Genomic DNA, 54449 nt, shown 5'->3' on the forward strand with positions numbered 1-54449 from the left:
TGTCATGAAAAGATAAAGAACCAGAGAAAAGATTTCCAGCATAAGCTCAGTAGGGAGCTTGCGGAAAGATATGATGCAGTATGTGTGGAAGATCTGAATCTGAAGGGAATGTCCGGAGGACTGCACCTTGGGAAAGGTGTGCAGGATAACGGGTACGGGCAGTTTCTGTTCATGCTGGGATACAAGCTGGAAGAATGCGGAAAACATCTTATAAAAGTAGACCGTTATTTTGCATCCAGCAAGATCTGCAGTGTATGCGGACATAAGAAAAAGGAATTGGCATTGTCGGATAGAATGTATGTTTGTGGATGTGGAAATAGGATGGACCGGGATGTGAATGCAACAGTCAATATCCGTGAAGAAGGAAAAAGAATCTATAAAGAATGTGCCTGACGGCACAAGAAAAAAATCCGTAACCGGATAAACATAAAAAACAAAACCGCGGGACACGCGGGGATAGCCTGTTTTAGCTTTGCCCTAAAGGGTAATCGAGCAGGAAGCCCCCACTTCAAAATCGTAAGATTTAAGTGGTGGGAGCATGTCACCGCCGTGAGTAAGAGCAAACATGCTCGCACTGAAATGAAATAGAACGGAGCATAGCAAATGGAGAACAGGATCATTACAACAGATGTTACAGAAGAGGATTTTTCCCTGGAGGGAAATTTAAGGCCTCAGAGTCTGGATGAGTATATTGGTCAACAGAAAACAAAAGATACCCTGAAAATTTATATCGAAGCAGCAAAGCAGCGTCATGATTCACTGGATCATGTGCTGTTTTATGGACCTCCGGGGCTGGGAAAGACTACACTTTCCGCGATCATTGCCAATGAGATGGGAACACATATGAAGGTAACATCAGGTCCTGCGATTGAAAAGCCAGGCGAAATGGCTGCGATCCTGAACAACCTTCAGGAAGGAGATGTGCTGTTTGTAGATGAGATACACAGACTGAATCGACAGGTAGAAGAGGTTCTTTACCCGGCAATGGAAGATTTTGCTATCGATATCATGATCGGCAAAGGAGCATCCGCCCGTTCCATTCGTCTGGATCTTCCGAAGTTTACATTGGTAGGTGCAACAACGAGGGCAGGTCTTCTTTCCGCGCCGCTTCGTGATCGTTTTGGCGTAACACAGAGACTGGAGTTTTATGATAAAAAAGAACTGACGACGATCATTCTACGTTCCGCTCAGGTGCTTGGCGTGGAAATCGAACCCAATGGAGCTGCCGAGATCGCCAAGCGTTCCAGAGGAACCCCCCGTCTGGCCAACCGTCTTCTGAAGAGAGTACGTGATTTCGCCCAGGTGAAGTATAATGGTGTGATCACCTACGATGTTGCCTGCTTCGCATTGGATCTTCTGGAAGTAGATCAGTATGGCCTTGATAAAACAGACCGCCGCATTCTCCAGACCTTGATCCTGAATTTTCAGGGCGGCCCCGTGGGGCTTGAAACACTTGCCGCATCGATCGGAGAAGACTCCGGAACACTGGAAGACGTGTATGAACCCTATCTTTTGCAGACAGGTTTCCTTAACAGAACTCCACGTGGAAGAATGGCTTCCGTGCTGGCATATACCCATCTTGGATATCCTCGTCCTGATTTATCGACAAAGTAAAGGTCATAAAAAAAGTGAATTACTCGGTAACTGAGTTACCAGAGAATCTGAATTGAAGACTATTAGCACAGGTGAAAAAACGTTCTGTATAATGCGGTAAAAAAGAAAAAGCGCCAGGCAGGAAACTTTATTTTTGATATAACGGATTGCCCGCTGAAAGAGGGCGAAATAATGGAGCAGGTCAATAATCTGTTCAGATCAACACATCTCTCCTTTTTTGGAAGAGATCGCATTGTACAAGGATAGAAAAATAATTGGTGTTTATCAAAGAAATAAAAAATAAGAACCATTCAGCTGTACGATCTAAAAGATCATGGGTACTGCGAATGGTTCTTATTAAGATATCTTATGTGTATTTTACGATAATATACACAAGAATGCAAGACTTAAAATAAACAATAATTATCCACCAGTCAGAAAATGACAGGTGGTATTTTTATACACTTTTTTAAGAAAGAGAGGACAAGAAATGAAGAAATTATTTATCAGTCAGCCAATGAGTGGCAAAGCAGACGAGGAGATTCTTGCAGAGCGAAAGGTGGCAATCAAAGCGGCAGAAGAGTTGTTGAGAGAACCTGTAGAGGTTATTGATTCTTTCTTCCAGTCAGCACCGGTAGGAGCAAAACCTCTGTGGTTCATTGGAAAGTCCCTGGAGTTTTTATCTGATGCCGATATCGCTTATTTTGCAAAAGACTGGCAGAAAGCAAGAGGATGCAAGATCGAACATGAGCGTGCGGTTGAGTATGGAATTCCGAGAATTGACCATGTGTAGGAGGTAAGGAATGGGAAATGAAGAATTTTTAAGACTTTGCAAAGTAAAAGTAGCTGAATATACCAATTCACACATGGATAAGATCGATGGAAAACAGATCACAGTACAGTATGTGTACGTGGTATGGAGTTGTAAGACATTACAGAACAGTAAAGCACTTCTGAGCACGACTGTGCCGGATGGAATGTATTATGAGCTGACATATAACGGAGATAAGCACGAGTTATACTTTGATGCTTATAAGAAATTTCAAAACATGTGCTTTAAACTGTAATTGCGCCGGTGCAACAGTCGGAGAAGGGAAACACTACATGGAAACAATCATTTGCTCATGTCATAGAATAGAAGATCTGGAAAGAAAAGGAGAATGAACATGAATGTAAATGTAATGATGCAGTATGTAACATATGGTCTGGCGCTGATCGGGGTGCTGGCGTTCCTGGTATCGATTATTGTGCAGGTGATCAAAGAGCTCCCGGGACTTAATAAGATCCCGACAAGTATTGTAGCACTGGTCACATCACTGATCCTGTGTCCGGTGGCACTGGCAGTCCTGTGCACGTATTATAAGACAGCTGTCACCTGGTATTATATTTTCGCATCGATTATTGCGGCGTTTGTAGTGTATTTGGTTGCGACCGGCGGTTGGGAAAAAGTAAAAGGTATCTGGGACAGGACGAAATACAAAGATTCAGAGGGCGAGTGATCCCTTTGTGAAATTCGTTGAACATCAAAGGACGATATGATAATATAGAACACGGAGCAATCGTGTTGCAGGGTGGCTGACCTCTATTCTACATAGAATGGATGTGGTGCTGATGGACAAGAATCATTTTGATTTCAAAGACCTCATGGCTTTTGGTATGTTCATTCTGGCATTGCTTACGTTCGTTTTGACGTTTTGTAAGTAATTTTCTACATAGAAAAACCACCCCAAAACTTTGGCTGAGTGTAGGGTGGAATTTCTATTTCGCTATTCACTGAGTTCAACCCCTTGTGGGCGGTTGTTCCTTTGTATTATCAATATACCATTTCGAAAAAAATAATTCAAGTATTTTTAGGAGGCGAGTAATCGTCTTTTTTTATTGGAGGAAACATATGTTAAAGATTATGGGAAAAGCTCAGGTATCCGGCAGGAATTATGGTCAGAAGATCATCAGCATTTTGAATGGCATATTATCTATTAAGGCATCAAATAAGACATCAAAAACAGAAAAGGAGAGTACAACCATGAATATCAACACAAGTCTTATCAGTAACAACAACAGCTATGCAGGTCATAAACCGGCATATATCGTAATTCACAACACAGATAACTATGCCAAGGGTGCAAATGCGAAAGCACATGCTAAGGCTCAACATGATGGAAACTTTAAAGGCTATTCTGCACATGTATATGTGGACGACACAGAGGCGTATCAGGCGCTTCCATACAACCGTGGAGCATGGCACGTAGGCGTCAACTACGGAGGTCGGCTGTTCGGTACTGTCAACAATAGAAATTCAGTAGGAATCGAGATGTGCGTCCAGGCGGGCTATAACTATGAGAAAGCTTTCCAGAATACAGTACAGGTGTGCAAACAGCTTATGAAACAGCTGGGAATCCCGGCTGACAGAGTTGTGCAGCATTATGATGTATGCGCAAAGAACTGCCCGTCAGCGATCCGTGCAAAAGGTGACTGGAACCGGTTCAAGCAACTGATCGGAGCTGAGACCACCACGCCAACGGTAGATAAGTATTATCGCACAAGAAAGTCCTGGGCTGACAGCAAGAGCCAGATTGGAGCATACAAGAGCCTTGAGAATGCAAAGAAAGAGTGGAAACAGGGCTACACCATCTATGACTGGAACGGAAAAGCAGTGTATCCTGTACAGACTTCAGAAAAGGCAGTAGTTCTGACAGGAAAATTTGAGACCCAGCTTCCGATCATCCGGAAAGGGAATTCCGGCGTTGCAGTTTCTGTGCTGCAGTCTGTACTTGGTGTTACTGTGGATGGCCATTTCGGAGACGATACAGAAGCATCTCTGAAAGTTTTCCAGAAAAACACAGGCGTAAAGGTAAGTGGAACCTGCGGTATTGATTCCTGGAAAAGGGTGATCGAACACATGAAAGCCAACACTCATAATTGAGAAAAACATTTGCATCTTTAAGGAAAATATTGTAATCGACAAAATAATAGAAAAACTTCTATACATTTTTGCGGGAATCAGTTATAATAAAAGAAATTGCGGGTTGTAAGACCGGCAATGCAGAGGAATGTTATTGAGGAAATTACCAGTAACAGATAAATTCAGGAGGCTTTACGAATGGCGGTAAAGAATACAGCACAGGTTGTTATCGATGGAAAGATCATTACTCTGGGCGGGTATGAGTCCGAGGAATATTTTCAGAAGGTTGCAGCCTATATGAATAATAAGATCAGTGAGCTGAGTCAGATGCCGGGATACTCCAGACAGGCCATGGAGACCAAACATACACTGCTCAGTCTGAATATTACAGATGATTATTTTAAGGCAAAGAAGCAGGCGGAGATTTTTGAACAGGATCTGCAGCAGAAAGACCAGGAGATGTATGATCTGAAACATGAACTGATTTCTTTGAAAATGCAGATTGAAGAGGCGAAGAAGGCAGAACAGGAAGCTCAGGAACAGAAGAATCTTCTGGACGGTAAGGTGAAGGAACTGGAGAAAGAACTTGATGAACTGCTTAAATAAGGATGGGGGATTGCTTCGGTAATCCTCTTTTGTTTTATGGTCATCGGATTGATTAACAGATGGGAGATGAGGGAATACTTTGAAAAATATGATAACAGAACTGCTCTCGCCGGCAGGTTCTTATGAAAGCTTTGAGGCAGCTATTGGTGCCGGGGCTGATGCGGTATATGTAGGAGGACCGGCTTTTGGAGCAAGAGCTTATGCGCAGAACTTCACCCAGGAAGAGCTGATCACTGCCATTGAGACCGCACATATCCATAACCGTAAATTATATCTTACTGTGAATACACTTTTGAAGAACCGTGAACTGGATGATCAGCTGTTTGAATATCTGCTTCCATATTATGAGGCAGGTCTGGATGCGGTGATCGTACAGGATCTGGGAGTATTTTCTTTTATACGCCGGAATTTCCCGGATCTGGATATTCACGCAAGCACACAGATGACAGTAACCGGACTGGAGGGAATGCGGTTTCTGGAGGAAAAGGGAGCAACTCGTGTGGTTCCGGCCAGAGAGCTTTCCCTGGAAGAGATATCTGCCATGCATAAGGCAAGTCCTCTGGAAATAGAGACTTTTATCCATGGAGCTCTCTGTTACAGCTATTCCGGCCAGTGTCTGATGAGCAGTATTTTCGGTGGAAGAAGCGGAAACCGTGGCCGCTGTGCGCAGCCATGCAGGCTTCCTTACAGTGTAACCATGGATCACAGAAAATATAAAGGAGACAAGGATTTTTGTGCATTAAGCCTGAAAGATATCTGCACTTTGGATATTCTTCCGAATATCCTGGAGGCGGGTGTTATGTCTCTGAAGATCGAAGGGCGTATGAAACAGCCGGCGTACACAGCGGGCGTCACGGCAGTATATCGAAAATATCTGGATATGTATTTAAGTGGAAAAGAATATCACGTTCAGGAAAAAGACCGGAAGTATCTTCTTGAGCTTTTCAGTCGTGGAGGATCCTGCAAAGGATACTATGATATGTATCGCGGACCGGAAATGATGGCTTTTGCCAATGAAAAAAAATCCGGTAATATCCAGCCGGAGATCAGAAAAATAAAAGAAAAAATTCATGGGAATTTAATACTTTCTCCTGAAAGTCCTGTTATACTGGAAATAACCTGCAAGGGCCAGACAGTAACTGCTATGGGCGGTGAGGTACAGTTTGCTAAAAATCAGCCAATGGAAGAACAGAGGATCCGTCAGCAGATGGAGAAACTGGGAAATACAGATTTTCAGTGGGAGGATCTGAACATTGAAATAAATGGAAGGATTTTTGTTCCGGTTAAAGTTCTCAATGAAGTACGAAGAGATGCTCTGAGTCAGCTGCGGGAAGCACTGATCGGATGTCAGAAGAGAGCACAGGTTACGAAGCAGCCGACGAAATCTAAGGATCAGGCTGCCTGTCACAGAAGGGTAACAGACAGCCTGCCTGTGTATGTATCCTGTGAACGTTCGGATACTGCGGAAGTACTTTTGAACGAACCGGGGATTACAGGTTTTTATTTTCCTTTTGATACTATGGAAAAATATTTTTCACCGGAACTTGCTGCAAGCAGTGAATTATATCTTTCTACTCCACATATCCATCGCGGAGAAATCCCCGAAAAGTGGCTTCGATCAGCTCAAAAATGGTTGGAGCAGGGTATGAAGGGTTTTCTGGTAAGAAATCTGGAATCTTACGCCATACTGAAAAAAATGGGATATGGCGAAAAATGTATCCTGGATGCATCCATGTATACCTGGAATGATCAGAGCGTTGATTTCTGGCGGGAAGAGGGAGTTCTTCGAAATACAGTCCCCCTTGAGTTGAATGAGGGTGAACTGAAACACAGAGATAATACTTCTTCGGAGCTGCTTTTATATGGTTATATCCCACTGATGCTTTCCGCGCAGTGTGTAAGGAAGAATCTTTTCGGATGTACAGGAAAATATGAGACGGCTTATCTGAAAGACCGCTATAACAGTGAATTTCCGGTAAAATGCAGTTGTGATCCATGGGGAAAAAACATCTCCGAAAAAGCAAAATACTGTTATAATATCATTTATAACAGCATTCCTTACGGACTTCCGGGTGAAAAAGATCAGGTAAAAAAACTGAACCTTCACTCTTTGCGACTGGCATTTACGATCGAAGAGCCAGAGAAAGCAAAAGCGATCCTGAAAGAATTCCGGACGGTTTATCAGGAAAACGGAAAACCTTCCGGACGCAGGTATACAAAAGGCCATTTTAAAAGAGGAGCCGAGTAAAAGTGTATGATTAATGTAATTACAGAATTATCTAAGTATGTGATCCTCACATTGATGATCGTCTATACCTTTCATTGTTTTTATATGGTGTGGCGGCAGGATGAGGAAGAAAAGAGAGAACTGCTCCATCAGCAGCTGACCATGATCTTTTTTATTGATTTTACAGCATTTCTTGTGATCTATTTAAAAAGCATGGATTTCAGGGTCATCCTGTTCTATATCGAAATGATGATCTTTTTTGCAGCGATCCAGATCCTTTATCGAATTATTTATCAGAATGCATCGCTGCTTCTTTTAAATAATATGTGTATGCTCCTGAGCGTAGGATTTATCATGCTCTGCCGGCTTTCACTTCCGTCTGCAACTAAGCAGCTTCTGATCGTGGCCGCAGGTAGTGCAGTATCACTGGTGATACCGGTAATGATACGAAAAATGAAATTTTTAAAGGATCTTACATGGGCTTATGCCGGAATTGGTATTGTACTTCTGGCGGCAGTTCTTGTTCTGGCAAGCACAAGCTACGGTGCAAAGCTTTCTCTTATGGGAATCCAGCCTTCCGAGGTGATCAAGATAACCTTCGTATTTTTTATGGCATCACTTCTGTGTACCAAGGTGGATTTTCGCAAAGTAGTACTGGCTACGATCGTTGCAGTGATCCATGTAGGGATCCTGGTTCTTTCCAGGGATCTGGGTAGTGCAGTGATCTTTTTTGTCACCTACCTTGTACTGATCTATGTTGCAACCAGAAATCCGAGCTATTTATTTCTGGGACTTGGCGGAGGATGCGTTGGTTCGGTGATCGCATATCATCTTTTTGGACATGTCCGTCAGCGAGTCAGTGCCTGGAAGGATCCGATGGCTGTCTATCAAAATGAAGGTTATCAGATCGTGCAGTCTCTGTTTGCGATCGGAACCGGAGGCTGGTTTGGAATGGGACTTTGTCAGGGCTCTCCGGAGAAGATTCCGGTCGTAAAAAATGATTTTATCTTCAGTGCTATTTGCGAGGAACTGGGTGGCATTTTTGCCATCTGCCTGATTCTTGTATGCACAAGCTTTTTTCTGATGATCGTTACTATTGCACTAAAGATCAGGAATCCGTTTTATAAACTGATCGCACTGGGGCTCGGAACAGAATATGCTTTTCAGGTATTTCTGACCATCGGCGGTGCAACCAAGTTTATTCCAATGACAGGAGTTACACTTCCGCTGGTGAGTTACGGAGGCAGTTCTGTCATGTGTACCATCCTGATGCTTGCGATCATTCAGGGACTGTATATTCTGAGGGAAGATGAGGACGAACAAATTGAAACGCAGCGAAAAGAAACGATTGAAAGAAGAGGAAAGAGAGCAACGCCTGAGAGAAAGAGAAATCGCCAGACTCCGTAGAAAAAAGAACCGGCCTTTAACTTTTGTATCGGCCTTCTTTATATTGATCTTTGTCAGTCTGATCGGATATCTGGTTTATTTTGACGCCATAAAAAGCGAAGATTTTATCAACAGCCCGTACAACACCCGTCAGGATACATTTTCGGACCGGGTAGTACGTGGAAGTATCCAGTCTTCGGATGGTGAGGTCCTGGCACAGACCAATGTGTATGAAGATGGAACAGAAGAGAGAACGTATCCGTTTTCCAATATTTTTGCACATGCAGTAGGATATGATACCAATGGTAAGAGCGGTTTGGAATCGGAAGCAAATTTCCAGCTTCTCACCTCCCATTCATTTTTTCTGGAACAGATGAAAAATGAATTCCTGGGAAAAAAGAATCAGGGTGATACCGTGATCTCCAGTCTGAATGCAGATCTTCAGACAACAGCATACAATTCTCTGGGAGACCGCAGAGGAGCGGTAGTTGTACTGGAGCCATCCACCGGACGTATCCTGGCTATGGTGAGCAAACCGGATTTTGATCCGAACACGATCGCACAGAACTGGGATACCCTTGTTAATGATGAAAGTAACAGCAGCCTTTTAAACCGTGCAACCAATGGAGCTTATCCTCCGGGATCAACATTTAAGATCGTCACGGCACTGGATTATTTCAGACAAAAGGGATCACTGGAGGGATATTCCTATCTGTGTCAGGGAAGTATCACAGTGGATGACCACACGATCCAGTGTTACAATGGTGCAGTACATGGACAGGAGGATTTTTATTCCGCATTTGCACATTCCTGTAACTGTGCATTTGCAGATATGGGACTTGGTCTGGGAGGAGATACTCTGAAAAGTACTGCAGAGGATCTGCTCTTTAATAGGGCGCTTCCGCTGAATTCCTATAAAACCAGTCGCTTTACCCTTGATAAAGATTCTCCGAATGCACTTGTGATGCAGACCTCGATCGGCCAGGGTAACACTCTTGTTTCTCCGATGCATATGGCATTGATCACAAGTGCCATCGCCAATGATGGTGTACTGATGAAGCCAACTATGATCGATAAGATTGTGAATAATTCCGGTGATACGGTCAGGGAAACAGAAAAAACAGAATACAAACGTCTGATGACAAGAAATGAAGCCAATATCCTTGGAAAACTAATGAAAAATGTAGTTGAAAACGGTACGGCTTCCGCATTGAATGGACGAGGATATACTGTTGCCGGAAAGACCGGTTCTGCGGAGTTTGATGAAAATGGTTCCAGTCATTCCTGGTTTGTGGGTTATTCTAATGTAGATGATCCGGATATCGCCATTGCAGTGATCGTGGAAAACGGCGGAACCGGAAGCGAAGCGGCAGTTCCCATTGCGGCCGATGTTTTTGATGCATATTATTTCGATTAAATTGAGAACAGTATCTGCTTCTTGCCCCTTGCCTATAAGGTAAAAAAGAGGTATACTATAGCCAGTGCAAAAGACACACGCATTACAGGAGGATTGCAATATGATAGAAGCAACAAGCTGTGGCGGTGTGGTAATTCATCGGGGTAAGATTCTGGCATTGTATAAATCCTACAGGAACCGTTATGAAGGATGGGTGCTTCCCAAAGGAACTGTAGAAAAAGGAGAGACTTTTGAACAGACTGCTTTACGTGAAGTAATGGAAGAAGCAGGTGTTCGGGCCTCTATCGTGAAATATATCGGTAAGAGCCAGTATAATTTCACCGTTCCGGAGGATGTGGTAATGAAAGAGGTACACTGGTATCTCATGATAGCTGATAATTATCATAGCAAACCCCAGCGAGAGGAATATTTTGTAGATTCCGGATACTATAAGTTTCATGAGATCTATCATCTTCTCCGTTTTTCCAACGAGAAGCATATCGTGGAACAGGCCTATCAGGAGTATCTGGAAATGCGAAGTGAAGGCGTCTGGGCGAAACAGCAGAAGTATTTTTAACAACAGGACAGGGCTGTGTACATACGCAGCCCTGTTTGGCATTATAACGGAGGTGAGGGCAGATTGCTGAAATGGATGAAAAACTATTACATAGGAAATGATGTAAAAAATCCTACTAGAATAAGAACCAGGATCACTGCTGGTAAATTCGTGCCGGATATCTACGTTGTTACTTTGTCTGATAATCCCGGAAATATTTTGGAAATTCTTCCCGCAGGCATGCTTGTACAGCGAAGCGCCAGAGCCACCTGTCCTTTGATCGTTGGAATGGCTAGAGGAAAATCCGGTGCTATACAGATGGTACAGGATATGATCGAACAGGTTTATACCGAAACTGGAAATTTTAAAATAAAAGAATATCTGAAAAACAGGTGAACCAATGCTGCATATATTATGGCTGATAATAAAATGGATATTGATCCTTCTGGGGATTCTGATCGGGCTGATCTTTCTGATCCTGCTGCTTCTTTTATTTTGTCCAATCAGATACAGAGGGAATTTAAAAAAAGACCGTACGGATAGTCTTCGGGAAATACATGCTTTCGGTGAAGTGAGCTGGCTGCTTCATATAATTTCTGCACAGGTATTCTGGGAGCAGGGCGTTCTGAAAACAAAAATATGTTTGTTAGGGATTCCTTTGGAAAAATTTAAAAATCTGTTTCGTAAAAAAAAGAAACCAAGAGCTCTTTCCAACTCCGGAAATCAAAATGCAAAAAAACAGACAGAGGCTTCTGGAAGTCATGAAAAGACATCAAAAAGCGAAAATCAGAACGATACCGCAGAGCTGCAAATGTCTGAGCCTCAGGAAGATACTGTTGAAGATATAAATGAAATTTCGGAAAATGTAATAATGGAGCCGATATCGATTTCCGAAGAAATATCGGAAGATGAAAAGAGGCTTCGGACAAAGATTGCAGATTTAATTTTGAATATAGTGGGAAAAATAAAAATGACAGTTGGAAAGCTGTTCCGAATCGTACAGAATTTTCTTGGAATCCCCAAAAGGATTCTGAAAAAAATTCAAAGTCTTGCATTAACAATCCGGAATTTCTGTGATAAGATAAACTGGTGGAAGGAATTTTTAGACCATCCCCGAACCAGAGAGGCTCTTTCCTTTCTGTGGAAAAATGCAAAAAAACTGATTTATCATGTGCTTCCGACAAGGATCACCGGAAAGATCACATTTGGCAATGAAGATCCGGCAGTTACAGGTATGGTATTGGCTGTATTAGGAATGACGATTCCTTTTCATAAAAACAAGATCGAAGCAGCGCCCCTTTTTGATAATGAAAATGTTCTTGAGGGAGAGATCATGTTAAAGGGAAGGATTTATGGAATTGTAGTTCTCACAACAGCAGCGAAGCTTTATTTCAATAAAAATATAAAATACGTCATCCACCGATGGAGACATAAGGAGGTAAATCATGGAGAAAGAGAATAATTTCAAAGATACCGTGAATTCATTATTTAAAGGAATGGATGGCTTTGTATCGGCCAAGACAGTGGTTGGCGATGCCATTCATGTAGGCGATACCATTATCCTTCCTCTGGTCGATGTATCCTTCGGCGTGGGAGCCGGAGCTTTTGAAGGGGACAAGAAGAACAATGGCGGCGGAGGTCTTGCCGGAAAGATGTCTCCCTGTGCAGTGCTTGTGATCCAGAATGGAAGCACCAAACTTGTAAACGTAAAAAATCAGGATGGCCTTACCAAGGTTCTGGATATGGTGCCGGATTTTGTGAACCGTTTTGCACCAGGTGCAGGCAATGCCGAGGATACAGACGGGAAAGAAGAGTAGTATTCCATTTAGATTTCATGCATATACTGTAATAAAAAACAGGAAATGAGCAGACAGGAGTGGGAAAGCTAACTGGTTTTATGCTGTTTTTTATTGGTGTGGGCATGGTTCTTGGTATCCTTATTACAGAGAATTTTATTGTGATCGCAATGGCAGTCATATGTCTGCTATGCGGATATCATATGTTTTGCAGATAAGCGGGAAGTGTGCACCTGGCATACTTCCCGCTTGTAATTTATCTGTCTTAAAGATAAAAAAACAGCCCCCGCATTCTACGGGGGCATACGATATTACTTACGCTCTTTCAACTTTTCCGGATCTTAAACAAGAAGTACATACATACATTTTCTTTGCTCCGCCGGCAGTTGTTTTTACTCTGACGGATTTAACGTTAGATTTCCACATTTTGTTGGATCTTCTATGGGAATGACTCACATTGTTTCCGAAATGAGCTCCTTTATCGCAGATTGCACATTTAGCCATGAATAGCACCTCCTTTTATCAACAGTCACCATTTTAACAGATGAATTGCTCTTTTGCAAGCAAAAAAAGGAAATTTATCAAAAATTCTGCAAAGAGTTTTAAGGAAAGTATTCCATACCTCCGGGAACAGGGCGGATCATGGTAGAATTAAGCGTTGTGTGTATGGTTTAGATCAATTTGAAACATAGAAAATTACCCAGTGCGAATTAATTTATCGTTTTTTCTTTGGCCTGGTCTCTTTCCTGAAGCTGAATAGAACATATTCTTGCTGAACTGGCATATGAGAATAGGAAAACCGGGAAAATGCAAAAGAATTTGGCAGGTAGTTCGGAATCCGAAAATGTGGTATGATTATAGGTAGGATATCAGAAACGTCAGGAGTTGAATAGATTGTGAAGACGGAAGAAATCTTTAAATATGTGCAGAAACAGTACGGAACAGTCCCAGAATATTTATGGAGTAAATCGCCAGACAGTGCAGTACTCCGACATAAAAACGGAAAATGGTATGCAGTGATCATGACTATTGAAAAATCAAAACTGGGATTAGAAGGAAAAGATCCGGTTGATATCATGGATGTAAAGTGTGATCCGGACATGACGAATATGATTATTCAGACGCATGGATTTTTACCTGGATACCATATGAACAAGCAGCACTGGATCACGATTTTACTGGATGGTTCGGTCAGTAAAGCAAAGATACTGGACTTTTTGGACATGAGTTATGACCTGATTGATGGCGCAGGCAGAAAGGAAAACAAATGAAAAAAGCAATCATATATGCATCGGTACATCATGGAAATACAGAAAAATTAGTAAAGAGCATAGCAGAAGAGTGTCAGGTTGATTTGATTGATGCTGTAAAACAACCCGATGCAGATCTGAGCAGTTATGATATGATTGGGTTTGCATCAGGAATCTATTTTTCAAAATTTCATCAGTCATTATTGGGATTTGCAGAGAAGAATCTACCGGACGACAAAAAGGTATTTCTGATCTGTACTTATGGTGGAAGTGCGAATTATAAATCTATTGAGCAGATTTTGGACAAGAAGCGTTCCAAAGTGATAGGAAAATTCGGGTGCAAGGGTTATGACACATTTGGTCCATTTAAACTGGTTGGTGGAATTGCAAAAGGGCATCCAGATGAAGAAGATATAAAAAATGCAGTTGCGTTTGTAAAAGGATTATAAGTAGATAAACGAAAAGGAAAAACCGGCTTCATAGTATCGGCCAGTATGCTCCATCGCAATTCGGGGTTTCCCTTCAATAGAGTGGATGAGCTTAATTTTCTATAAGATAAAACAAGTTGAACTCTATCATTGCGTAATTATAAAAAAAAGGTTATAATAGTTTTATATAATTTAATCTGAATGAAACAATGGAGGTAACCATATGAATGGACGTATAGATTCCGGATTGGGTCAGATCGTAATTGATACAGATGTCATTGCGACTTATGCCGGCAGTGTGGCGGTAGAGTGTTTTGGTATCATCGGAATGGCAGCTATCAGTATGAAGGATGGCCTGGTCAAGCTTTTGCGTATTGACAGCCTGAAACATGGTATCAGTGTTAAGATCACGGATGATAATAAGATCCGGCTGAATTTTCATGTCATCGTAGCATATGGCGTGAATATCAGTACTATTGCGGACAATCTTGTCAACAATGTAAAATATAAAGTCGAAGCCTTTACAGGAATGGAGATTGAAAAGATCAACATTATGGTTGAGGGCGTGCGTGCAATAGATTAGTTTTAGAGGAGGAACTTGTGGTGAATAACAAAACCATAGATGCTAAAATACTTTCCAGAATGTTTCTGTCCGGAGCAAAGAATCTGGAAGCGAAGAAAGAGTGGATCAATGAACTGAATGTGTTTCCTGTACCTGATGGAGATACGGGAACCAATATGACGCTTACCATCATGTCTGCTGCTTCTGAAGTAGGTGCTCTTACAGATCCGGATATGGAATCCCTGGCAAAGGCAATTTCTTCCGGTTCCCTCCGTGGAGCCAGAGGTAATTCCGGTGTTATCCTGTCACAGCTTCTGCGTGGATTTACCAGAGGTGTGCGTAAACTTACAGATCTGGATGCACCTGCCATTGCCGCAGCTATGGAGCGAGGCGTTGAAACTGCATACAAAGCAGTTATGAAACCAAAAGAGGGAACCATTCTTACTGTAGCCAGAGCTGCTGCAGACAGAGCCGCAGAGCTTGCCGATGCTGCAGAAGATCTGGATGCTTTTTTCGACGGAATCTTTCAGCATGCAGAGGAAACTCTTGCCAGAACACCGGAGATGCTTCCAGTCCTGAAAGAAGCAGGTGTTGTGGATTCTGGCGGACAGGGACTTCTGGAAGTCTTCCGTGGTGCCATCGACGGATATCATGGAAAAGAAGTGGATTATTCCCAGTTTGAGACAGCTGCTGCTCCTAAGATCACAAAGATTTCTCCTCAGGCAGAGGCAGATATCAAATTTGGATATTGTACAGAGTTTATTATCCTTCTTGAAAAACCGCTTCCACAGGAGGAGATCGATCGTTTCCGTGAATTTCTGGATTCCATCGGTGATTCCATTGTTCTGGTGGCAGATGATGAGATTGTCAAGGTACACGTACACACCAATCATCCGGGACAGGCTTTTGAACGTGCACTCACGTATGGTCAGCTTTCCCGCATGAAGATTGACAATATGAGAGAAGAACATCAGGAAAAACTGATCAAAGACGCTGAAAAACTTGCAAAAGAACAGGCAGAAAATAAAGAACCTCCGAAGGATCACGGATTTATTTCTGTATCAGTAGGTGAGGGACTTTCTCAGATTTTCCGTGAGCTTGGCGTAGATTATCTGATCGAAGGCGGTCAGACTATGAACCCGAGTACAGAGGATATGCTCAATGCTATTGAGAAAGTACATGCAAAAACAATTTATATTTTCCCGAATAACAAGAATATTATCCTTGCAGCTAACCAGGCAAGAGATCTGACTGAGGACAAGGAGATCATTGTAGTACCAACCAAGACGATTCCACAGGGAATTTCCGCAATGATCAGCTTTGTTCCGGAAAAGGGCGGCGAGGAGAACCTTGCTTCCATGACCGATGCGATTTCCAGAGTGAAAACCGGACAGATCACTTATGCAGTCCGTGATACACGTATTGATGACAAGGAAATCCATGAGGGAGATATCATGGGAATCGGTGATGCAGGCATCCTTGCAGTAGGCAGAGATCGACTTCAGGTAGCGGAGGAGATGGTAGCAGAGATGGTTGACGAGGAATCTGAGATCATCAGCGTTTACTATGGTGAAGATGTATCTGAGGAAGATGCAGAGGCACTTTCTGATTCTCTTACTGAGAAATATCCGGAGTGCGAGGTTGAGCTGAACCAGGGTGGACAGCCGATTTACTACTATCTGATTTCTGTAGAATAAAGAGCACAAAAAATGAATGAAAAGACACCTTTACGTGAATTAAAAGGCGTGGGTGAGAAAACAGAGAAGCTTTTCCAGAAGATCGGGATCACGACTGCGGAAGAGCTTCTCCGTTATTATCCGCGGACTTACGATATATATGAGGAGCCTGTGGAGATTGCATCAGCAGAGGAGGACAAAACAGTCTCTATCCGTGTCACTATAGCAACAGGTATTTATATTAACCAGGTACGCAATCTCCAGGTTCTGACAACAACTGTGGCAGATGCAAGCGGCCGATTGCCGGTTGCCTGGTTCAATGCGCCTTATTTGAGGGGAACACTCAAAAAGGGCAGTGTTTTTATCCTCAGAGGAAAGATCACCAGAAAAAAAGGCCGTCCTCAAATGGAACATCCGGAGATTTTTACCCCGGCAGCTTATGAGGAGATCATTCACAGTATGCAGCCTGTATATGGTCTGACGAAAGGTCTTTCCAACAAGATGATCACGAAGTTGGTACATCAGATTTTGGATACAAGACCTCTCCATGGGGAATATCTGCCGGAGGAAATACGGGAACGCTATCAGCTTGCGGATGCCAATTATGCGATCCGGACTATCCATTTTCCGAAAAATATGCAGGAGCTTCTCACAGCCAGGAAACGTCTGGTATTCGATGAGTTCCTGCTTTTTGTGCTGGCAATACAGCTTCTGAAGGAGAAAACCGAAGAGGCTCCAAACACTTTTCCAATGAAACCAGTATGGACAACCGAGGAAATCATAGAAGGGCTTCCCTATGACCTGACCGGAGCTCAGAAGAATGTCTGGCACGAGATCGAACGAGATCTGAGCAGCCATAAGCTGATGTCCAGACTTGTGCAGGGAGATGTTGGAAGCGGTAAAACTGTGATCGCGTTTTTAGCTATGGTACTTTCAGCAGAAAATGGCTTTCAGAGTGCATTGATGGTGCCGACAGAGGTTCTGGCTAATCAGCATTACGAAGGCTTTCTGAAGCTGATGGAAGAGCAGAATATCATTTCCTGCCACCCGGTTCTTCTGACAGGATCTACCACAGCCAGACAGAAGCGTGAAATCTATCAGAAGATCGCAACCGGCGAAGTGAATGTGATCATCGGTACTCATGCCCTGATCCAGGAAAAGGTGGAATATAAGAATCTGGGTCTTGTGATCACAGATGAGCAGCACAGATTCGGCGTTCGCCAGAGGGAAGCGCTGACGACCAGAGGAAATCCGCCACATGTACTTGTTATGAGTGCAACCCCTATTCCCCGGACACTGGCGATCATTTTATACGGAGATCTGGATATTTCGATCATCGATGAGCTTCCTGCAAAAAGGCTTCCGATCAAAAATTGCGTAGTAGGAACTTCCTACCGCCCCAAGGCGTATTCTTTTATTGAAAAGCAGGTGCAGATGGGAAGACAGGCTTATGTGATCTGCCCAATGGTGGAAGAGAGCGAAGGACTGGATGCAGAGAATGTCACAGATTATGCCAGAAAGCTTCAGGAAGTCCTGCCTGACGAGATCAGAGTAGAGATCCTTCACGGCAAAATGAAGCCAAAAGAAAAGAACAGGATCATGGAGGCCTTTGCTTCCGATGAGATCCAGGTACTGGTATCTACCACGGTTGTGGAGGTTGGAGTGAATGTGCCAAATGCTACCGTTATGATGGTGGAAAATGCAGAACGATTCGGTCTTGCACAGCTTCACCAGCTCCGTGGCCGTGTAGGGCGTGGAGAGCATCAGTCTTACTGCATTTTTATCCAGGGAAATAATGAAGAAAATACTTCTAAACGTCTGAAGATCCTCAATGAATCCAATGATGGATTTTATATAGCCGGAGAAGATCTGAAGCTTCGGGGCCCAGGAGATCTTTTCGGTATCCGCCAGAGCGGACTGATGGAATTTAAGATCGGTGATATCTACAATGATGCGGGAATCCTGAAGAATGCAAGTGAAGCAGCTGGTGAGATCCTGGCACTGGATTTTGATCTTATCCTGCCTCAGCATAAGGCTTTAAAGGAGCATCTCAAGGGGTATATGAGTGAAGAACTGGAAAATCTGGGGATCTAATTGGATGGAGCAAAGCGAAGAATCAGAACTTCGTTTTAGTATAAAAAGAAAAAGGGAGAAAACAGGATGAGGAGAAAAATGATCAAAAAACTTCTGTGTGTCGTTTTATCAGGGTCTATGATCTTTGGCAATGCAGGGATAACCATGGCTTCAGAGACAGAACCGGAAACAGTCCAGGAAAATGTAAATGAGGAGACTGACAGTCCAGAGGAAAGTTTTTCTGAGGAAGATATTTTTGAAGATGGAATCTCAGCAGACGATGAAGCAGCAGAATTACCTGATAGCACAGAACAGGAATTAGAAGAAGAGCCGGAAGAAGCGGATAATATAGAAATGTCGGAGGACACTGAAAATCTTTCGGAAGAACCGGAAACAGAAGAAATGGCAGAAAGTGATGACTTTTCTGATAGAGAAGAAGATGCTGTAAGTGCTTCCGCAAGCATGATGGATGGAGGAATCACCGGAGATATTGCCTGGTCAATTGATACATCCGGATGTCTTACATTAAAAGGAAACGGTGACTATGATACCTCAGATTATTATTGGGATGCAGAAAGGGGCTGGAGTAAATGGCAGGATGATATTAAAACAGCCATAGTTGAAATTTCCGGAATCACAAAGACAAGAGCTATGTTTAAGGGATGCAGGAATCTTACCAGGATCACTTTTAAAAACTGTGATTTCAGTAAGGTGACAGACATGGCCTTTATGTTCTCAGATTGTGAAAGCCTTACACAGCTGGATACTGGTTCATTGAAAACCGGAAATGTATCTCATATGCAGGGAATGTTCCGAAATTGCAGTAAATTAAAAACTCTGGATGTCAGTAAATTTGATACTTCAAAAGTTAATGATATGAATAGCATGTTTTTAGGCTGTGAAAGCCTTACACAGCTGAATGTCCGGAATTTTAATACTTCCAGAGTGACAAGGATGAGCGGAATGTTCCGTGAATGTCGGAATCTTAAACAGTTGGACGTCAGTAGATTTAATACAGCGAATGTTACGACTATGGAGGAGATGTTTTATTGCTGTGAAAGCCTTACACAGTTGAATGTCAGTAATTTCAATACAGCAAATGTTGTATATATGAACGGTATGTTCGAACGGTGCGAAAGTCTTACACAGTTAAATGTACGAAACTTTAATACATCAAATGTAGAAGATATGGGCAAAATGTTCTGTACTATGAGCAAGCTCAAGTCTCTGGATCTGAACAGTTTTAATACTTCTAATGTACAGAATATGTATTTCATGTTTTATGGAAATGAGTCTTTAACAAGCCTCAATATTAAAAATTTTGATACATCCAAGGTAGTAGATATGAATTCTATGTTTGGCGAGCTTAAAAAAATGACTTCTCTGGATGTTTCTAAATTTAACACATCAAAAGTAAAATCTATGGAAGGAATGTTTTCACGCTGCTATGCGTTAAAAGCTGTGGACGTGAGCCATTTCAATACTTCTGAAGTGGTAAAGATGGGATATATGTTTAACTCCTGTAGCAGCCTGGAATCTCTAAACCTCAGTAAGTTTAATACATCTAGCGTCAATGATGCAAGATATATGCTGTACTATATGGATAATCTTAAAACACTGAAAACAATCCCGAACCTGAAGTGCTCTATAGAACTTCCATTTACCATGTCAGACAGCTCAGGCAAAAAATATACGACCATGCCAACGAACAGTAAATGTATCACTTTAAAGGTAGTTGCTTCAAAACCAGTAGTTAGAAAGAGCATCAAAACGGCAAAGGTAACTGTAAAAACTGCAACTTACAATGGAAGTCCGCAGAAGCCAGGTGTAACTGTTAAACTTGGAAATACAACATTAAAAAGCGGCACAGATTATACAGTAACTTATTCTAATAATACAAAAACGGGAACAAAAGCTGTTGCAAAAATCACAGGAAAGGGAAGTTACAAAGATTCTGTTTCTAAATATTTTACCATCAAAGCATGCAGTCTTGACGGTAAAGTTCAAGTTAATTTGAAGACAACGATTTACACCTGGGATGGACAGGCAAAAACTCCCGCATTTTCTATTTATATGCCGAAAGCCAATGCGGCCGGAATGATCTCATTACAGAATGAAAAAGATTATACATATAAATATCTTAATAATAAAGAACCTGGAACAGCAACCTTACAAATCACAGGAAAGGGCAATTTTACAGGTACAAAAAAAATAGCTTATAAGATCAGCAAAGCAAAACAGCCGGTAAAAGTTACACCAGGAAGTATTACAAAACTTTATACAGACAAAGGTAAATCCTACAAAATCAGTGTTTCAGGAAAAAAAGAATTTGCAAAAGTGACATATTCAACCACTAATGCAAAAATTGCATCTGTAAAAAATAGCAAGATTATGCTTAATGGAGAGGGAGTGGCAACAGTTACTGTAAAAGTTGCGGCGACCAAACATTATCAGGCACAGAATATTGCAATTAAGATTAATGTGCTGAAAAGACAGAATATTACCACTGCTGTAAAGAATGGGGCAAAAATAGCGTATTCCACTACAATAAAATCTCTTGGTGCCAAAGTTCCTTCAGAAGGTGGGAAACTTACTTATAAGTCCTTAGATACCAGTATTGTTTCTGTGGATTCCAAAGGTAATTTGAACTTTAAAAAGGCAAAGAAGCTTGGAAAAGTTACAATCCAGATCACTGCAGCGAAATCTTCTTCCTATGCTCCGGCAACCAGGAAACTGACGATCACTACGGTAAAAGGAACTCCATCTGTCAGCTGTGTACAGCAGCAGGAACGTAAGATCTATGATGGAGCATTCAATCTCGGGGCAAAAGCAGATCAGAATGCAACATTGGTTTATTCCAGCAGCAACAGTGCTATTGCATCGGTAGCTTCTGATGGAACGGTTACTTTGAAGGAATGGCAAGAAAACGATATTCAGAGAGAAGTGCAGATCACAGTTACTACAAAAAGTACAACGTTTTATAATGCAGCGAAGCCGGTAATTGTTAATCTTACTGTTATTAAAAAGAAAAATCTGCAGCAGAGAATTGAAGATGAAAAAATCAAATTTCCTGATGGGAAATTTTGGAACCATGTTGTAAACAGTTATTCAGATCTGACAGATAATCTGGACAGCAGCGGAGCTCCTGAAAGATTTCAGGATACGATCAGTGATGTTCCATGCAAACATCACGGAACTCAGAGCGGAATTGATCCGATACCAGGTAATGGCGAGTATGATTGCAATAAGTTTGACGGGGCTATCCAGTGTGATGGGTTTGCAAGAAAAGTATTTTATGATATCTGGGAAGGGCAGAGAGTATCAGGCCTTCAAAGAATATATGATAATAATGTTCAGGTAGGAGACTATGTGCGCATCAATAATAATGGACATTCGGCTATCGTTACAGAAGTTTACAGTGATTCATTTAAAGTGATAGAGTGTAATCTGGATGGGGACGGACGTCATCATAATTGTCTGCTGCGTCATAACTGGACATATAGTAAAAGCAGTGTAACTTATCGTGTACATGCTGTAAATTACAGCCTTAACTAATAGACTTTTGAAACTTTTCTTTACAAAACTTTCAAATCGTAGTATTGTATTGCATGAGAAAAGATTAACAAATCCCTTGTAAGGAGGCTATAAACATGGCTAGAACAAAGAAAGCTGCAACCAAGACAACTGTAAAAACGGCTTCAATAAGCGAGACTCCTGCAAAATCTGTAGTAACCGCATCCGAAGAGAAAGCCGTTAAGGCTGAGACACCGAAGACAGACGATGCAAAAGCTTCTGTAGAAACAAAAGCAGCTGAGAAGACAGCTGAGGTAAAACCTGCCGCTGAGAAACCAGTAGAAGAAAAAACAGCAGAAGTAAAATCTGCTGAAGAGAAAACAACAGCTGTAAAATCAGAAGAGCCAGCTAAGAAAACCGCTGCCAAGAAGACAACAACACGAAAAACAACTGCAGCTAAGAAAACAACAACCAAGACGGCTGCTAAGACAACAGCAGCTAAGAAAGCTGAGCCAGTGACAGAAGTATATGTTCAGTACTGGGGCAAAGAGATACATACTTCAGAGGTTGCTGACAGGATCAAAAAGATCTGGACAGAGGATATGGGCAAAAAAGCTTCTGAACTGAAAGATCTCAAAATCTACATTAAACCCGAAGATAATGGTGCACATTATGTGATCAACGGAGATGTTACAGGATTTATCGGACTGTAAACAAAATCTTCATCGAACAGTATTTTAAAAGATATATATTGGCCTGTTATAGAGAATGTCTATAGCAGGCTATTTCTTTTGCATATTTGACCAATTCCAAATAGCATGTTATTATTCATTTAAGTAATAACATACTAAACAGGTAGGGATATGGTAAAATGAAACAGATATTATGCTTTGGAGATTCCAATACATGGGGATATGACGGAGAGAGCAGAGAGAGACTACCGTGGGGAGTACGCTGGACAAGCCTTCTCCAGGAAAAACTGAATAAAGAAGAATATCGCGTGATCGAGGAAGGACTGTGCGGAAGAACAACGGTTTTCGAAGATCCGCTCCGCGACGGAAGAAAAGGAACTGCACTTCTTCCCACACTTCTGGAAACACATGCCCAGGCGGATGTGATCACTCTAATGCTGGGAACCAATGACTGCAAAACTGTTTTTGGAGCATCCGCAGATGTAATCGGAAAGGGAATCACAAGACTGCTGGATCAGATCCAGGAATACGCACCAAGAGCGAAAGTCCTTCTCATGTCTCCCATCTATCTGGGAGAAAAAGTATGGCAGGAAGGATATGACCAGGAGTTTTCCAGAGAGTCTGTGATCGTTTCCAGAAATCTGCAGCCTGTTTATGAAAAAATCGCAGCTGAACGTCATATCAGTTTCCTTCCGGCAGCATCCTATGTACATTGCTGTGACGCAGATCAGGAACATCTGAATGCAGCAGGACATAAGAAATTTGCAGAGGTTGTATATCGAAAAGTACAGGAATTGCTGTAAATGAATATAGGATTTTAAGACTTTTGGATCTTATATAAAATAAAAAGATGTTGTCTGGCAGTTTTTCAGTTCTGTCAGACAGCATCTTTTTTGCATGAGCTTAGATCAACTCAGCATAGTAATAGATCTACCTGCGCGTACAGATTTAGTACTGCTGGCCGCCCTGGGAGCCGCTGGACATCTGGCGTTCCTGTGCTTCGATCATCTTTTTAAATAAGTTCTCAGAACGACACGCCGTATTTTACAGGAAAATCAACTATGTGGATGGATGCGAAAAGGAATTTAACTACACTTACGCATTTGCAATCTAAATAATATACAAAAGATGAACGGAAGAGCAGAGATGTAATTTTTTGACATTTAACTAAATATTTGATAGTATGGAAACATACTAATGATGACATCGGTTCCAATTCCCGGAACAGGATGTCTTTTTGTGTTTTTAAGGGGTGATAACCATGAATCATACCGCATATGACGTAATGAGAGAATATATGATCGAGGGAGCAGAGCTGGACGGACCGTACCAGTTCCCCATGATGCCACGGTATTCCGGCAGACCTGGAGCGGATACTGTCGACTTCAAAGACAGCTTTGACCGGCGGATAAAGAACCACAGGGATTTGACCGTCAATTTCTATATCCACGACAACGAATTTGAGAAAATCTGGAATTGTCCGGATAAATATATCGAGCATCTAAAATGCTTTAACAGTGTGATCGCGCCGGATTTCAGCATGGCAGTCGGAGAAGGTGGCATGCCATTCGCGATGAACATCTGGCAGAAGTACCGCAATCATGCGATAGCACATTATCTGCATATGAACGGAATCCGTATGATTCCAAACGTGAACATACCGCCGGAATACTGCTATGATTGGATTTTTGACGGAATACCAAAAAGAAGCACGGTTGCCTGCTGCACCAATGGGCGAGTGAAGTCAAAAGCATCACGATTGGAATTTTGTAAGGGGTTTCAAGAGATGGTCCGGAGATTAGAACCACTAAGAGTGATCATCGTTGGGCGGATACCACAGGAACTGCAAACAGACATAGAAATTATCAGTTTCAAAAGCAGAAACCAGAAGATTAAGGATAGGGAGGGGAAATATGGGATTCTCAACTGAACGATCAGCACACAATAAAGTACGTAGGAAGAAAGATAAGACGGAACAGAAGGTGAAAGTCCGGAAACAGCGGACCACATACAAAACGAAGAATACAGCAAGGAGAAAATCTGAGGGATTAAATAAATTAAATTGATTCGTGATTTTTCATAGCCCCTCGGAATATGCTATGGATTAATATATGCAAGATAAACAAAATGGAAATCCAGAAATAAAGGTTATTTTCAGTTGTTCTTTTTTTCGCCGTTTTTCGGCATTTTTCTGTGTCTGAATATTGCAAATATTCAAGAACCGCCAGAAATATCGTTCGTTTCACAACTGGCATGAACATCCTGCAAAAGGCTGCGGACCACCTGCGGACCGGTGCCGGGATTTCCCAGGCATCAATAACTGGCACTCTAATTTCGCCCACAACGCCCGCAAAACGAATAAGGATACACTTCTTCGACCGGAATCTAATCGGCCGTTAAAAAGCCGAATAGAGCGGTTGTGCAGCACACCCAAAACAGAACATACTTTCACCACTGTTCGGACGCTGCGCGCCTGGATCGGTGCCAGCTGCACAGAGGCACGACAAAAAGAGCCGGAAACGGCTATATATAATCATAGTACCACCATACCGGCGCCCCGTCAACCGTGAGTATTGATTGACGGAAGCATGCAAAAACGGCTTGTAAATCCGGCAATGGTAAAAACATCAAGGAACGCCAAAAAGGCGAAAAGCGGCGAAAAAAGCAAATCAACAACCACATTTCCAGATAAGAAAAATATTAAGTTGTCAAGGCACACGGCTTGTAGATAGATTTCACAAGCCTGATCCGCTCCCCAGGCCGTGAACCTGGCGCCGGACTGGATACCGGAAGAGCAGCATAAAAAGAGCAGCGTTTTCACTGCTCTAAAAAATTAACATTAACTGACCGGGGCAAGTCCCGGAAAAACTCCGAAAAACCGGCGTCAGTGGTGTTATACTGTCTATCAGAAGTCGGGATGATCTGCCCGGCCTTCAGTTCCATGCAAGACAGCTGCAAAAATCCGTCTTGCTTTGTTGACCGATGCAGGGCGTACCGCATGACAGACAGCGCCCCAGACTGACACTGCACCGGCGGCAAGTCGTACCAGATTAGCGGCACAGAGCCGGAAGCAACCGCATGAAAAACGTTCTCCGCTTCCTGGCGTGCTGCATCCTCTATCTTTTCGACTTCTGAAAAATCGCCGCTTTTTATAGCGGCGATGGTTTGTTTTTGCGTGGGTTTTCTAATTTTCATTATAATGTTCTCCTTTTGTTCTCTCCCGGTAAAATGCAATTAATGTTACTTCTATCGGTTCTTTGCTGGAAAAGTAACGAAAATTTCTAAATTTATTGAAATCATGTTCTAAGTGGTTTTCTTCGATATAGCTTATTATTTGCATCAAGTTCATTTTTTTCCTTTCTTCCCTGTACCCATGGGAGCCGGGTTTTAAAATAAAAGGACGTTGCCGGGAATCGAACCCGGCCGGAACCATTACGCCTGAGAGATAAGCAAGTTACTAACAAGAGCAGAAATAAAAAACTGCTTGATATATGCTTCGCCTGCGTCATAATTTGTTGAAATTATAACCATACAGTTTCCACAAACATTGGAAAAATTAACATGAAATTTCATAAAAGTTTTTCCTTCCATCGTATCTGTAATTTTTCTGCACTCGCTAACTGTGCGGAATTCTAATTCGCTTAAAATATATTCTTTCATTTTGTTTTCCTCCTGATTATTTTTTTAAAGACCGCCGGGGAAATGCTCCCCGGTACGCTTGCCGGCCTAGTATGCTTTTTCTTTCGCGATTTCAGCAGCTATTATTTGCTGCTCGAGAAAATACCGTAATCCGCCATCCCCAAAACGTTTCAAATAATATTCTGCCAGTTCTTCAGTTGTGAATTTTTCTAAAGCCGTGCCAACATCAGAATAAACCCCGAAATATGTGTTTTTCCGTTCTGAAATTGCCCGATCAATTTCATTTTTGGGCTTTTCTGGTTCTCTTGATTCAACAACTACGAGCCGATCAGCTCCCATTTTACGGGGCTTGATTTCGCCATTTTCAAAGCTTTTCAACATGAAAGTAATTGTTTTTCCGGTTTTGCTTGGGTTGATTTCAACTACTTCTGATTTGTAGCCGAAGTTCCACACGATAACATCACCGATTTTTAAATTTTTTGTTGGGGTTCCTTCCTGGTGGCCGGCAATCCCTTGTAATTTAACTGTGTTTGCCATAATTTCACGCCTCCTTTAAAATGTTCAAAATCTTTTTGCAAGCTGTAATATATCTGTCGGTCAGCACTTCGTTTAAAAAATGATGACCAGCTGCGCGCCATTTCAAGTGTTTAACGACTTCGGCGCGGTCGTTTCTGAGATCGCCCAGGAACTCGTCAAATGAGAACCAATCTTCATTTTTAATCAGTTCTGGGGCATATGTTGCCAGTGCGTAAACACTCGGAAAATCGGTTTTCTCGTACCAGATGCAGCCGTCCCACAGCTTTTTGGTGGTTCCGTCACATCCTGCACACAGCTTTCTACAGCCGTAGCACATCGGGTTATATTTCAGACTTTCAAGCGCCTGTTTGCTGTCTTTCCTTCTCTGCTCCTGTTCTGGTGTTAATATCATGTTATAAGCCATAACTTTTTTCTCCTTTTCTTCTTTTTTTGAAATCCGGCGGTTGCGTTGGGGCTACGGCTTGACCGCCGCCGGAGGCTTTTGTTAATCAAGAAATTTTTCAATTTCTTCGTCGGTCATGGAATCGACTTTTTTTCTTGCCTGGATCGGATCCATTTCTAACTCACCTAAAAAGTAAGTGAAAACTATGTTTCTCAAAATCTGTATTTCTTTCATTTTTTTGTTCCTCCCTTGTTCTCTGTTGATGGTTATATAATAGCATAGTTTAATAATTGTGTCAATAGCATAGTTTAATAAAATCATATTTTTTTGTTTCATATATTTTTTATTGCTTATAATAGGAAAAGAAAAAACAATGGCCAAAACGTTAGTATATAATTGACGCATAGTTTAATAAGTGCTATAATATAAGAAAAATAATATTGGAGGGTTTTATATATGGCATTTAAAGATAGAGAAAAAGAACTTTCTTATATAGCACAGTACCAGAAAGACAAATATGATCGCATTACTGTGATGGCACCAAAGGGGACGAAAGAAGATGTCAAAAGAGCGGCCGAATTAAAAGGCGTAAAGATGTCGGCGTTTGTCCTGGACTGTGTTTTAAAAGAGCTGGAAAGAATGAAAAAATAATAGAATAGTTTAATAAAATGCTTGACGCATAGTTTAATAAGTGTTATACTGTAACCATAGAAAGGAAGTGGTTACATTGGAAAACAAGCAATTCAGAATCAGCAAAGAGTCTAATTATCCGGGCGTTTATATAATTTTAAATTTAAAAAATTATAAACGTTATATCGGATCAAGTAGAAACATTTTAAAGAGATTAACTGAGCATGAAATAGCACTAAGAAAGCGAAGACATCATGTGAAGGAACTACAAAAAGATTATGACACAGGTTGCAAATTTATAGCGTACCCTTTAACAGAAGTTTATTTGTTAAAACGAAAATATTTTGTTGATAGGAATTTAAGATATTACGAAAAAGAGGCAATAAAAATTTTTGATTCAACAAACCCAGAGAGGGGATATAATACAATTTTATCATGCGAAAATCAAAGCGAAGAATTTTCAAATATTTATTGGAAAAATGTAGCTCTTGAGTGTTTCATTGATGTAAAAGAACAACGAAATTGTAATAAATGCAGCGTTAAAGAAAAGAACAAACAGGTAAAAGAATTTATAGAAAAAATGTTAAAAGAAGATAAAACATTGTAACAGTTAAAGAAGATAAGCACATAGCCCCGGACAGGGGCGGATCAGGAGGGAAAAATGATTAGAGTAAACGGATGGACCAATCACATGGAAAAAATCGGAAACAAGGAATACCATGTTTCTGTAGACAGCTATAAAAACTATCTTGTTAAGATTTACAACGGGGCGGAAATTTTTCCATCCCAGACGGTTACCTTTGGGGATCTCGACAAAGTAGAAAGCTTCCTGAATGAGGAAATTAGTTATTAAGTTAGCAAAACATTAATAGTCACATTGTGGAACAGGCGTTTTTGCCTGAATGTAAAGTTAGAATGTTAATGATTAATAATAGCCCCATTGTGGAAAGAAAAAAAGCCCTTGGATGATCTCCAGGGGCTTAAACTCTTTTTTTTTGTGGCGGCTAACGAGGGGAGAACAGACCCGCCGCCGAAGTCTGTTAAATTATTCATAGCACACAAACGTTTGTTTTGTCAAGAAAAATATTTTTTGCTTTTGGCTTGACAGGTTTTTATAAAATGTGCTATTGTGTCCTCAACGAGGAACTCAGGAGGGGCGAGCCAATCGAAAATCAATAAAAAATCATTCAGCCAGGTAACCGGATCAGACGCCGGAAGCCTGGCTTTTTCTGTGCCAAAACGCCCTATAATTATATTATATATACAATCCTCTATTAATTAATTCTATACAGTACCGTATTATAACATCTTTTAAGCCCCTCCTAGATTCTGAGTTAATTAATATATACTTAGATACACTATATTATAATATATATAGTCCTATAACGCTGTATATTGAGTTATAACGGATTATTTTATTAACAGGTCTTTTATTATACCTTGAACAATAAAAATAAATTTATGCTTGTATTAATGGCTTATATGTGCTATTGTAAATGGCAGATAAGCAAATACATTTACGATTTTTAAACAAAGGACGATATAAAAACTGAAAAGCATTTACGGAACTTCCGGCGCTGGGTGTAGCTGCTGGGCGTGTTCTTCGATTGCTGACCGGTTTAGTATCGTCCTTTTTATTTTGCTAAATTAACAGATTAACGTTGTAAAGTGAGGTGATACAGTGAAAAATACAACAACTACAGTACAAGGAATTGAAGTATATGAAAATAAAATATGGCAATTAGTAGATGAGTATATCAACACTGTATTATGCATACACCAAGAAGATTACGACAGTATAGAAAAGTACAAGAAAGATATAGCAGATAATAGAATAGATATGTTCTTCTATATCTCAGATCGTATAGAAAAACCTGGTAATGATGATATAGAGCTATTAGACAAGATATTTAATATATATATTAGGGTTTGCGGTAGATATGGTATATCACCTACTTTACAGATGTTTGGAATTATGGTTGGAATTAATGGAATGACCTTTACAGACTGGATGAATGGGGACTATAGGAGGGGCACTGCGCATGGCATGACGGTGAAAAAATGGAAAGAAACGTGTGGCGCTTTCGCTCTTGATAAACTGCATAATCAGACCGGAACAAACGCAAACTTGATCTTTGCCTGCAAAGTTGCATACGGCATGGCAGAGACAGCACCAGTTCCAGCAGGGCAACAAAACGGCATCCCGCAACAGTCAGCGCAGCAGATCGCGGATCGGTACAAGGACGCGCTGGAGCTTCCGGAGATGGAGCGACCGAAGCTGTGAACACGAAAACAGCCAAAACACAATATATTGTATCGACCAAGATGTAAACACAATATATAGTTTACTGCAATGTATAAATAGGGTGTACTTAAAATGCACAATGAACAGCACGAGAAAATTTGTGCAATATGACGAACGAAAAGCGGCGTTAACTTCCTCTGACTACTGCCGAAGGCCGAACAACAACAGCGTGATCCGGTGCAGCGGGTCCCATGGGGCGGTGGGCTGACCGGATAGCGTACGGATGAGACGGGGACCCCCTTGGAGGGAAAGCCACCAGGAGCCGGGTGAGCCCCCAAAGCAAATAAAATAACAAAAAGGCCCTTTTCACATGGCAGAGATAGTGATTGCAACACGACAAGCCGTAAGCCTTAACGGTTTCTCTGCCAACACAAAATAAGACAATACCAAGAAAGGCAGGTATGAAGAATGAATGAAATGATGATTTTTAGCAATCCAGAATTTGGAAACGTAAGAACAGTGACGATAGACGGAAATCCTTGGTTCGTTGGAAACGATGTAGCAAAAGCATTAGGATACGTAAAAGAACGAAACGCCATTGCTAATCATGTCGATAAAGAGGACGCCCTGAAATGCAGCCTCCCTTCAAACAGCGGAGTACAGGAAACAATCGTGATAAATGAGAGCGGTTTGTTTTCACTTATACTATCAAGCAAACTCGATTCTGCAAAAAGATTTAAACATTGGGTAACAGCAGAAGTCCTTCCTTCTATCCGTAAAACTGGAAAGTATGAAGTTGGTCAGAAACAAGATTCTTACCAGATAGCTGATCCAATAGAACGAGCTAAAAGATGGATTGAAGAACAACAGGAAAAGCAGTTACTTGAACAGAAGGTGCAGGAGCAGAAGCCCAAAGCAGAGTACTTCGATTCTCTTGTAGACAATAGACTGCTCACAACATTTCGGGACGCTGCGAAAGAATTTCACATGCCACCCAAGACGCTTACGAAATGGCTGGCAGATAACGGGTATATTTATCGAGACCGGCATAATATCATCAAGCCGTATGAACAGCACCGAAAATCCGGACTTTTCCAGATGAAAGATTTTTCAACGCCTTATGGGTATTCAAATGTTCAAACATATATCACTGTAAAAGGCAAAGAAACATTTCGACTGTTACTTCAGGGACAAGGACTGGTTAGGGCATAAAAAAAGAGAACCATTACGGTTCCCTTTTGAGATCATCAGTGGTCAGTTTGATTGATACATCTGGTTTTGGTTCAATTATCAATTGACATTCCAGAAAATCAAGAATCTGAATTAGTTCATCTGCGGATATGCTTCCCCTTGAAAATTTATTTGCAAGTGATTGTGGGAGCATCCCAAGGTGCTGAGCTAATTGAACACTGGTTACTTTTTTCATCTTCATTATTTGCTTTATTTTATCAGAAACCATATAAATACCTCCTATTAACATTATCATAATCAAAAACGTTTCAATAGTCAATAAAAAATACTCATAAATATGTATGAACCACTTGCAAATATAATCAATTAAATGTATAATTGACTCATAAATAAACGGGAGGAATTATACATGAAAATTGGATATGCAAGAGTATCGACAGTAGAGCAGAACGAAGCGAGACAGATGGAGGCATTGAGAGAAGAAGGCGTTGATAAAATTTATATGGACAAGAAATCTGGCAAGGATTTCAACCGTCCTGAGTACCAGAAGATGATCGCTTCCCTTCAAAAAGGTGACGTACTGGTGATCCATTCCATTGATCGACTTGGAAGGAATTACGAAGAAATTATAGCTGAGTGGAGAAAAATTACAAAAGAGATTGAAGCAGATATTGTTGTCCAGGACATGCCATTACTTAACACCACGCAAAACAAAGATTTAACCGGAACTCTGATTGCTGATATCGTATTGCAGCTTCTTTCATACGTAGCTCAGAGAGAACGTGAAAATATTCGCCAGAGGCAGAAAGAAGGAATTGCGATTGCGAAAGCTCAAGGGAAATATAAAGGACGAGCAAAAAAAGAGGTAGACAAAGAGCTCTTCGAGAAAACAAAGCAAAGATGGCAGGCTGGGGAAATCACCAAAGTTCAGTTTGCCGAAATCATGGGAGTGTCAAGAGGAACACTATATAAAATGTTGGGAGGGGAACAGTAATGATAGACTTTACAAATAAGTGTGTTATCACAGAAAGCGATGTTGAATCAGCGAAGCTTCTTAAGATGGCAATTTCTCAAGGCTTTGCGCTTCCGAAAGGCGAAAAAGTAATGGAATCATGCAGATTTTTCCGTTTTATTGGAAGTCCGTATAAAAGCGTGATTGCTCTGCCAGCAGTAACACAGGAAATGTATGATCGAGCTATATTATATTCGCATTTATTCGGGAATGAGTTGGAAGAATTGATGAAAATTTCTGATTTGGCTGCTAGGTGGTGCCGTACATATGGATACAATCATCTCAGTGTATACGCTAATGAAGAAGCTGACATATACACTGGGCGCGGGATTGCTAAAAACAAAGATGGTGCGGTGCAAGATGTGAAAATCAAATTAAATAAGCCACGTAAAATAACGGTAGCTGAGCTTGAAGAAAAGCTAGGTTATCCAGTGGAAATAGTAAGTTGAGGATACATCCTATGAAAAAGAATAATCCACAAGGCGAATCCATTCGTATCCGGTTGCCGTACCAATTGGAGCAAAGACTTATAGCTGAAAAGAACCGAACCGGCAAAAGTGTGTCACAGATCACAAGAGAAGCCTTGATACAGTATTTTCGGAAAAGGTAGGTAAAAGCCGATGCTCGAAAAAATTTTTAAAAATAAAAAAGGCGATTCTCATGAAGCGGACAATGGTTTTTGGAGAAAGACTTTAAAAAAAGACAGAGTATACGAATATCATCACAAGAAAGCTGTTTTAGAAGACGGAATGCTTTACGATACAGAATCAGCGAAAAAGGTTTTTACGGACGAAGCTAGTTTGGAATATATCGCACTCGGAAGAACAGTGCAAAGAGTTTATTTCTTAACTCCGAACGGAAACTGGTTTTCAGCTAAAGAAGAAGTTGAAGCTGAAAGCGGAATCACTGATGTCGGCGAATATCGTATACAGGTCACAAAAATCATTTACACATACAGTGATCTTCGAATGGAGCAAAAATACAAGGTTAAAGACCTGATTGGAAGAAATGACTATGAGTTATACAAAGAATATTTTGGAGAGGTAGAAGAGGCATGAATAAAGAAAAAGAAATCTATGAACTGTTACCGTCAGAACCAGTTGACGTAGCAGCTATGCTGATAAAAGCAACGATTGTTACAGACGCACCGGTATTCGCACCACTATCCCCGATGCTTGAAGGTAAATTGGTTGCAATTCCAAAATACGACCCGGTTCAGCTTCAGGAAATCGCAGAGCACCTTCTGGTGTACTGTAACGCACAGGAAAGGGGATACGAAAATGTCTGTTGTGAAGATTGTAAATCCGACTCCGTATGACTGGAGGGGGACACAGTACTTTATTGACGAACATAAAGTACCGAGGGTAAAATCGGTTGATTTTCATGTTGCGGTCGATGAAGTACCGACGTTTAACTTTGAAATGATGGGAAGACCGGATATTGAAATGGAATGTCTGGCACAGATTAGCGTTAGTTCTAAATCAATTACTGATGCGATTTCGGTTTTAAGACACGAACTGCTTCAACATGGAGAAATATACCAAGGCTTCAAATCAAGCCTGAAATCGGCTCTGGAAATCTATTCTACATGTGGGCTTCCATTTGAGCCTGAAGAAGAGACAGCAGAAAAGATTCTTGATTTCATGATTGGAGAAAAACAATGAGGACGATATTTACGATAATCGCACTTGCCATCAATGTTCTAATGTTCACTTCGGCAAGTTCCGAGATCGTGACAAATAACAACAAAGACAAATGGGAATTTGCCGCTTGTTCGATGATTCTTATAGGAACCGGAATAAGCGTGATTTTATTTTTAACATCCCTGTGAGGTGAAATAAATGTTACTGGTATTTCCAACGGTTTTACTTCCGCTGATATTGGTAGAGCGGATTAAAATAATAAAAGCAAAGGTACAGTCCTCGCCGTATGGACTTGGAGGAAGGTTCATCACGGACAGGACGAGGCATGAAATCCCTAGATAGCCTGTATCAGTACGGATTTATAATAATGAAACAGATATCCAAAACCAAATTTTCTCCAAATGAGTTACGACTGATACAGGCGTTCCAGGGAAAACATAAATATATCAATGGTGTTTTTGAAGTATATCACGTGCGGCAGGGTTGAGCGACTGCCGCAACATAGCGCATTGGCGAAGCGGTAACGCACCGGACTTTGAATCCGGCATGCGTGGGTTCGAATCCCACATGCGCCGCTCTGCATCGGGCTTCATCTTCCCTTTGATGCAGATTGGATTTTCTTTTTCCTTTTTTCATGAAATACCCTTTAACCACCTATCGCAACGGCGATGACTAAAGGAACAGTCAAATGTTCCGGGTGGTTTCAACCTTTGTTGCAGCTGGCGGTCAAGAACTGCAACAGTAGTAAAAAGACAGATATCGCAGCGACCCTGTATCTTTTTGCTACTCAGGAAGCTTAGCTCAGTTGGTTAGAGTAACCGGCTCATAACCGGTCGGTCCTGGGTTCGAGCCCCAGAGCTTCCATTTCTCCCAAAGCTGCCCATCCGTTTAATGGGCAGAAAAAACTGCCGAATGTGTGTATGTGGGTTGTTTTCCAGAAGGTACGTAACGGCGTAGCCGGATTGAAAAAGCAACTTCCCGTTCGGTACTGCCTCTGAGTTGAATATGTCGCCAATGAGTGCACGTTGACGACAGGGAGTTTTCAAGAGGCATTTCAGGAATAATCCTCCGAAACAACTCCGTGGGACCGGCACGGATGAAAACAGTCTAGTGGAAAGCATAACACGATAAACCTATTGCTAACCCGGTACAATCCGGGTTAAGGCAGGATGGAGAAGTGGAATCTCACAAGGCTCATATCCTTGAGAACGGCGGTTCGAATCCGTCTCCTGCAAATTAATTCGTTCGTTCTATGCTGTCAGTGCACGGGCGGCCTATGGTTCAAGCGGATTAAACCCATGGGAAAAGGTTGATGTTTATCCTGAGGACTGCTGGGCAGTACGAAAAGCATATCATTTATATGTTGTGCAAAATGGAAATCATCTCATTCATTTACCGAGGTGATCAGCCGTGGTAAGCGGCACGGAATGTAGCTCAGCGGTAGAGCAGTGACTTACAAGTCATGTGTCGCAGGTTCGATTCCTGCCATTCCGATTCCGGTAAATTGCCATTACCGGAAAGCATTTCCAAAATGCTCAAATTTACCTTCTGATTGGTTCCGGTGGTTCGCGTTGGGCGACGATGCGTGGTTCAAGTCCACCCGCCGGACTTTTTTAATTTTGGGAGTGACATTATGGAAAAAGATTATTGTTGTAAATGCAAATGGTACGCACTGGAAGAAGGCGTATGCTGTAATGATGACAGTGAGTATCGGGCAGATTTCAGATTGTTGGATGATAGTTGTGAATGTTGGGAGGGTATTGAAAATGACAAAACAAGAAGCAAAGAAAATGAAAAAAGAATTATCTGATTACAAAAAGGTATTTTCGGAATTAGAAGAGAGATGCAGCCCAGAAGCATTGGAATACTGGCACCGTCATTTGTGGTACGGACTTACTATCCAGTCAAATGCTGAAGCGGCAGCCCCAAAAGAGGGAGAACCCCCTAAACCACCTTTTAAATTAGCAGATTGGCTGATTGGCAGAGAATCAAAAGATGGGATCCGATTATACGGAAAGAATGATCTTAAACAAATTGCCCTACACCTTTTTATTTATTGTGAGGACGAATAATGCAAATAGCAGGCAAAGAAATCAAAGATGAATGTTCCAAGTGCGGAAATATCCTTGAATGCGAATTGTTTCGGCAAGGGCATGGGATAAAACAGGAACGTGAGAATATAGCAAAGATGATCAAGTGCCAGATGAAGCACAGGGAGGAAAGAGAGAAATGAATAAACCGGAAGTTTTTAAAAATGCAGAATTAGGTTCTGTACGTGTAGTGATGGTTGAGGAAGTGCCATATTTCGTTGGAAAAGACGTTGCAGAGATATTGGGATATAAAGATACATCAGATGCAATAAAGAGACATGTGGATGATGAAGATAAGCTGACAAGGCGTTTCACCGACTCAGGTCAAAGCCGTGAAATGTACATCGTTAATGAATCTGGTCTTTACAGCCTTATTCTTTCGAGCAAGCTTCCGTCTGCTAAACATTTTAAAAAGTGGGTAACATCGGAAGTGTTACCATCAATCCACAAACATGGCATATATGCTACAGACAATGTTATTGATAATATCCTCAACAATCCAGACTTCGGCATCGAGCTTCTGACTAAACTGAAAGAGGAACGTGCTGCAAGAGTAGAAGCCGAGAGAAAGAATGCTATCCTGATGCACGTCAACAAAACATATACCATTACTGAAATTGCCAAAGAATTGGGGCTGAAATCAGCAATGCAGCTAAACCGGATTCTGTCAGAAAAGAAGATCCAGTATCAGGTAAACGGTACGTGGTTGATGTACTCCAATTACAGCGACTGCGGATATGAGGAAATCAAACAGGAAGTATTGGATTCTGGAAAAGTAATCTACCATAGACGGATTACGCAGATGGGTCGGGAGTTTATTCTTGGCCTGTTTGAGAAAACAGCATGATGAAAAAGGGAGAATTGCCATGATTAAGAAACTTTTCAATCTATACATAAGGCATAAGACAAAGAATCTTACAAGGATTCCACTGTTTACAATGACTTTTAACTGGCGGAAATTCCAGAAAGAGGGAAGAGAAGGCAGTTGCATAATGTATACGATACATCCGGACATTGCAAAAGACCCAATCTTGAAAGAAAAACTCAGTGAATGTGTGGATCATATCCGTAACAATTACGATATGGAAACATTTACCAAGATTTGAGGGGAGGAAACCATGAGGATTGAAGATATGAAGAACTGGACGGTAGATCAGCTGAAGAAAGAAGTTGTCCGACTATCTGAAGAATGTGAGAAAAGACAGCATGAAATTTTGGATTTACAAGAACGCCGGATTGAGCTGGAGAGAGATTTTGCCAAAACGGTAGAAGAGAACAGAAAGGCACATGAAGATCTCGATCGTGCTAATAAAGTCATTGAAACAGCTGCATGGGTGAAAGATGGAACCATAGATCTTCCGTTCTGCGATGCACCGAAAGAACTTGAACATTATCGGAAATTGTACCAGGCGAGCAATGTTCGGATTAACGAACTGACGATAACTGTTAATACGCTGGTTGATATGCTAGCAGATTTAAGAAGCGCCTTTGAACTTAGGAAGACGTGCAATTAGGAGGAAAATAAGCTGATATGGGCGAGAAAGATGAATTGAAGCGGATCTTTATAGGAGAAAAAGAGATAGATACATCAGGAATACCGGAGTTTCCGGGAGATTTGATTAATTATTCGCTGCAATCTGTCGGAAAAGAGTTAGGGTTTAGAACGGAATTTGTTTTGTCAAAAGAATTACTTTACTCGTTGCTTTTAACAAATCGAATTAAACAAAATAATTTCCGCAAAATGCACGGATTCCCCAAAAAGCGCAAGATTGCAGGACGAAAAGGAGTGAGAAAATCAGATGAGCATTAAATCAGCGTTCGAATTCGAAGGAATAGACTTCTCACAGATCATGAATCCACCAGAGTCATGGGACGGGCAGGCGTTAATAAAAAACATAAAAGGAAGCGTATGGGCGTGCTGCCCGCTTTGCCAGAAGAAAGCACTTCTGATTAGCCCAGAGACAAGAATTCGGCATCTTAAATTGAAATGCAAGGGTAGCAACTGCAAGAAAGAGTTTGAGGTAAATGTATGAGAATTGTGGTTAAAAGGATTCCGATTGAGATCATCGAACTTGGAATAGAAACATATGCGCAGATTGATATCGAGGAAATTCTTCTTACATCTTATCCGCCAATTACAAAGACCGTTTTAAAATTTTATACTGAGTACACTGCATTTGAATTCCAAAAGGAATATTCAGTAAAAATAAAAAATGATGATATGGTCATAAAATGTTATATTGGAGGACTTTCAAATATTCTAATTCAAAAAGACGCAGGAGAAAGAACTGCTGTTGAATGGTATCCGGTTATATGCGATTCGGAGGTACATAATGAAAATAATCCTTTGACTTGTTATATAAACCCACCTTATCCAGAAACAAAACTTGATAAAACTATAAAAAGAATCAATGAATCACAGAAATTTGATTCAGTATTCAAAATTGACTTTGATGAATTTTTTGAGCGACATACCAGAATGGAATTGGCACATATCGCACATGAAATTATCAATTATTTGGAGGAACCAGATGAACATAAAACGGATTAAATGTATTCTGACAGGCGGATGTAGATTCCGGGATTCAGCTATTTCAGAGTGCGACGATAAAGAAAAGACCTGTACCATTACGGAAACTTGCTGCAAGTGTGGGAAGAAGTATACAGCCGTATTTACTTACAAACAATTAGGGATTCCAGACTGAGGTGAATATATGAAATATAGTGTAGTGAATTATCCCGTTAAGGTTATTGATGAAGAAATCATTAATGCACTGGCAGACATTGAAATACATCATGAAGAAGATAAACGAATTGTTTTGGTAGAATGCGTCATGAATTACACTGATCTTCCGGAGGAATGCATTCTTGAAATTGGATATCTTAAAAGAAAATTCAAACTCATGCATACTGAATCTGTTGCATCAGAATCAGATATTTATAAGTTGAAATTTATGTTCGAACGAGTAGAAGATATAAATAAAAAAGACGAGTGGTGGGATTCACTTAGAAGCATCGTGAGGTGAATGTATGATATGGAATGAAGAAATATCGTTTGATGGATTCCAAAAGAAGATTGATGAGTGGTACAAGGATAAAGACTTTGAACTGTGCGACCCACCTATCAGCGCTCAGTTTGCTTTAGACTTAATTTTCAAGACATTAGTAGATGATAGAGAAGATTATCCGTATCTCACAACTATGTCAGAAAACACAGAACAAACAAATAGCATCATGCTTGATTTGATTCTTCGGAAATACAGCCGCAAATATAGAAAATACTTGAAATTAAAAAAGAAAAATAAATAAACCAGTCAGAGAGCCACATGAGAGCCAGACTAAATCCTAAGAAGAAAGGAGGTCTGGCTCTATTTTTATGCAAAAATTTACAGAAGGCTCATTTGAATGGTATCGGGTAGTCTTAAATCAAATCATCAGCGGAGATATGTCTGTTTACCAGAATCAGAAAGACTGCCTTGATCTGCTGTTAAACATGAACATTGATTTGCCGTTTACGGAGAATTTAGAAGCACAGCAAATGGCAATAAAAGTAAGTAAGTATGCTCATAACGTAGCCGCAAGACAAGCTGCATTGACGGGAAGCGGTAATTTTGATGATATCTACTGGCAGTATTTGCTGCTAGAAGCTCCATGGCTATTCGAGAGTTATCTGCACTACATGGAAAAGAACAGGCAGCCACGCAGAAAATTCTATGAGCCGAGAAAAAAGACGCTGAATATTCTCGTACAGGATTTACAGGACTTAGAGGACGGAAAGATTGAGTTTCTTGGCGTGTCTATGCCACCCCGAACCGCAAAGTCAACCACTTGTATATTTTTCCTGTCCTGGATAATGGGTAAACGCCCGAACAGCCATAACGCTATGAGCGGTCACAGTGGAATCCTTGCCGATGGATTTTACGGAGAAATACAGAACCTTATTTCGACACCGGAGTATACTTTCAACGAAATCTTTCCGTCTGCAACCCTCGAAAAGAAGTCGGCAGAAAAGAAAGAAATCAACCTTGGCGCACCGGACCGATTTTCGACGCTGACCTGTCGTGGTATTGACGGAACATGGACAGGCTCCGTAGATATATCTTCAGACGGTTACTTATATGTGGATGACCTTGTTCGTGACAGAACTGAATCATTAAGCCCAACACGTCTGGAAAACCGGTATCAGGATTATCTGAACGTTCTGGTTGACCGTAAAAATGACGGTGCACGAGAGTTAATGGTCGGAACACGATGGAATGTCATGGATCCTCTTGGAAGAGTGGAGACTGAAAAGAAAAATAATCCACGGTACCGCTTCAGAAAAATTCCGGCATTGAATAAAAACGGTGAATCCAACTTTGATTATGACTACGGAGTAGGATTTTCCACAAAATATTACGTGGATATGAAGTCAAGACTGGATGCTAACGAATGGCAAGCCAAATACCAGCAAAATCCATTTATACGTGAAGGAATCCTTTTTCCGGAAGATGGACTTCGGTACTACAATGGAATACTTCCGGAAGGTGACAGTCGTGTTGTTACTGCCTGTGATGTTGCATGGGGCGGTGGAGATAGTCTTTCAATGCCTATTGGACGAGAATATGAAAATGGAGATGTCTATATCTTTGATTGGGTATTTAACAAAGGAACGAAAGAAGTTACCCTTCCGCTCGTTGTTGGAAAAATCATCGGAAATGAAATCCGTCAGATTAACTTCGAGGCAAACAACGGTGGTGATATGTACAAGATGTACGTGGATGAAAAACTCAAAGAACAGAAGTATAAATGCAGCTGTACATCCAGCCGTGCACCGGGAAACATGGAGAAAATGTCTAAGATCATCGCATATTCAGATGATATAAAAAGAAACTTTATTTTTTTGGACGAAGAGCACCGGAGCAAAGAGTATCAAGCAGCTATGGACGAACTTACCTTCTTTGTCCAGTTGGGAAAAAATGTGCATGATGACGCACCGGACGGTCTTACTCAGCTTCAGATGTTTATAGAAAAAGGAAATGTAGGTACAGTGACGGCTATGCGCAATCCATTATGGGGAGGGAGAATGAGATGAACACACGACAATATCTTGAGCAAGTGCAAGATTCTGATAGAAAAATACAGAATAAAATACAGGAGGAATACCGCTTAAGGCTTTTGGCAACCAGTATATCTTCTTTTTCAAATGGAGATAAAGTGCAGACTTCCGGCGGAAAAGACCGTGTTGGTGATGCTGTAACCAGAATTGTTGAATTGCAGCAGGAAATAGCATCTGATGTCAAGGAACTGGCAGAATTGCAAATGAAAGTTTCCGGAGATATCAATGATATGGAAAACTCCATGTACTCATCTTTACTCCATAAGAGATATATAGAATTTAAAAATCTGGTCACGGTCGCAGACGAGATGGGATATTCCGTACAGCATATCCGTTCCTGCCATGGAAAAGCCATTGAAGCTTTGCGGAAACAAAAGCATTTTGAAAGTTAATATGTTTTAATATGGAATCATATGTTCTATGTATAATATAATGTAACCTGTAAAACGAGCATCGGAGAATAATCCGGTGCTTTTTTAATGCCCGAAAATGGGAGGTGTAGGCAGTGGGCAGAAATAAAATGAATTTCATTGACTTATGCCGGGGCGAATTTGGTCGCAAAATTGCCTATACCGGTGTAAACCAGATCACAACAGCAAACGTCAGAAAAGTTGTTTCTGATACAATCGGCACTCATAACCGGAATAGGGTATTGATTGACTATTTGTACCGGTACTACAAAGGAGACCAACCGATCCTATACAGAGAAAAAGTGGTACGACCGGAAATCAACAACCGTGTATGCGAGAACCATGCACTGGAAGTTGTCCGTTTCAAAGCATCACAGACATACGGCGAACCTATCCAGTATGTGTGCAAGAAGAAAAAAGCTACAGAAAAAGCAAATGAGCAGGTAGATTTGTTCAACGACTATCTGGACGAAGCGAATGCAGAAGCTAGAAACATTGAACTAGGTACTTATCAAAGCGCTGTAGGAACCGCATACAAAGCAATTCTGAAAGAAGATGACTGGACAAATGACGGTGAGTTACCGCCGTTCCGGATTTTTATACCGTATCCGGGGGATTGTTACATTGTTTATTCACGGAAGACCGGAAAAGCGATGCTCTCGGTTCAGATTCTTAAAGATGAGAATGAACAGCAGTATTATTTATGTTTTTCGGCAAAACAATATTTTGAGATTCAGAATGGACAGATTACAAAAACCGGCATCAATGGTTTTAGCGGAATTCCAGTAGTTGAATATCCCAACAATCACGACCGCCTTTCCGATATAGAGATTGCAATAACCATGTTTGACACTATGAACAACATGCAGTCAAACAGAATGGATGGCGTAGAGCAGTTCGTGCAAGCTCTCATGAAGTTTAAAAACTGCGAGATTGATGAAAGCGAATTCCTGAAAATGATTAAGCTCGGCGCTATCTCTGTAAAGGATACTGGAAATGGTTGCCAGTCAGATGTTGACCTGATGACCGCTGAACTGAATCAAACAGAAAGTCAAGTCGCAAAGGACGATATCTACAGTAACATGCTGATTGTTGAAGGTATGCCGGACAGGCAGCAACAATCGTCTGGAGATACCGGTCAAGCTGTATATCTCAGAAACGGATGGGACTTTGCAGAGCGCAGAGCAAAACTGGATGAACCATTTATCCGGGAGGCGGAGAAAGCAACTGCCAGAATCATTCTGAATATCATCCGACAGACCACAAAGGATATTTCAATCTCAACAAGAGATTTTGATGTAAAGATAACCAGAAACCCGACAGATAACATGCTTGTCAAAGCACAGGCTCTTGACTATCTGTTTAAGAATAAAATTCATCCGCTGATTGCATTGATTACCTGCGGACTTTTCAGTGATCCGCAAAAGGTATACGAGATGAGTTTGCCTTACCTGGGAACTGTATATCCCGAACTGGCAGACCCGGACGCAGAAATGCAAAAAGCACAACAATTGATTGATAAAAACAGTCAGAATTCGACTGAAATTGATTCAACGGTAAATTCTTCAACTATCAATCAAAACTCGTAAATTCAATTATCAAAGGAACCAAGGAATAACATCCAAGGTTCCTTTTTTAATACACAAAAATAATGCAACAGCCCGTGAGCGTAAATCGGGTACAGATCATGTGCGGAGCGAACCGTGTGAAAAAGTGTGATGGTCTGAAAGAAAGGAGATTTCTATGACAAGAGAACAAGCAAAACAGGTACTTATCGGCTTTGGAATCGAGGAACCGTCTGAAGAACAGGTGACTAAATATCTTGATTCTGTTGAAACAGAGACAAAAAAAGTGAAGGAAAAAAACACTTCTCTGAAAGAAAAAGCCGATAAAGCAGATGACCTTCAAAAGGAGCTGGATGATTTGAAAGCCCAGAATATGACGGATGCCGAAAGGCAGGAAGCAGAGCGACAGAAGGAAAAATCAGAAAACGAAAAGAGGATTTCTGATTTGGAAAAAGCACTTGCTGAATCCAACAGGAAAGCACTTTCCAGTGAGATTACATCTGCTTTCGCTAATGCAGGACTTTCCGCAGAAACATATGCAAGCGCTATCAAAGCATTTTCATCTATGCCAGCAGATAAGTCTGAAGACGTAATGAAAGAAGTCAAAACTTTTGTTGATGGAATTTCCGAAGCAAATAAAGCAGCTCTGGATAACGCTAAATCCGAATGGGAGAAATCAGTTCTCGATAATACTCCGAATCCGGGCGGCGGAAATTCAGACAAGGGACAGAAAAAAGATGATAACGATAGTCCAGCAGCTAAGTACGCAAAAGCTTACTCAGCACGCATGAACCCCAAAACAGAACCGGCAAGCGACAATGCACCGGTTAATTTTTAAGTAAGTAAAGGAGATTTAGATTATGGCTTTTATGAAAACAAAACAGTATGAGTCAACTCCAAACATTCTCGAATCCGAGGTTGGACTGGTACTGAAAACTTACACCGCAGACGCAACGAATGCAACGGCAGTAAATGATAAAAAAATCATCAAAGCAGGTTCCGTGTATCCGACAAATGGGACTGGTGCAAAAGGAATCGTATTTGAAGATGTTGATATGACAGATGATGCTAAAAGACCGATTTCCGTGATCGTAGCAGGACGTGTCCTTGAGAAAAGGCTGCCAGTTACAGTCGACGAAACTGCAAAAACAGAGCTTACCGCGCAGGGAATTGTTTTTGTAACCACTACAGACCCAGTATTTTAAGGAGGTATAACCAATATGCCATACAATGTATTAGAAGCTATCACAGCAGAAGAAAGATTAAATTTCGCTCAGAATTTTTCTGTGGCAAGACCTGGTATCCTCGATACCATTTTTCCGGATGTAAAGACACCGTTTTGGAAAGCCGAGTATTACAGGCTTATGGCTGGACAACGACTGCCGGAGGTAGCATTTGTTCACGCTCTTGATACCGAAGCAGAAATCGGCTCCAGACCGGGATTCGAGAAAGTTCTGACTGAAAAGCTCTTTATCAAGAGGAAAATCAATCAGTCTGAGCGTCTCCAGGAAGCTATTGAAAATGGCGTCCCGGATAATGAAACTCTTACAAATTTTGTCTTTGACGATGCCACAAATCTGTTTGAGGGCGTTGTTGGAAGGGCAAACATCATGAAGGGCCAATTCCTTTCAACCGGTATGGTAAAAATTGATGAAAATAACGTGAAAATGGATATCGATTATGGCGTACCAAGTTCTGCAAAGGTCACTCTTACCAACTGGTCTACAGCAGATGCGGATATCATGGGCGATATTCAGAAGATGGTAACTGTAGCCGAGGATTCCGGATACGTAGTAACAAATGCAGTCACATCTCTGAAGATGATCAACTACATGAGAAACAACACAGCTATGCAGACAGCTGTTCTGGGAGCTGCGAATAAACGTCTCCTTACCAGACAGGAGCTTGCAAATCTGCTCATGCAGGAGTACGGAATCACCGTTGGTCGCTGTGATGAGAAATTCCGTTACAGAAAAGCAGACGGAACTCTGATGACCGGAAGATACTTCAAAGAGGATGTGTTCACTCTCTACGAAGCTGATGCAGGCGGTTCTTTTGGTACTGGACTTTGGGGACCAACACCGGAAGAGAACGAATACAGACAGTTCATCCAGGAAGAGAATCGTTCTTTTGTTACCCTTTCCATGTGGGCTACACAGGATCCAGTTGCTGTTTGGACAAAAGCATCCGGTATGTTTATTCCGGTAGCACCGAAAGCCAACGGCGGTATCGTTATCGGTACAAAGGGGGAATAAGCGGGCATAGCCTTGACGAAAACAGCCAGTCACCGTCTGTAGCTAGTTTTTCACATAAGTATACAGAAAGCGAGCTGTCCAGTATGACTGTGGCTCAGCTGAGACAGCTTGCAAGTGACAATGGTTATGCCCTGACTTTCACAAACAAGGCTGGTATCATATCAGAAATTATAACACAGCAAGGGTAGGTGAAAAGGCATGGACGAACAGCTTATAAGCGATCTGTCAATGTATCTGGAAGGCGATGAGCAGACTGCAAGGATGATTCCTTTAGCGGTCAAAAGAGCTATTCGTTCATTCCAGAAAAAGCGCAATTATCCTGAGAATTATACGGAAGAAAACATCAATAAAGATATGAACAAATGTTATGATTGCATTTTCGATTTGGCTCTTTATTTTCTTGTGAAACAAGGAGTTGAGTTTGAAACATCTCATTCGGAAAATTCTGTAAATGCAGGATGGAACTCTGAGACAGAGATATTTGTCAATCATGGCGTTTTTCCTTTTGCCAGAGGAATCTGACAAAAAAAAAGTAGGTTGAGAACGTGACGCATTTCCTCCCAGGCGTTGCTGGGGTACTTCATTATGAGGTGGGAAGAAGTACAAAAAAAATGTAATGGGAGTGAAGGAGAGCAGCGATGGGATGTGAACAGAATTGCTTTAACGAACACCGCTTAGAAGAATTGGAAAAAGTTGTTCACGAAATGAAAGAGAAACACTCTAAACGTGACGGCATTTTTTTTGAACGTATCAATGCGCTTGAAACCAAAATTGTCCTTTACAACAATGATCTCGGGCACATAAAAGATACGGTGGATGAAATGAATGATAATTTAAAATCCCTCATGGAAGCCCCGGGAAAACGCTACGATACGATTGTTGTTTGCGTTATCACGGCCGTGATCGGGGCTATTGTAGGATTTGCACTAAGCGGTATCTTTCCGGCATAATAAGCAATTCCACTTGTAAGGGAGGCGGTGGGATTATGAATTATACAGACTTTTCAGAAGATGAAAGAAAGTTTTATCTAAGCGAATTCGGGTTTGATTCCCGAGAAAAAGAATTTTTCCGGTTGAGAGTTTATGAGGAAAAAACATTGTTTGAAACAGCAGAGATTATGGGGTATAGTCCAAGAACCATTGACCGCATAAACCGAAAAGTAAAAAAGAAGATTGTTAAAGTTGCCCCGATGTATTATCGGGGCTTTTCTTTGTATCATGGCGAAAATATGGCGAAATAGTGTCGTTCAAATACTTAGGTTTCTCTCATATAATGTAAGCATAGAGAAAAGCTTACAGAGATGGGAGGAACACACTATGGCATTTTATCCATATTATCCGCAACCATTGAATCCATACCCACAAACACCGGTACAACCGTATCAAGATAGATTGACACAGTTGCAGAACAACTACCAACAGACAATGCCTTATGGGCAGGCACAAATGCAACAACCGGTACAGCAGATGCCACAGATTTCCGGACTTCCGGGACAGATGGTTGACGGAATCGACACTGTAAAAGCAAAGGATGTGGATATGACCGGAAATCCTGTCTATTATCCAAAAACAGATGGTACAGAAATATACAAAAAGCAACTACAGGCAGACGGAAGAAGCAGAATTTTTGTTTACCGACTTCTAAATCCAGACGAACAACAACAACCGAAATCAGAAGAGAAACAGATTGACATTGAAGCTATGTTTAATCAACTTCGGAACGATGTTTGTTCTGAGATTTCTGGAATAAAAGATTTGCTACCGACACAAATGTCGGTAACACCGGAAGCCAAGCAGCAGAACGGAGGTAAGCAGAGATGAATTTCAATCCAAATGCCATGATGAAAAAACAAGTCGAAAAAATGATTTCTCAGAAGTTCGGAAGTGTTGATAACATGATGAACGACATGAGTAAATTTGCAGGAAATAATCCAACATTGAAAAATGCTTTGGATTTGTATAAAAAAGGTGATACAGATCAGTTGCATCAAATACAGCAAAATGTATTTAACGAAAAGCACTTATCGCCAGATGGAATTATCCAGAAATTCCTTGGATTATAACACTTCCCCATGATTGGGTGATTTAAAATCGCTACAATTTGGGATGACAGCCGCGGATGTCTCCTATTGTAAATAAAATTTATAAGGAGACTAAAAACATGATGAATGGTTCTAATTACAGTCTTAGCGACATTGCAGCTGCTACAGGCTCTAATAACCGTGCCAATGACATGTGGGGCGGCGATGGTTTTTCACTTATTTGGCTCGTACTGATCTTCGCAATCTTCGGATGGGGAGGTTTCGGCGGCTGGGGCGGTGGCTTCGGCGGTAATGGTGCGAACGGTGCTGGTTTCCAAGGATGGGCTACACGTGCCGATATCAACGAGGGCTTCGCTCTTAACGATATCCAGAACGGTATCAGAGGTATTCAGCAGGGTATCTGTGACAGCACATATGCACTCAACAATACCATGCAGAGTGGTTTCAACGGCATGAACGTTGGAATGCTTCAGGGCTTCAATGGCGTTCAGCAGGCGATCAATGCTGATACTGTAGCCGGTATGCAGAATACCAATGCATTACAGTCTCAGTTGGCAAATTGTTGCTGTGAAACAAGGGAAGCTATCCAGGGTATCAACTACAACCTGGCAACCAACACTTGTGCTCTTCAGAACACAATGAACAACAACACCAGAGACCTTCTGGACAATCAGAACAGCAACACCAGAGCAATTCTCGATTTCTTGACGAATGATAAGCTTGCAACATTACAGGCAGAGAACTCTGATCTGAAACGTGCTGCATCTCAGGATCGCCAGAGCGCACTTCTTACAACTGCAATGGCATCTCAGACACAGCAGTTAATCAATGCAATCAATCCGGCAGCTGTTCCGGCATATGTTGTTCCGAATCCGAATACCTACTACGGTGGATGCAACGGATACAACAACGGTTGCTGCTAAGTAACTCACCCTTAGAGGTTGACTAATTCTAAGAGGTGGGTTACGGCTCACCTCTTATTTGATTGAGAGGTAGAAGTATGAGTTGTAAAAATGTTTGTAAGCTCTGTGATCATCTCGTGATAAGCCAGGCTGTTGCGTTTACTGGTGGTAATCTTGTGATTACACTTCCAGCAGGTAGTTATAACAACGGTGAAAAATATTGCATTGTGATTGCACAGAGCATACCAGAAACCACTACGATTAACGCTCCGGTGGTGATTCAGATAGGAACGGGAACAACCCTGTATCCATTACAGAATCGTTGCTGTGCACAGGTTACGGCTTGTGGCGTAAGAACCAGAACGAAGTACGCAACCAGAGTAGCTACGAGTGCAACTGGTGGAGTATTCAAGATGTTAGGGAATCCGGCTTGTAGTCCGAGTAACAATTTGACAGCAATTAATGGTACAGCCCCAACAGCAGATACACCTGTTACACAGGCTGTTAGAAAGGGGGCACTGTAATGCATAAAGTTGCAATGGAAATGGGAAAATGGGCTATGGAAAAAGCCAAGACACATGGCTTCGATAATCTCAGTGCTCAAGACTGGGACGATCTGAAGGACTGCATGGAAGCTGTAAAGTGTGCAATTTGTGCAGATAAAGATTACAGAATCGTAGAAGCTATGGACGAATGCGAACAGGAAGAGAAGTATCTTGGACGCATGGGATATGACAGATATCGTTATTCCAATGGCAGATTTGCCCCAAAGGGTAGAGGAAGTCGTATGGGATATAAACCGTACCTGTACATGGAAGATGATGACTGGATGGACGAGTATCTGAATAATTCGGATGCATACCGCATGGGATATCATCCGGACCGTAGTAACATGAGGATGGACGGAACGAACCGTCAGCAGTCCAGATACGGTGAAACCTACGACAGATACAGCGAGAATCGCAGACACTATCACGATTCCAAAGATGCAGATTCAAAACAGAAGATGGACAGTTCAATGAAAGAGTACACGCAGGATGTTATACGTACCATGTCTGAGATGTGGTCGGATGCAGATGCAACCCTTAGACAACAGATGAAAACTGATTTGACTAAGCTTCTTCAACAGATGAATTAAAAACAAGGCCCTTGCTACAGAAATGTGGTAGGGGCTTTTTAGTTTAAAGGTGGTGGTTTTGTGCTAAGACAATTTTACATGAATGGGCAAAAATGGAAAGTTCGGTTCACTCATCCTGAGAATCCAGTACTGGTTGACCGTACCGGTACTATGACCTGCGCTGTGACGGACGGAAACACAAGAACTGTTTGGATTTCTGATGCTATTTCGGGTGATTTTCTCACAAGGGTAGTTCTACATGAGTTAAGCCATGCAATGATGTTTTCGAGCGGATTTCTTAAAGAACTGCATAGACTTGTGCCCCGTGAGAATTGGGTAGAAGCAGAAGAATTGATTGCCAATCTAATTGCTGACAAAGCAATACAGATTTTTGAAATCGCATATGAGATTGTAGGGGATGAAGCAATACATTTTGTTCCGTATTTACTGGAAAAAGTGGCGTAAGATAGATGCTTTCTTAATGAATTAAATGGGAAGAGGTTAATTATTTTTCTTCCCATCTGCTCCATTCGTTGTTCGATTTGACACGAACATACCATTTTTTGTCGGCAGGAATCATGCCGAATTGAACGGCCCAATTCGCACTTTCGATATATGAAAGTACAATTCCAGATGAAGTTGTAGTAAGTCCTTCTGTGCGTGGAGTATTCGCTGTTTGGAGTTTCCAGTGCAGTATAGTGAAGCCACCAGAAGCATTATTCAAATCAGTGCTTTCCGTCATCAAGGGCTTACTATTTGTTGAGCTGAAAAAATATGCCCAATTAGTCCAACCGGTATTTCTTTTACACCTTATTGCTATCTTGTCACTGCCGAATGAAAAAGCCAATTGTGCGGTATACTCGTTATTATCAGGGTTATGTTGTATAACGCAACACCCGTTGCCTCCCAAGTCAGGAAGCCCTTTAGGATTTATTCCTGTATTTAAAATAAATGCAGATGGTGGATTATCTAAGTCATGTACTTCTTTTTCATAGATTGAAAATCTATTACTATTTTAATAAATAACTTTCATTTCAGTATTTGTCTTGGTTTGGATAGACACTTTGTACGCATCAATCGGTGTAATTGTGAAATCATCTGATTTTGAATTTTTTGTTAAAGGTGTAATATATATGTTTTCTGTCTCTCCTCTTGATACGAGATAGAATCCAAATACATTTGAATTTACAGTGCCCAGTATTAATGCGGAAGAATATACATGAATAGGCAAAATTGCTGTTTTGTTAGCTTTTACTTCCAGACCGATCAGCCGGTTACTATTTTATATGAATGCAAAATCAATCTTTTGCATAAATACACATTACCTTTACACTAACCTCAGAATCCACCATGGGAGCATATACACTCACTATAGAAAAGTGGGCATTAATTACCGCAGTATTGGAACCATCTCCTGTGATTGAACTAAGAATGTAATGTCTTGTGTATCCTGTTTTTGCCGGAAACTCAAATTTCTTTTCGACAGCAGACCCTTTTGTAACTTTGATTCCGCTTATAGTCTGTTCTGTCACAAAAAACCGGTTACTATTTAATTAATTTATTTTAAATTAAAAAATCCCCAGAACTGAGGAACTGGGGACTGGAAGATTATGAAATCTGGGCGTACGTTGTTCCCTGATTTATGCATAAGAATAACACGAAAATTAATTTCTGTCAATGGAGGATGCATATATGAGAGGTAGACTTCGCCAGAAACAATCCGTATGGATTTCAACAGTAAAAGAAAAAAACAATGGAATGGATAAACTTCTTGTCTATTCAAACCCGCAAAAGAAGAACATTTCAGTATCGGCAACAGCCGGTACGCCGGAAGAATTGTCTGCCGGAATCGTTCCCGACTACGACCGGTACATTACGGTTTTTGACCGAACATTTCAACCAAAAGAAGGTAACGTCTTGTGGATTGATGTCGTGCCAGAAGTCGGGGAAGATGGGTCATTAATTCTCAATGAAGATAACAGCCCGACTGTTCTCCCAGACTACAGGCTTAAGAGAACCCTTGATACTCAAAAAGGACAAGTTGCCCGATATGGAATATCGAAAATCGGTGGCAACAATGAGTAGAAAAATAATCCGATGCAGTTTAAACCATAGTTCTTTACGGTCTGCGATTCAACAGTTGGAAGCATATCAGAAAGATATTCAAAGAAAGAACCAGATTTTTGTTGACAAACTGGCTCAAGAGGGGATACAGGTTATTCAGACCACAATGGAATCTATTCCGTCTGAAGAAAAAGGTTCTTACTACACGGAGGTTGTCAACAACGAACATGGCGATATCGTTGGCGCAGCAGTTCGACTTTCCGGGGACAAGGTTCTTTTTATCGAGTTTAGCGCCGGTATTTCTTATGGAACGGACAGCTATCCATTACCGTCTGGCGCTGATTATGGTGTTGGTACTTACCCAGATCAAAAACACGCCTACGACCCAAACGGATGGTGGTATGTGGATGAAAGTGGACGAAAGCATCATTCTTATGGTAACAGGGCGTATATGCCGATGTACCATGCGGAAGAAGCTATCATTATTCAGATACGCCATATCGCAAAAGAAGTGTTTGGAAGATAGGATAAAGCCCGGAGTGATCTGGGCTTCTATTTTTTTTACCTTAAAGCCGGATAAAAATAGTCCTGTTTATTATACGATTTGCCTATGTAAAAATATGGAATCATATGCTGCGTTTTTTGTATAATTAAGATGCGAAGCATCTACCGGAAAGGTAGGTGCTTTTTTTCATGCCAAAAAACATAGAAAAGGAGAATGTAAGCATGTTAGTAAAGACAATGATTATTCAAAAAGTAGAAAGAAGTGTGGTTACCAGCCTCGATATTGCGGAAACCTTTGAAAAAGAGCATAGCAAAGTTTTGAGAGACATACGAGAACTTGAATGTTCCAAAGATTTTCGACTGTCCAATTTTGGACAGTCCTCTTATGTTAATTTGCAGGGTAAAAAAATGCCGATGTATTACATGACAAGAGATGGATTTACACTTGTTGCTATGGGATACACTGGCGAAAAAGCAATGAAATTCAAAGAAGGATATATTCGCCAATTTAATGAAATGGAAAAAATTCTTCTTGGGAAAATAAGAGAACGAGACAAAGGTATCGCAGTAAGGCAGGCGTTAACTAATGCACTTAAAGAATCTCAGGAAAACGCAAGGATGCACGGACACGCATATTCGACATACACAGATATGGTCTATCGGATTTTGTTTGGAAAAAGTGCAAAACAACTTCGCGAAGAAAAAGGCCTTTCTACAAAAGATAATTTGAGAGACTTTTTGACGGAAGAAGAATTGAAATCGGTTCAGTCAAAAGAAATGCTCGTCAGTGGATTGATTGACTGCGGATGGGGATACTCTCAAATAAGAGATTTCCTTAAAGGACAGTCTCAAAGCATGATTGAACAGACAGGGTGATTAAATGCCGGAAATATTAAAAAATCCAATATCTGAGATATATGAACGTTGGAATAAAGCTATTGAGCCTGTAGTTGGCGAAGGGAACTTTTCAATGGATAGAAGTCAAACTCTTGCGCCTGGAAAGAAAACCTACGCAAGACTTTATATGTTAGGAAACATCCTAACAGAAGGAGACCTTGAAGGTGACGAATGTGCCACGGTTCCGACTGTCCAGATTGAGTGCTTTGCCACAGGCACAGATCCGCTTGCAAAAGTATATCAGATTGACGAAAGAAGTCATCAGTCTATGGTTGACATGGGCTTTCGTAGAACCTACGGACCCGAACTCATGGGAAATGCTGATGATAGTATCAAACGGCTTGTTAGCCGATACACAAGAATTTATACCGGGCAGTTGCTTGGCGAATGAAAGGGGTGAGATAGAATGGATCAGATCATGAACTATGTGAAACCAGAACTTCTGGTTGTAGCTGCAGTCCTGTATTTTGTAGGAGTATTCCTCAAACAGGCTGAAACCGTAGCTGACAAATACATTCCTGGAATCCTTGGGCTTCTGGGCGTAGTTGTCTGCGGAATCTATGTTTTCGCTACGTCTACGGTCACAGGCGGTCAGGAAATTGCAATGGCAGTTTTTACCGCAATCACACAAGGTATTCTTGTCGCAGGACTGAGTACTTATGTGAATCAGGTCATTAAACAAGTAGGTAAAGAAGAGTAGAAGGGCGGTGATCCTTTTATCTCCCAGGCACAGGGTTACGTGTCAGAGCCATTAAGGCTCTTTTTTTATTGAAATAATTTATAGCCGAAAGGCGGAAAGGAGCCACTATGGCATCAGGAAACATCGCAGGAATTAGTACCGTTGGTGCTCTTACCGGTTATGCAGTAGAGACAGTAGCGGGAACAAAACCAGAAAAATTCAAAATGCTTCACAGAATAAACGCTTCTGATGAAATCGCTATCGACGTTGAGACTATTGACGCATCTGCGCTCGAAGATGAAATTGAGAGGACTATCGCAGGTCGTGGTTCAACTGGTGGTACGTTCAATGTAACTGTAAACGTTACGGACGAAACAATCAAAGAGTGGGAAGATCTTATCACCGCTTACAAAACAGCTCATGCAAGTGGTCTGTCTATGTGGTATGAGGAATATTACCCGGCACTTCAGAAAGCATTCTTCACCAAAATCGAGCCGCCGACTATCATTCCAAAACCGGCAAGAGATCAGAACGGTCTTCTTACTGTTGATATGTCCCTGACTATCAATGAGTACGTCGGCCCGGACACAGCGGTTAAGCCAACCGAAGGCGAATAACAAACATATCTAACTGGGAGGAAACGATATTATGTATAAACTTTTAAAGATTGGTAACAAAGAGTACAAACTGGAATACAGCATCGAAGCATCTCTTTATGATGATTGCGTCAAAAGTGTAATGAATACACTTCTGGCAACAAGCGGTGGTGTGGACAAAACGCCGGAAGAAATGATTTCCGGCATGGCAAATATCCCGAGTACTGCATTAACCGTGCTTTATGCAGGACTTCTTCAATATCATGGTGACAACCCGGATGCAGACGGTTCTGTTC

General features: G+C 41.3%; 76 protein-coding genes and 4 tRNA genes (1 of these 80 running past the window's edge). 73 read left to right on the forward strand and 7 right to left on the reverse strand.

The window, feature by feature from the left end; all coding sequences use genetic code 11:
• The 16 genes from DMI82_RS16000 to DMI82_RS20120 all read left to right on the forward strand — a co-directional run.
• On the forward strand, nt 1-393 hold a 393-nt coding region (locus DMI82_RS16000), incomplete at its 5' end, for an RNA-guided endonuclease InsQ/TnpB family protein (protein WP_146207178.1).
• Nucleotides 394-603: 210 nt separating this feature from the next.
• Complete coding sequence (ruvB, locus tag DMI82_RS16005; RefSeq protein WP_015524888.1) at nt 604-1614, forward strand: Holliday junction branch migration DNA helicase RuvB; 1011 nt, start codon at nt 604-606, stop codon at nt 1612-1614.
• A gap of 84 nt (nt 1615-1698) precedes the next feature.
• Nucleotides 1699-1860 carry a hypothetical protein gene (locus DMI82_RS20815; protein ID WP_158526504.1) on the forward strand — a complete coding sequence of 54 codons (162 nt, stop codon included), beginning with the start codon at nt 1699-1701 and terminating at the stop codon, nt 1858-1860.
• A 223-nt stretch (nt 1861-2083) separates the two neighbouring features.
• A complete protein-coding gene (locus DMI82_RS16010; protein WP_022426487.1) occupies nt 2084-2386 on the forward strand; it encodes a DUF4406 domain-containing protein in 303 nt (100 codons plus the stop codon).
• A gap of 10 nt (nt 2387-2396) precedes the next feature.
• Nucleotides 2397-2660 (forward strand): DUF6275 family protein, encoded by a 264-nt coding sequence (locus DMI82_RS16015; protein WP_110103918.1) that lies wholly within the window; start codon nt 2397-2399, stop codon nt 2658-2660.
• A gap of 99 nt (nt 2661-2759) precedes the next feature.
• Nucleotides 2760-3092, forward strand: a complete 333-nt coding sequence (locus DMI82_RS16020) for a ribonuclease (RefSeq protein ID WP_110103919.1) — start codon at nt 2760-2762, stop codon at nt 3090-3092.
• A gap of 392 nt (nt 3093-3484) precedes the next feature.
• Nucleotides 3485-4516 (forward strand): peptidoglycan recognition protein family protein, encoded by a 1032-nt coding sequence (locus DMI82_RS19925; protein ID WP_227574080.1) that lies wholly within the window; start codon nt 3485-3487, stop codon nt 4514-4516.
• Between the two features lie 177 nt (nt 4517-4693).
• On the forward strand, nt 4694-5101 hold the full coding sequence (locus DMI82_RS16030) for a cell division protein ZapA (RefSeq protein ID WP_015524889.1): 408 nt from the start codon (nt 4694-4696) through the stop codon (nt 5099-5101).
• Nucleotides 5102-5189: 88 nt separating this feature from the next.
• Nucleotides 5190-7349, forward strand: a complete 2160-nt coding sequence (locus DMI82_RS16035; RefSeq protein ID WP_110103994.1) for a peptidase U32 family protein — start codon at nt 5190-5192, stop codon at nt 7347-7349.
• Between the two features lie 6 nt (nt 7350-7355).
• Nucleotides 7356-8735, forward strand: coding sequence for an FtsW/RodA/SpoVE family cell cycle protein (locus tag DMI82_RS16040; protein ID WP_015524892.1), 1380 nt, complete (start codon nt 7356-7358; stop codon nt 8733-8735).
• On the forward strand, nt 8638-10131 hold the full coding sequence (locus DMI82_RS16045; protein ID WP_110103920.1) for a peptidoglycan D,D-transpeptidase FtsI family protein: 1494 nt from the start codon (nt 8638-8640) through the stop codon (nt 10129-10131). Before DMI82_RS16040 ends, DMI82_RS16045 begins: the two co-directional genes overlap by 98 nt.
• 100 nt (nt 10132-10231) lie before the next feature.
• A complete protein-coding gene (locus DMI82_RS16050) occupies nt 10232-10687 on the forward strand; it encodes an NUDIX hydrolase (RefSeq protein ID WP_015524893.1) in 456 nt (151 codons plus the stop codon).
• Nucleotides 10688-10750: 63 nt separating this feature from the next.
• Nucleotides 10751-11062, forward strand: a complete 312-nt coding sequence (locus DMI82_RS16055) for a hypothetical protein (protein ID WP_110103921.1) — start codon at nt 10751-10753, stop codon at nt 11060-11062.
• A gap of 4 nt (nt 11063-11066) precedes the next feature.
• Nucleotides 11067-12128 (forward strand): DUF2953 domain-containing protein, encoded by a 1062-nt coding sequence (locus DMI82_RS16060; protein WP_110103923.1) that lies wholly within the window; start codon nt 11067-11069, stop codon nt 12126-12128.
• The gene (locus tag DMI82_RS16065) at nt 12112-12483 is read left to right on the forward strand and encodes a GerW family sporulation protein (RefSeq protein WP_015524896.1); all 372 of its coding nucleotides are present in this window, start codon (nt 12112-12114) and stop codon (nt 12481-12483) included. Before DMI82_RS16060 ends, DMI82_RS16065 begins: the two co-directional genes overlap by 17 nt.
• 59 nt (nt 12484-12542) lie before the next feature.
• On the forward strand, nt 12543-12680 hold the full coding sequence (locus tag DMI82_RS20120; protein ID WP_173740860.1) for a hypothetical protein: 138 nt from the start codon (nt 12543-12545) through the stop codon (nt 12678-12680).
• A gap of 97 nt (nt 12681-12777) precedes the next feature.
• On the opposite strand, the gene rpmB is transcribed toward DMI82_RS20120, so the two are convergent.
• Nucleotides 12778-12966, reverse strand: a complete 189-nt coding sequence (gene rpmB, locus DMI82_RS16070) for a 50S ribosomal protein L28 (protein WP_015524898.1) — start codon at nt 12964-12966, stop codon at nt 12778-12780.
• A 392-nt stretch (nt 12967-13358) separates the two neighbouring features.
• On the opposite strand from rpmB, the gene DMI82_RS16075 reads away from it, so the two are divergent.
• The 9 genes from DMI82_RS16075 (at nt 13359) to DMI82_RS16115 (ending at nt 24586) form a co-directional block, all read left to right on the forward strand.
• On the forward strand, nt 13359-13733 hold the full coding sequence (locus DMI82_RS16075; protein ID WP_110103925.1) for an MmcQ/YjbR family DNA-binding protein: 375 nt from the start codon (nt 13359-13361) through the stop codon (nt 13731-13733).
• Nucleotides 13730-14161: a flavodoxin family protein gene (locus DMI82_RS16080; RefSeq protein WP_021651499.1), complete on the forward strand. Its 432-nt coding sequence runs from the start codon at nt 13730-13732 to the stop codon at nt 14159-14161. The genes DMI82_RS16075 and DMI82_RS16080 overlap by 4 nt, the downstream gene beginning before the upstream one ends.
• A gap of 202 nt (nt 14162-14363) precedes the next feature.
• The gene (locus tag DMI82_RS16085; RefSeq protein ID WP_015524900.1) at nt 14364-14723 is read left to right on the forward strand and encodes an Asp23/Gls24 family envelope stress response protein; all 360 of its coding nucleotides are present in this window, start codon (nt 14364-14366) and stop codon (nt 14721-14723) included.
• Between the two features lie 20 nt (nt 14724-14743).
• On the forward strand, nt 14744-16399 hold the full coding sequence (locus DMI82_RS16090) for a DAK2 domain-containing protein (protein WP_110103927.1): 1656 nt from the start codon (nt 14744-14746) through the stop codon (nt 16397-16399).
• Between the two features lie 12 nt (nt 16400-16411).
• Nucleotides 16412-18472 (forward strand): ATP-dependent DNA helicase RecG, encoded by a 2061-nt coding sequence (gene recG, locus DMI82_RS16095; RefSeq protein WP_110103929.1) that lies wholly within the window; start codon nt 16412-16414, stop codon nt 18470-18472.
• 66 nt (nt 18473-18538) lie between these two features.
• On the forward strand, nt 18539-22006 hold the full coding sequence (locus DMI82_RS16100; RefSeq protein WP_110103930.1) for a BspA family leucine-rich repeat surface protein: 3468 nt from the start codon (nt 18539-18541) through the stop codon (nt 22004-22006).
• Between the two features lie 95 nt (nt 22007-22101).
• Nucleotides 22102-22677: a DUF6465 family protein gene (locus DMI82_RS16105; protein ID WP_015524904.1), complete on the forward strand. Its 576-nt coding sequence runs from the start codon at nt 22102-22104 to the stop codon at nt 22675-22677.
• A gap of 158 nt (nt 22678-22835) precedes the next feature.
• Nucleotides 22836-23459 (forward strand): GDSL-type esterase/lipase family protein, encoded by a 624-nt coding sequence (locus DMI82_RS16110; protein WP_015524905.1) that lies wholly within the window; start codon nt 22836-22838, stop codon nt 23457-23459.
• 458 nt (nt 23460-23917) lie between these two features.
• Nucleotides 23918-24586, forward strand: coding sequence for a DUF4417 domain-containing protein (locus tag DMI82_RS16115; RefSeq protein WP_110103931.1), 669 nt, complete (start codon nt 23918-23920; stop codon nt 24584-24586).
• A gap of 887 nt (nt 24587-25473) precedes the next feature.
• Here the strand turns inward: DMI82_RS16115 and DMI82_RS16120 are convergent.
• From DMI82_RS16120 to DMI82_RS20500, 5 genes are all read right to left on the reverse strand, one after another.
• Nucleotides 25474-25851 (reverse strand): hypothetical protein, encoded by a 378-nt coding sequence (locus tag DMI82_RS16120; RefSeq protein WP_110103933.1) that lies wholly within the window; start codon nt 25849-25851, stop codon nt 25474-25476.
• A gap of 237 nt (nt 25852-26088) precedes the next feature.
• On the reverse strand, nt 26089-26316 hold the full coding sequence (locus DMI82_RS16130; protein WP_110103935.1) for a hypothetical protein: 228 nt from the start codon (nt 26314-26316) through the stop codon (nt 26089-26091).
• 66 nt (nt 26317-26382) lie between these two features.
• Nucleotides 26383-26832, reverse strand: a complete 450-nt coding sequence (locus DMI82_RS16135) for a hypothetical protein (protein WP_110103936.1) — start codon at nt 26830-26832, stop codon at nt 26383-26385.
• A 4-nt stretch (nt 26833-26836) separates the two neighbouring features.
• The gene (locus tag DMI82_RS16140) at nt 26837-27235 is read right to left on the reverse strand and encodes a hypothetical protein (RefSeq protein WP_110103937.1); all 399 of its coding nucleotides are present in this window, start codon (nt 27233-27235) and stop codon (nt 26837-26839) included.
• A gap of 81 nt (nt 27236-27316) precedes the next feature.
• Nucleotides 27317-27448, reverse strand: coding sequence for a hypothetical protein (locus DMI82_RS20500; RefSeq protein WP_278308663.1), 132 nt, complete (start codon nt 27446-27448; stop codon nt 27317-27319).
• 222 nt (nt 27449-27670) lie between these two features.
• On the opposite strand from DMI82_RS20500, the gene DMI82_RS16145 reads away from it, so the two are divergent.
• The 5 genes from DMI82_RS16145 to DMI82_RS16165 all read left to right on the forward strand — a co-directional run bounded on the left by DMI82_RS16145 (nt 27671) and on the right by DMI82_RS16165 (nt 31301).
• Nucleotides 27671-27865: a hypothetical protein gene (locus DMI82_RS16145; RefSeq protein ID WP_110103938.1), complete on the forward strand. Its 195-nt coding sequence runs from the start codon at nt 27671-27673 to the stop codon at nt 27863-27865.
• Between the two features lie 76 nt (nt 27866-27941).
• Nucleotides 27942-28451, forward strand: coding sequence for a GIY-YIG nuclease family protein (locus tag DMI82_RS16150; RefSeq protein ID WP_158526497.1), 510 nt, complete (start codon nt 27942-27944; stop codon nt 28449-28451).
• Nucleotides 28452-28505: 54 nt separating this feature from the next.
• Nucleotides 28506-28697, forward strand: a complete 192-nt coding sequence (locus DMI82_RS16155) for a hypothetical protein (protein WP_110103941.1) — start codon at nt 28506-28508, stop codon at nt 28695-28697.
• A gap of 828 nt (nt 28698-29525) precedes the next feature.
• Nucleotides 29526-30128, forward strand: a complete 603-nt coding sequence (locus tag DMI82_RS16160) for a hypothetical protein (protein ID WP_110103943.1) — start codon at nt 29526-29528, stop codon at nt 30126-30128.
• Nucleotides 30129-30557: 429 nt separating this feature from the next.
• Entirely contained in the window at nt 30558-31301 is a 744-nt protein-coding gene (locus tag DMI82_RS16165) for a BRO family protein (protein WP_110103944.1), read from the forward strand.
• Between the two features lie 13 nt (nt 31302-31314).
• Here DMI82_RS16165 and DMI82_RS16170 read toward each other — a convergent pair whose 3' ends face one another.
• Nucleotides 31315-31548 (reverse strand): DUF6471 domain-containing protein, encoded by a 234-nt coding sequence (locus DMI82_RS16170; RefSeq protein WP_158526498.1) that lies wholly within the window; start codon nt 31546-31548, stop codon nt 31315-31317.
• A 141-nt stretch (nt 31549-31689) separates the two neighbouring features.
• Here DMI82_RS16170 and DMI82_RS16175 point away from each other — a divergent pair, with 141 nt between their 5' ends.
• The 43 genes from DMI82_RS16175 to DMI82_RS16380 all read left to right on the forward strand — a co-directional run.
• The gene (locus tag DMI82_RS16175; RefSeq protein ID WP_110103947.1) at nt 31690-32274 is read left to right on the forward strand and encodes a recombinase family protein; all 585 of its coding nucleotides are present in this window, start codon (nt 31690-31692) and stop codon (nt 32272-32274) included.
• Nucleotides 32274-32741, forward strand: a complete 468-nt coding sequence (locus DMI82_RS16180; protein ID WP_110103949.1) for a hypothetical protein — start codon at nt 32274-32276, stop codon at nt 32739-32741. The genes DMI82_RS16175 and DMI82_RS16180 overlap by 1 nt, the downstream gene beginning before the upstream one ends.
• A gap of 171 nt (nt 32742-32912) precedes the next feature.
• Complete coding sequence (locus DMI82_RS16185; protein ID WP_110103950.1) at nt 32913-33350, forward strand: hypothetical protein; 438 nt, start codon at nt 32913-32915, stop codon at nt 33348-33350.
• A complete protein-coding gene (locus DMI82_RS16190; RefSeq protein ID WP_110103952.1) occupies nt 33347-33610 on the forward strand; it encodes a hypothetical protein in 264 nt (87 codons plus the stop codon). The genes DMI82_RS16185 and DMI82_RS16190 overlap by 4 nt, the downstream gene beginning before the upstream one ends.
• Complete coding sequence (locus DMI82_RS16195; RefSeq protein WP_110103953.1) at nt 33573-33956, forward strand: hypothetical protein; 384 nt, start codon at nt 33573-33575, stop codon at nt 33954-33956. Before DMI82_RS16190 ends, DMI82_RS16195 begins: the two co-directional genes overlap by 38 nt.
• Before the next feature lie 483 nt (nt 33957-34439).
• Nucleotides 34440-34510 (forward strand) — tRNA-Gln (locus DMI82_RS16200).
• A 215-nt stretch (nt 34511-34725) separates the two neighbouring features.
• Nucleotides 34726-34799 (forward strand) — tRNA-Ile (locus DMI82_RS16205).
• 300 nt (nt 34800-35099) lie between these two features.
• Nucleotides 35100-35169, forward strand: a tRNA-Met gene (locus tag DMI82_RS16210).
• A gap of 189 nt (nt 35170-35358) precedes the next feature.
• A tRNA-OTHER gene (locus tag DMI82_RS16215) sits at nt 35359-35429 on the forward strand.
• Nucleotides 35430-35568: 139 nt separating this feature from the next.
• Complete coding sequence (locus tag DMI82_RS19930; RefSeq protein WP_158526499.1) at nt 35569-35745, forward strand: hypothetical protein; 177 nt, start codon at nt 35569-35571, stop codon at nt 35743-35745.
• Entirely contained in the window at nt 35702-36007 is a 306-nt protein-coding gene (locus tag DMI82_RS19690) for a hypothetical protein (RefSeq protein ID WP_146207179.1), read from the forward strand. Before DMI82_RS19930 ends, DMI82_RS19690 begins: the two co-directional genes overlap by 44 nt.
• A complete protein-coding gene (locus DMI82_RS19935) occupies nt 36007-36168 on the forward strand; it encodes a hypothetical protein (protein WP_158526500.1) in 162 nt (53 codons plus the stop codon). The genes DMI82_RS19690 and DMI82_RS19935 overlap by 1 nt, the downstream gene beginning before the upstream one ends.
• Nucleotides 36165-36872 (forward strand): BRO family protein, encoded by a 708-nt coding sequence (locus DMI82_RS16225; RefSeq protein ID WP_110103956.1) that lies wholly within the window; start codon nt 36165-36167, stop codon nt 36870-36872. The genes DMI82_RS19935 and DMI82_RS16225 overlap by 4 nt, the downstream gene beginning before the upstream one ends.
• Before the next feature lie 19 nt (nt 36873-36891).
• On the forward strand, nt 36892-37131 hold the full coding sequence (locus DMI82_RS16230) for a hypothetical protein (protein ID WP_110103957.1): 240 nt from the start codon (nt 36892-36894) through the stop codon (nt 37129-37131).
• Nucleotides 37132-37143: 12 nt separating this feature from the next.
• A complete protein-coding gene (locus DMI82_RS16235; RefSeq protein ID WP_110103958.1) occupies nt 37144-37539 on the forward strand; it encodes a hypothetical protein in 396 nt (131 codons plus the stop codon).
• A 17-nt stretch (nt 37540-37556) separates the two neighbouring features.
• Nucleotides 37557-37835, forward strand: coding sequence for a hypothetical protein (locus tag DMI82_RS16240; protein ID WP_110103959.1), 279 nt, complete (start codon nt 37557-37559; stop codon nt 37833-37835).
• Nucleotides 37825-38058, forward strand: a complete 234-nt coding sequence (locus DMI82_RS16245; RefSeq protein WP_110103961.1) for a hypothetical protein — start codon at nt 37825-37827, stop codon at nt 38056-38058. The genes DMI82_RS16240 and DMI82_RS16245 overlap by 11 nt, the downstream gene beginning before the upstream one ends.
• Nucleotides 38055-38576, forward strand: a complete 522-nt coding sequence (locus tag DMI82_RS16250) for a hypothetical protein (RefSeq protein ID WP_110103962.1) — start codon at nt 38055-38057, stop codon at nt 38574-38576. Before DMI82_RS16245 ends, DMI82_RS16250 begins: the two co-directional genes overlap by 4 nt.
• Nucleotides 38557-38730, forward strand: a complete 174-nt coding sequence (locus DMI82_RS19940) for a hypothetical protein (RefSeq protein WP_158526501.1) — start codon at nt 38557-38559, stop codon at nt 38728-38730. Before DMI82_RS16250 ends, DMI82_RS19940 begins: the two co-directional genes overlap by 20 nt.
• Nucleotides 38731-38739: 9 nt before the next feature.
• Nucleotides 38740-39051, forward strand: a complete 312-nt coding sequence (locus tag DMI82_RS16255; RefSeq protein ID WP_110103963.1) for a hypothetical protein — start codon at nt 38740-38742, stop codon at nt 39049-39051.
• A 4-nt stretch (nt 39052-39055) separates the two neighbouring features.
• Nucleotides 39056-39334 (forward strand): hypothetical protein, encoded by a 279-nt coding sequence (locus DMI82_RS16260; RefSeq protein ID WP_110103964.1) that lies wholly within the window; start codon nt 39056-39058, stop codon nt 39332-39334.
• Between the two features lie 67 nt (nt 39335-39401).
• Complete coding sequence (locus tag DMI82_RS16265) at nt 39402-41099, forward strand: hypothetical protein (protein ID WP_110103965.1); 1698 nt, start codon at nt 39402-39404, stop codon at nt 41097-41099.
• On the forward strand, nt 41096-41515 hold the full coding sequence (locus tag DMI82_RS16270) for a DUF1492 domain-containing protein (protein WP_158526502.1): 420 nt from the start codon (nt 41096-41098) through the stop codon (nt 41513-41515). Before DMI82_RS16265 ends, DMI82_RS16270 begins: the two co-directional genes overlap by 4 nt.
• A 113-nt stretch (nt 41516-41628) precedes the next feature.
• The gene (locus tag DMI82_RS16275) at nt 41629-43122 is read left to right on the forward strand and encodes a phage portal protein (protein WP_242981858.1); all 1494 of its coding nucleotides are present in this window, start codon (nt 41629-41631) and stop codon (nt 43120-43122) included.
• Between the two features lie 154 nt (nt 43123-43276).
• On the forward strand, nt 43277-43936 hold the full coding sequence (locus DMI82_RS16280) for a hypothetical protein (RefSeq protein WP_110103967.1): 660 nt from the start codon (nt 43277-43279) through the stop codon (nt 43934-43936).
• Between the two features lie 22 nt (nt 43937-43958).
• Complete coding sequence (locus tag DMI82_RS16285; RefSeq protein WP_110103968.1) at nt 43959-44303, forward strand: hypothetical protein; 345 nt, start codon at nt 43959-43961, stop codon at nt 44301-44303.
• Between the two features lie 15 nt (nt 44304-44318).
• The gene (locus DMI82_RS16290; RefSeq protein WP_110103969.1) at nt 44319-45353 is read left to right on the forward strand and encodes a major capsid protein; all 1035 of its coding nucleotides are present in this window, start codon (nt 44319-44321) and stop codon (nt 45351-45353) included.
• 198 nt (nt 45354-45551) lie between these two features.
• Complete coding sequence (locus DMI82_RS16295) at nt 45552-45875, forward strand: hypothetical protein (RefSeq protein ID WP_110103970.1); 324 nt, start codon at nt 45552-45554, stop codon at nt 45873-45875.
• A 116-nt stretch (nt 45876-45991) separates the two neighbouring features.
• A complete protein-coding gene (locus DMI82_RS16300; RefSeq protein WP_110103971.1) occupies nt 45992-46303 on the forward strand; it encodes a hypothetical protein in 312 nt (103 codons plus the stop codon).
• A 35-nt stretch (nt 46304-46338) separates the two neighbouring features.
• Complete coding sequence (locus DMI82_RS16305) at nt 46339-46593, forward strand: sigma factor-like helix-turn-helix DNA-binding protein (protein ID WP_110103972.1); 255 nt, start codon at nt 46339-46341, stop codon at nt 46591-46593.
• 76 nt (nt 46594-46669) lie between these two features.
• Nucleotides 46670-47173 carry a hypothetical protein gene (locus tag DMI82_RS16310; protein ID WP_110103973.1) on the forward strand — a complete coding sequence of 168 codons (504 nt, stop codon included), beginning with the start codon at nt 46670-46672 and terminating at the stop codon, nt 47171-47173.
• Entirely contained in the window at nt 47170-47415 is a 246-nt protein-coding gene (locus DMI82_RS16315) for a hypothetical protein (RefSeq protein ID WP_110103974.1), read from the forward strand. The genes DMI82_RS16310 and DMI82_RS16315 overlap by 4 nt, the downstream gene beginning before the upstream one ends.
• Before the next feature lie 98 nt (nt 47416-47513).
• Nucleotides 47514-48317, forward strand: coding sequence for a hypothetical protein (locus DMI82_RS16320; RefSeq protein ID WP_242981859.1), 804 nt, complete (start codon nt 47514-47516; stop codon nt 48315-48317).
• A 77-nt stretch (nt 48318-48394) separates the two neighbouring features.
• On the forward strand, nt 48395-48820 hold the full coding sequence (locus tag DMI82_RS16325; protein WP_110103975.1) for a hypothetical protein: 426 nt from the start codon (nt 48395-48397) through the stop codon (nt 48818-48820).
• Nucleotides 48820-49434, forward strand: a complete 615-nt coding sequence (locus DMI82_RS16330; RefSeq protein WP_110103976.1) for a hypothetical protein — start codon at nt 48820-48822, stop codon at nt 49432-49434. The genes DMI82_RS16325 and DMI82_RS16330 overlap by 1 nt, the downstream gene beginning before the upstream one ends.
• Nucleotides 49435-49494: 60 nt before the next feature.
• Nucleotides 49495-49878: a hypothetical protein gene (locus DMI82_RS16335; RefSeq protein WP_110103977.1), complete on the forward strand. Its 384-nt coding sequence runs from the start codon at nt 49495-49497 to the stop codon at nt 49876-49878.
• Between the two features lie 1227 nt (nt 49879-51105).
• Nucleotides 51106-51498 (forward strand): hypothetical protein, encoded by a 393-nt coding sequence (locus DMI82_RS16350; protein WP_110103980.1) that lies wholly within the window; start codon nt 51106-51108, stop codon nt 51496-51498.
• On the forward strand, nt 51491-52003 hold the full coding sequence (locus tag DMI82_RS16355) for a hypothetical protein (RefSeq protein WP_110103981.1): 513 nt from the start codon (nt 51491-51493) through the stop codon (nt 52001-52003). The genes DMI82_RS16350 and DMI82_RS16355 overlap by 8 nt, the downstream gene beginning before the upstream one ends.
• A 200-nt stretch (nt 52004-52203) precedes the next feature.
• The gene (locus DMI82_RS16360; protein WP_110103982.1) at nt 52204-52857 is read left to right on the forward strand and encodes a Rha family transcriptional regulator; all 654 of its coding nucleotides are present in this window, start codon (nt 52204-52206) and stop codon (nt 52855-52857) included.
• Between the two features lie 94 nt (nt 52858-52951).
• Nucleotides 52952-53269 carry a hypothetical protein gene (locus DMI82_RS16365; protein ID WP_146207180.1) on the forward strand — a complete coding sequence of 106 codons (318 nt, stop codon included), beginning with the start codon at nt 52952-52954 and terminating at the stop codon, nt 53267-53269.
• 15 nt (nt 53270-53284) lie between these two features.
• Entirely contained in the window at nt 53285-53578 is a 294-nt protein-coding gene (locus DMI82_RS16370; RefSeq protein ID WP_110103984.1) for a phage holin family protein, read from the forward strand.
• A 107-nt stretch (nt 53579-53685) separates the two neighbouring features.
• Complete coding sequence (locus DMI82_RS16375) at nt 53686-54174, forward strand: hypothetical protein (protein WP_110103985.1); 489 nt, start codon at nt 53686-53688, stop codon at nt 54172-54174.
• Between the two features lie 31 nt (nt 54175-54205).
• On the forward strand, nt 54206-54449 hold the 5' portion of the coding sequence (locus tag DMI82_RS16380; protein WP_110103986.1) for a hypothetical protein. It continues 233 nt past the right edge of the window; only the first 244 of its 477 coding nucleotides appear in the window; the start codon lies at nt 54206-54208; the stop codon falls past the right edge of the window.

Origin of the sequence: Blautia sp. BCRC 81119, assembly GCF_003184505.1 — a bacterium.
In the GTDB taxonomy this organism is placed as follows: domain Bacteria; phylum Bacillota; class Clostridia; order Lachnospirales; family Lachnospiraceae; genus Blautia_A; species Blautia_A fusiformis.

Excerpts from the sequence above, each read along its gene's own strand:
- ruvB (WP_015524888.1), top strand. The coding sequence starts at position 604 with ATGGAGAACAGGATCATTACAACAGATGTTACAGAAGAGGATTTTTCC.
- DMI82_RS16010 (WP_022426487.1), top strand. The coding sequence starts at position 2,084 with ATGAAGAAATTATTTATCAGTCAGCCAATGAGTGGCAAAGCAGACGAG.
- DMI82_RS16015 (WP_110103918.1), top strand. The coding sequence starts at position 2,397 with ATGGGAAATGAAGAATTTTTAAGACTTTGCAAAGTAAAAGTAGCTGAA.
- DMI82_RS16020 (WP_110103919.1), top strand. The coding sequence starts at position 2,760 with ATGAATGTAAATGTAATGATGCAGTATGTAACATATGGTCTGGCGCTG.
- DMI82_RS19925 (WP_227574080.1), top strand. The coding sequence starts at position 3,485 with ATGTTAAAGATTATGGGAAAAGCTCAGGTATCCGGCAGGAATTATGGT.
- DMI82_RS16030 (WP_015524889.1), top strand. The coding sequence starts at position 4,694 with ATGGCGGTAAAGAATACAGCACAGGTTGTTATCGATGGAAAGATCATT.
- DMI82_RS16035 (WP_110103994.1), top strand. The coding sequence starts at position 5,190 with ATGATAACAGAACTGCTCTCGCCGGCAGGTTCTTATGAAAGCTTTGAG.
- DMI82_RS16040 (WP_015524892.1), top strand. The coding sequence starts at position 7,356 with ATGATTAATGTAATTACAGAATTATCTAAGTATGTGATCCTCACATTG.
- DMI82_RS16045 (WP_110103920.1), top strand. The coding sequence starts at position 8,638 with ATGAGGACGAACAAATTGAAACGCAGCGAAAAGAAACGATTGAAAGAA.
- DMI82_RS16050 (WP_015524893.1), top strand. The coding sequence starts at position 10,232 with ATGATAGAAGCAACAAGCTGTGGCGGTGTGGTAATTCATCGGGGTAAG.
- DMI82_RS16060 (WP_110103923.1), top strand. The coding sequence starts at position 11,067 with ATGCTGCATATATTATGGCTGATAATAAAATGGATATTGATCCTTCTG.
- DMI82_RS16065 (WP_015524896.1), top strand. The coding sequence starts at position 12,112 with ATGGAGAAAGAGAATAATTTCAAAGATACCGTGAATTCATTATTTAAA.
- rpmB (WP_015524898.1), bottom strand. The coding sequence starts at position 12,966 with ATGGCTAAATGTGCAATCTGCGATAAAGGAGCTCATTTCGGAAACAAT.
- DMI82_RS16080 (WP_021651499.1), top strand. The coding sequence starts at position 13,730 with ATGAAAAAAGCAATCATATATGCATCGGTACATCATGGAAATACAGAA.
- DMI82_RS16085 (WP_015524900.1), top strand. The coding sequence starts at position 14,364 with ATGAATGGACGTATAGATTCCGGATTGGGTCAGATCGTAATTGATACA.
- recG (WP_110103929.1), top strand. The coding sequence starts at position 16,412 with ATGAATGAAAAGACACCTTTACGTGAATTAAAAGGCGTGGGTGAGAAA.
- DMI82_RS16100 (WP_110103930.1), top strand. The coding sequence starts at position 18,539 with ATGAGGAGAAAAATGATCAAAAAACTTCTGTGTGTCGTTTTATCAGGG.
- DMI82_RS16105 (WP_015524904.1), top strand. The coding sequence starts at position 22,102 with ATGGCTAGAACAAAGAAAGCTGCAACCAAGACAACTGTAAAAACGGCT.
- DMI82_RS16110 (WP_015524905.1), top strand. The coding sequence starts at position 22,836 with ATGAAACAGATATTATGCTTTGGAGATTCCAATACATGGGGATATGAC.
- DMI82_RS16115 (WP_110103931.1), top strand. The coding sequence starts at position 23,918 with ATGAATCATACCGCATATGACGTAATGAGAGAATATATGATCGAGGGA.
- DMI82_RS16120 (WP_110103933.1), bottom strand. The coding sequence starts at position 25,851 with ATGAAAATTAGAAAACCCACGCAAAAACAAACCATCGCCGCTATAAAA.
- DMI82_RS16130 (WP_110103935.1), bottom strand. The coding sequence starts at position 26,316 with ATGAAAGAATATATTTTAAGCGAATTAGAATTCCGCACAGTTAGCGAG.
- DMI82_RS16135 (WP_110103936.1), bottom strand. The coding sequence starts at position 26,832 with ATGGCAAACACAGTTAAATTACAAGGGATTGCCGGCCACCAGGAAGGA.
- DMI82_RS16140 (WP_110103937.1), bottom strand. The coding sequence starts at position 27,235 with ATGGCTTATAACATGATATTAACACCAGAACAGGAGCAGAGAAGGAAA.
- DMI82_RS20500 (WP_278308663.1), bottom strand. The coding sequence starts at position 27,448 with ATGAAAGAAATACAGATTTTGAGAAACATAGTTTTCACTTACTTTTTA.
- DMI82_RS16145 (WP_110103938.1), top strand. The coding sequence starts at position 27,671 with ATGGCATTTAAAGATAGAGAAAAAGAACTTTCTTATATAGCACAGTAC.
- DMI82_RS16155 (WP_110103941.1), top strand. The coding sequence starts at position 28,506 with ATGATTAGAGTAAACGGATGGACCAATCACATGGAAAAAATCGGAAAC.
- DMI82_RS16165 (WP_110103944.1), top strand. The coding sequence starts at position 30,558 with ATGAATGAAATGATGATTTTTAGCAATCCAGAATTTGGAAACGTAAGA.
- DMI82_RS16170 (WP_158526498.1), bottom strand. The coding sequence starts at position 31,548 with ATGGTTTCTGATAAAATAAAGCAAATAATGAAGATGAAAAAAGTAACC.
- DMI82_RS16175 (WP_110103947.1), top strand. The coding sequence starts at position 31,690 with ATGAAAATTGGATATGCAAGAGTATCGACAGTAGAGCAGAACGAAGCG.
- DMI82_RS16180 (WP_110103949.1), top strand. The coding sequence starts at position 32,274 with ATGATAGACTTTACAAATAAGTGTGTTATCACAGAAAGCGATGTTGAA.
- DMI82_RS16185 (WP_110103950.1), top strand. The coding sequence starts at position 32,913 with ATGCTCGAAAAAATTTTTAAAAATAAAAAAGGCGATTCTCATGAAGCG.
- DMI82_RS16190 (WP_110103952.1), top strand. The coding sequence starts at position 33,347 with ATGAATAAAGAAAAAGAAATCTATGAACTGTTACCGTCAGAACCAGTT.
- DMI82_RS16195 (WP_110103953.1), top strand. The coding sequence starts at position 33,573 with ATGTCTGTTGTGAAGATTGTAAATCCGACTCCGTATGACTGGAGGGGG.
- DMI82_RS19930 (WP_158526499.1), top strand. The coding sequence starts at position 35,569 with ATGGAAAAAGATTATTGTTGTAAATGCAAATGGTACGCACTGGAAGAA.
- DMI82_RS19690 (WP_146207179.1), top strand. The coding sequence starts at position 35,702 with ATGACAAAACAAGAAGCAAAGAAAATGAAAAAAGAATTATCTGATTAC.
- DMI82_RS19935 (WP_158526500.1), top strand. The coding sequence starts at position 36,007 with ATGCAAATAGCAGGCAAAGAAATCAAAGATGAATGTTCCAAGTGCGGA.
- DMI82_RS16225 (WP_110103956.1), top strand. The coding sequence starts at position 36,165 with ATGAATAAACCGGAAGTTTTTAAAAATGCAGAATTAGGTTCTGTACGT.
- DMI82_RS16230 (WP_110103957.1), top strand. The coding sequence starts at position 36,892 with ATGATTAAGAAACTTTTCAATCTATACATAAGGCATAAGACAAAGAAT.
- DMI82_RS16235 (WP_110103958.1), top strand. The coding sequence starts at position 37,144 with ATGAGGATTGAAGATATGAAGAACTGGACGGTAGATCAGCTGAAGAAA.
- DMI82_RS16240 (WP_110103959.1), top strand. The coding sequence starts at position 37,557 with ATGGGCGAGAAAGATGAATTGAAGCGGATCTTTATAGGAGAAAAAGAG.
- DMI82_RS16245 (WP_110103961.1), top strand. The coding sequence starts at position 37,825 with ATGAGCATTAAATCAGCGTTCGAATTCGAAGGAATAGACTTCTCACAG.
- DMI82_RS16250 (WP_110103962.1), top strand. The coding sequence starts at position 38,055 with ATGAGAATTGTGGTTAAAAGGATTCCGATTGAGATCATCGAACTTGGA.
- DMI82_RS19940 (WP_158526501.1), top strand. The coding sequence starts at position 38,557 with ATGAACATAAAACGGATTAAATGTATTCTGACAGGCGGATGTAGATTC.
- DMI82_RS16255 (WP_110103963.1), top strand. The coding sequence starts at position 38,740 with ATGAAATATAGTGTAGTGAATTATCCCGTTAAGGTTATTGATGAAGAA.
- DMI82_RS16260 (WP_110103964.1), top strand. The coding sequence starts at position 39,056 with ATGATATGGAATGAAGAAATATCGTTTGATGGATTCCAAAAGAAGATT.
- DMI82_RS16265 (WP_110103965.1), top strand. The coding sequence starts at position 39,402 with ATGCAAAAATTTACAGAAGGCTCATTTGAATGGTATCGGGTAGTCTTA.
- DMI82_RS16270 (WP_158526502.1), top strand. The coding sequence starts at position 41,096 with ATGAACACACGACAATATCTTGAGCAAGTGCAAGATTCTGATAGAAAA.
- DMI82_RS16280 (WP_110103967.1), top strand. The coding sequence starts at position 43,277 with ATGACAAGAGAACAAGCAAAACAGGTACTTATCGGCTTTGGAATCGAG.
- DMI82_RS16285 (WP_110103968.1), top strand. The coding sequence starts at position 43,959 with ATGGCTTTTATGAAAACAAAACAGTATGAGTCAACTCCAAACATTCTC.
- DMI82_RS16290 (WP_110103969.1), top strand. The coding sequence starts at position 44,319 with ATGCCATACAATGTATTAGAAGCTATCACAGCAGAAGAAAGATTAAAT.
- DMI82_RS16295 (WP_110103970.1), top strand. The coding sequence starts at position 45,552 with ATGGACGAACAGCTTATAAGCGATCTGTCAATGTATCTGGAAGGCGAT.
- DMI82_RS16300 (WP_110103971.1), top strand. The coding sequence starts at position 45,992 with ATGGGATGTGAACAGAATTGCTTTAACGAACACCGCTTAGAAGAATTG.
- DMI82_RS16305 (WP_110103972.1), top strand. The coding sequence starts at position 46,339 with ATGAATTATACAGACTTTTCAGAAGATGAAAGAAAGTTTTATCTAAGC.
- DMI82_RS16310 (WP_110103973.1), top strand. The coding sequence starts at position 46,670 with ATGGCATTTTATCCATATTATCCGCAACCATTGAATCCATACCCACAA.
- DMI82_RS16315 (WP_110103974.1), top strand. The coding sequence starts at position 47,170 with ATGAATTTCAATCCAAATGCCATGATGAAAAAACAAGTCGAAAAAATG.
- DMI82_RS16320 (WP_242981859.1), top strand. The coding sequence starts at position 47,514 with ATGATGAATGGTTCTAATTACAGTCTTAGCGACATTGCAGCTGCTACA.
- DMI82_RS16325 (WP_110103975.1), top strand. The coding sequence starts at position 48,395 with ATGAGTTGTAAAAATGTTTGTAAGCTCTGTGATCATCTCGTGATAAGC.
- DMI82_RS16330 (WP_110103976.1), top strand. The coding sequence starts at position 48,820 with ATGCATAAAGTTGCAATGGAAATGGGAAAATGGGCTATGGAAAAAGCC.
- DMI82_RS16350 (WP_110103980.1), top strand. The coding sequence starts at position 51,106 with ATGAGAGGTAGACTTCGCCAGAAACAATCCGTATGGATTTCAACAGTA.
- DMI82_RS16355 (WP_110103981.1), top strand. The coding sequence starts at position 51,491 with ATGAGTAGAAAAATAATCCGATGCAGTTTAAACCATAGTTCTTTACGG.
- DMI82_RS16360 (WP_110103982.1), top strand. The coding sequence starts at position 52,204 with ATGTTAGTAAAGACAATGATTATTCAAAAAGTAGAAAGAAGTGTGGTT.
- DMI82_RS16365 (WP_146207180.1), top strand. The coding sequence starts at position 52,952 with ATGGATAGAAGTCAAACTCTTGCGCCTGGAAAGAAAACCTACGCAAGA.
- DMI82_RS16370 (WP_110103984.1), top strand. The coding sequence starts at position 53,285 with ATGGATCAGATCATGAACTATGTGAAACCAGAACTTCTGGTTGTAGCT.
- DMI82_RS16375 (WP_110103985.1), top strand. The coding sequence starts at position 53,686 with ATGGCATCAGGAAACATCGCAGGAATTAGTACCGTTGGTGCTCTTACC.